At 69.7% G+C, this 55,017-nt stretch carries 53 protein-coding genes (2 of these 53 only partly in view); 20 read left to right on the forward strand and 33 right to left on the reverse strand.

The genetic code is table 11. The annotated features are described in order from the left end of the window. On the reverse strand, nucleotides 1-951 hold the 5' portion of the coding sequence (locus tag FHS00_RS07430; RefSeq protein ID WP_183471402.1) for an NAD-dependent epimerase/dehydratase family protein. The gene continues 81 nt to the left of window position 1, outside the view; the window shows 951 of its 1,032 coding nt (coding positions 1-951); it begins with the start codon at nucleotides 949-951; the stop codon falls past the left edge of the window. A gap of 127 nt (nucleotides 952-1,078) precedes the next feature. On the opposite strand from FHS00_RS07430, the gene FHS00_RS07435 reads away from it, so the two are divergent. After that, entirely contained in the window at nucleotides 1,079-2,416 is a 1,338-nt protein-coding gene (locus FHS00_RS07435; RefSeq protein ID WP_183471404.1) for a DUF2793 domain-containing protein, read from the forward strand. Here FHS00_RS07435 and FHS00_RS07440 read toward each other — a convergent pair. From FHS00_RS07440 to FHS00_RS07450, 3 genes are all read right to left on the reverse strand, one after another. After that, nucleotides 2,413-3,384 carry a polysaccharide biosynthesis/export family protein gene (locus FHS00_RS07440; RefSeq protein WP_343064591.1) on the reverse strand — a complete coding sequence of 324 codons (972 nt, stop codon included), beginning with the start codon at nucleotides 3,382-3,384 and terminating at the stop codon, nucleotides 2,413-2,415. The genes FHS00_RS07435 and FHS00_RS07440 overlap by 4 nt on opposite strands. 230 nt (nucleotides 3,385-3,614) lie before the next feature. After that, the gene (locus tag FHS00_RS07445; protein ID WP_183471406.1) at nucleotides 3,615-4,109 is read right to left on the reverse strand and encodes a metal-dependent hydrolase; all 495 of its coding nucleotides are present in this window, start codon (nucleotides 4,107-4,109) and stop codon (nucleotides 3,615-3,617) included. Nucleotides 4,110-4,192: 83 nt separating this feature from the next. After that, nucleotides 4,193-4,939 (reverse strand): lysozyme inhibitor LprI family protein, encoded by a 747-nt coding sequence (locus FHS00_RS07450; protein ID WP_183471408.1) that lies wholly within the window; start codon nucleotides 4,937-4,939, stop codon nucleotides 4,193-4,195. A gap of 136 nt (nucleotides 4,940-5,075) precedes the next feature. Between FHS00_RS07450 and FHS00_RS07455 the strand changes: the two genes are divergently transcribed. The 3 genes from FHS00_RS07455 to FHS00_RS07465 all read left to right on the forward strand — a co-directional run bounded on the left by FHS00_RS07455 (nucleotide 5,076) and on the right by FHS00_RS07465 (nucleotide 7,637). Continuing rightward, nucleotides 5,076-6,473: a phosphomannomutase gene (locus FHS00_RS07455; RefSeq protein WP_183471410.1), complete on the forward strand. Its 1,398-nt coding sequence runs from the start codon at nucleotides 5,076-5,078 to the stop codon at nucleotides 6,471-6,473. Between the two features lie 103 nt (nucleotides 6,474-6,576). Continuing rightward, on the forward strand, nucleotides 6,577-7,044 hold the full coding sequence (gene queF / locus FHS00_RS07460) for a preQ(1) synthase (RefSeq protein WP_183471412.1): 468 nt from the start codon (nucleotides 6,577-6,579) through the stop codon (nucleotides 7,042-7,044). Nucleotides 7,045-7,247: 203 nt separating this feature from the next. Continuing rightward, a complete protein-coding gene (locus tag FHS00_RS07465; RefSeq protein ID WP_221188756.1) occupies nucleotides 7,248-7,637 on the forward strand; it encodes a DUF2934 domain-containing protein in 390 nt (129 codons plus the stop codon). A 150-nt stretch (nucleotides 7,638-7,787) separates the two neighbouring features. On the opposite strand, the gene FHS00_RS07470 is transcribed toward FHS00_RS07465, so the two are convergent. Beyond that, on the reverse strand, nucleotides 7,788-8,879 hold the full coding sequence (locus tag FHS00_RS07470) for a ParB/RepB/Spo0J family partition protein (protein ID WP_183471416.1): 1,092 nt from the start codon (nucleotides 8,877-8,879) through the stop codon (nucleotides 7,788-7,790). Between the two features lies 1 nt (nucleotide 8,880). Further along, nucleotides 8,881-10,176 carry an AAA family ATPase gene (locus tag FHS00_RS07475; RefSeq protein ID WP_183471418.1) on the reverse strand — a complete coding sequence of 432 codons (1,296 nt, stop codon included), beginning with the start codon at nucleotides 10,174-10,176 and terminating at the stop codon, nucleotides 8,881-8,883. 522 nt (nucleotides 10,177-10,698) lie between these two features. Between FHS00_RS07475 and FHS00_RS07480 the strand changes: the two genes are divergently transcribed. Beyond that, nucleotides 10,699-11,382 carry a hypothetical protein gene (locus FHS00_RS07480; RefSeq protein ID WP_183471420.1) on the forward strand — a complete coding sequence of 228 codons (684 nt, stop codon included), beginning with the start codon at nucleotides 10,699-10,701 and terminating at the stop codon, nucleotides 11,380-11,382. Nucleotides 11,383-11,385: 3 nt separating this feature from the next. Here the strand turns inward: FHS00_RS07480 and FHS00_RS07485 are convergent, their stop codons facing one another. Then, on the reverse strand, nucleotides 11,386-11,721 hold the full coding sequence (locus FHS00_RS07485; RefSeq protein ID WP_183471422.1) for a hypothetical protein: 336 nt from the start codon (nucleotides 11,719-11,721) through the stop codon (nucleotides 11,386-11,388). Nucleotides 11,722-11,859: 138 nt separating this feature from the next. Here FHS00_RS07485 and FHS00_RS07490 point away from each other — a divergent pair, with 138 nt between their 5' ends. Then, nucleotides 11,860-14,151, forward strand: coding sequence for an FdhF/YdeP family oxidoreductase (locus tag FHS00_RS07490; RefSeq protein WP_183471424.1), 2,292 nt, complete (start codon nucleotides 11,860-11,862; stop codon nucleotides 14,149-14,151). Nucleotides 14,152-14,195: 44 nt separating this feature from the next. Here the strand turns inward: FHS00_RS07490 and FHS00_RS07495 are convergent, their stop codons facing one another. Further along, the gene (locus FHS00_RS07495) at nucleotides 14,196-14,465 is read right to left on the reverse strand and encodes a hypothetical protein (protein WP_183471426.1); all 270 of its coding nucleotides are present in this window, start codon (nucleotides 14,463-14,465) and stop codon (nucleotides 14,196-14,198) included. 160 nt (nucleotides 14,466-14,625) lie between these two features. On the opposite strand from FHS00_RS07495, the gene purU reads away from it, so the two are divergent. Next, nucleotides 14,626-15,483, forward strand: a complete 858-nt coding sequence (purU, locus tag FHS00_RS07500; protein ID WP_183471428.1) for a formyltetrahydrofolate deformylase — start codon at nucleotides 14,626-14,628, stop codon at nucleotides 15,481-15,483. A gap of 4 nt (nucleotides 15,484-15,487) precedes the next feature. On the opposite strand, the gene FHS00_RS07505 is transcribed toward purU, so the two are convergent. The 5 genes from FHS00_RS07505 to FHS00_RS07525 form a co-directional block, all read right to left on the reverse strand. Beyond that, a complete protein-coding gene (locus FHS00_RS07505; protein WP_183471430.1) occupies nucleotides 15,488-16,822 on the reverse strand; it encodes an AI-2E family transporter in 1,335 nt (444 codons plus the stop codon). Beyond that, nucleotides 16,803-17,582 (reverse strand): SDR family NAD(P)-dependent oxidoreductase, encoded by a 780-nt coding sequence (locus tag FHS00_RS07510; RefSeq protein ID WP_183471433.1) that lies wholly within the window; start codon nucleotides 17,580-17,582, stop codon nucleotides 16,803-16,805. The genes FHS00_RS07505 and FHS00_RS07510 overlap by 20 nt, the downstream gene beginning before the upstream one ends. Before the next feature lie 95 nt (nucleotides 17,583-17,677). Further along, nucleotides 17,678-19,123 (reverse strand): mannose-1-phosphate guanylyltransferase/mannose-6-phosphate isomerase, encoded by a 1,446-nt coding sequence (locus FHS00_RS07515; protein ID WP_183471435.1) that lies wholly within the window; start codon nucleotides 19,121-19,123, stop codon nucleotides 17,678-17,680. A gap of 223 nt (nucleotides 19,124-19,346) precedes the next feature. Continuing rightward, on the reverse strand, nucleotides 19,347-21,533 hold the full coding sequence (locus tag FHS00_RS07520) for a DEAD/DEAH box helicase (protein ID WP_183471437.1): 2,187 nt from the start codon (nucleotides 21,531-21,533) through the stop codon (nucleotides 19,347-19,349). A 127-nt stretch (nucleotides 21,534-21,660) separates the two neighbouring features. After that, nucleotides 21,661-21,891, reverse strand: a complete 231-nt coding sequence (locus FHS00_RS07525; protein ID WP_183471440.1) for a hypothetical protein — start codon at nucleotides 21,889-21,891, stop codon at nucleotides 21,661-21,663. A gap of 400 nt (nucleotides 21,892-22,291) precedes the next feature. Between FHS00_RS07525 and FHS00_RS07530 the strand changes: the two genes are divergently transcribed. Next, complete coding sequence (locus tag FHS00_RS07530; RefSeq protein ID WP_183471442.1) at nucleotides 22,292-22,510, forward strand: YjiS-like domain-containing protein; 219 nt, start codon at nucleotides 22,292-22,294, stop codon at nucleotides 22,508-22,510. A gap of 4 nt (nucleotides 22,511-22,514) precedes the next feature. Here FHS00_RS07530 and ureG read toward each other — a convergent pair whose 3' ends face one another. From ureG to FHS00_RS07570, 8 genes are read right to left on the reverse strand one after another with little or no spacing between them, the layout of a single operon-like run. Beyond that, nucleotides 22,515-23,144 (reverse strand): urease accessory protein UreG, encoded by a 630-nt coding sequence (ureG, locus tag FHS00_RS07535; RefSeq protein ID WP_183471444.1) that lies wholly within the window; start codon nucleotides 23,142-23,144, stop codon nucleotides 22,515-22,517. Then, the gene (locus tag FHS00_RS07540; protein ID WP_246391170.1) at nucleotides 23,141-23,779 is read right to left on the reverse strand and encodes an urease accessory protein UreF; all 639 of its coding nucleotides are present in this window, start codon (nucleotides 23,777-23,779) and stop codon (nucleotides 23,141-23,143) included. Before FHS00_RS07540 ends, ureG begins: the two co-directional genes overlap by 4 nt. Beyond that, a complete protein-coding gene (locus tag FHS00_RS07545; RefSeq protein WP_183471448.1) occupies nucleotides 23,769-24,239 on the reverse strand; it encodes an urease accessory protein UreE in 471 nt (156 codons plus the stop codon). The genes FHS00_RS07540 and FHS00_RS07545 overlap by 11 nt, the downstream gene beginning before the upstream one ends. A 9-nt stretch (nucleotides 24,240-24,248) precedes the next feature. Next, nucleotides 24,249-25,958 carry an urease subunit alpha gene (gene ureC, locus FHS00_RS07550; RefSeq protein WP_183471449.1) on the reverse strand — a complete coding sequence of 570 codons (1,710 nt, stop codon included), beginning with the start codon at nucleotides 25,956-25,958 and terminating at the stop codon, nucleotides 24,249-24,251. Beyond that, a complete protein-coding gene (locus FHS00_RS07555) occupies nucleotides 25,958-26,263 on the reverse strand; it encodes an urease subunit beta (protein WP_183471451.1) in 306 nt (101 codons plus the stop codon). The genes ureC and FHS00_RS07555 overlap by 1 nt, the downstream gene beginning before the upstream one ends. After that, complete coding sequence (locus tag FHS00_RS07560; protein ID WP_183471453.1) at nucleotides 26,260-26,409, reverse strand: hypothetical protein; 150 nt, start codon at nucleotides 26,407-26,409, stop codon at nucleotides 26,260-26,262. The genes FHS00_RS07555 and FHS00_RS07560 overlap by 4 nt, the downstream gene beginning before the upstream one ends. A gap of 24 nt (nucleotides 26,410-26,433) precedes the next feature. Further along, complete coding sequence (locus tag FHS00_RS07565) at nucleotides 26,434-26,736, reverse strand: urease subunit gamma (protein WP_183471455.1); 303 nt, start codon at nucleotides 26,734-26,736, stop codon at nucleotides 26,434-26,436. Between the two features lies 1 nt (nucleotide 26,737). Next, a complete protein-coding gene (locus FHS00_RS07570) occupies nucleotides 26,738-27,529 on the reverse strand; it encodes an urease accessory protein UreD (protein WP_183471457.1) in 792 nt (263 codons plus the stop codon). A gap of 398 nt (nucleotides 27,530-27,927) precedes the next feature. Here FHS00_RS07570 and urtA point away from each other — a divergent pair, with 398 nt between their 5' ends. Genes urtA through urtE form a run of 5 tightly spaced genes read left to right on the forward strand, consistent with a single transcriptional unit; the run spans nucleotide 27,928 to nucleotide 33,909 of the window. Then, the gene (gene urtA, locus FHS00_RS07575; protein ID WP_183471459.1) at nucleotides 27,928-29,214 is read left to right on the forward strand and encodes an urea ABC transporter substrate-binding protein; all 1,287 of its coding nucleotides are present in this window, start codon (nucleotides 27,928-27,930) and stop codon (nucleotides 29,212-29,214) included. A 52-nt stretch (nucleotides 29,215-29,266) separates the two neighbouring features. Then, a complete protein-coding gene (gene urtB, locus FHS00_RS07580) occupies nucleotides 29,267-31,219 on the forward strand; it encodes an urea ABC transporter permease subunit UrtB (RefSeq protein WP_183471461.1) in 1,953 nt (650 codons plus the stop codon). A 31-nt stretch (nucleotides 31,220-31,250) separates the two neighbouring features. After that, entirely contained in the window at nucleotides 31,251-32,474 is a 1,224-nt protein-coding gene (locus FHS00_RS07585; RefSeq protein WP_183471463.1) for an ABC transporter permease subunit, read from the forward strand. Further along, nucleotides 32,471-33,211 (forward strand): urea ABC transporter ATP-binding protein UrtD, encoded by a 741-nt coding sequence (urtD, locus tag FHS00_RS07590; RefSeq protein ID WP_183471465.1) that lies wholly within the window; start codon nucleotides 32,471-32,473, stop codon nucleotides 33,209-33,211. The genes FHS00_RS07585 and urtD overlap by 4 nt, the downstream gene beginning before the upstream one ends. 2 nt (nucleotides 33,212-33,213) lie before the next feature. Beyond that, complete coding sequence (gene urtE, locus FHS00_RS07595; protein WP_183471467.1) at nucleotides 33,214-33,909, forward strand: urea ABC transporter ATP-binding subunit UrtE; 696 nt, start codon at nucleotides 33,214-33,216, stop codon at nucleotides 33,907-33,909. Between the two features lie 4 nt (nucleotides 33,910-33,913). Here urtE and FHS00_RS07600 read toward each other — a convergent pair whose 3' ends face one another. Beyond that, complete coding sequence (locus FHS00_RS07600; RefSeq protein ID WP_183471469.1) at nucleotides 33,914-35,368, reverse strand: DUF2252 domain-containing protein; 1,455 nt, start codon at nucleotides 35,366-35,368, stop codon at nucleotides 33,914-33,916. 135 nt (nucleotides 35,369-35,503) lie between these two features. Between FHS00_RS07600 and xylA the strand changes: the two genes are divergently transcribed. After that, complete coding sequence (gene xylA, locus FHS00_RS07605; protein ID WP_183471471.1) at nucleotides 35,504-36,811, forward strand: xylose isomerase; 1,308 nt, start codon at nucleotides 35,504-35,506, stop codon at nucleotides 36,809-36,811. A 16-nt stretch (nucleotides 36,812-36,827) separates the two neighbouring features. Here the strand turns inward: xylA and FHS00_RS07610 are convergent, their stop codons facing one another. Both FHS00_RS07610 and FHS00_RS07615 read right to left on the reverse strand, forming a co-directional pair. Continuing rightward, complete coding sequence (locus FHS00_RS07610; protein ID WP_183471473.1) at nucleotides 36,828-37,442, reverse strand: DedA family protein; 615 nt, start codon at nucleotides 37,440-37,442, stop codon at nucleotides 36,828-36,830. Continuing rightward, nucleotides 37,439-37,807 carry a hypothetical protein gene (locus tag FHS00_RS07615; RefSeq protein WP_183471475.1) on the reverse strand — a complete coding sequence of 123 codons (369 nt, stop codon included), beginning with the start codon at nucleotides 37,805-37,807 and terminating at the stop codon, nucleotides 37,439-37,441. Before FHS00_RS07615 ends, FHS00_RS07610 begins: the two co-directional genes overlap by 4 nt. Before the next feature lie 450 nt (nucleotides 37,808-38,257). Here FHS00_RS07615 and bhcA point away from each other — a divergent pair, with 450 nt between their 5' ends. From bhcA to FHS00_RS07640, 5 genes are all read left to right on the forward strand, one after another. Further along, nucleotides 38,258-39,448 (forward strand): L-aspartate--glyoxylate aminotransferase BhcA, encoded by a 1,191-nt coding sequence (gene bhcA, locus FHS00_RS07620; protein ID WP_183471477.1) that lies wholly within the window; start codon nucleotides 38,258-38,260, stop codon nucleotides 39,446-39,448. Further along, a complete protein-coding gene (gene bhcB, locus FHS00_RS07625; protein ID WP_183471479.1) occupies nucleotides 39,448-40,431 on the forward strand; it encodes a beta-hydroxyaspartate dehydratase BhcB in 984 nt (327 codons plus the stop codon). Before bhcA ends, bhcB begins: the two co-directional genes overlap by 1 nt. 11 nt (nucleotides 40,432-40,442) lie before the next feature. Continuing rightward, complete coding sequence (gene bhcC / locus FHS00_RS07630; RefSeq protein ID WP_183471481.1) at nucleotides 40,443-41,603, forward strand: 3-hydroxy-D-aspartate aldolase BhcC; 1,161 nt, start codon at nucleotides 40,443-40,445, stop codon at nucleotides 41,601-41,603. A 66-nt stretch (nucleotides 41,604-41,669) separates the two neighbouring features. Continuing rightward, complete coding sequence (gene bhcD / locus FHS00_RS07635) at nucleotides 41,670-42,635, forward strand: iminosuccinate reductase BhcD (RefSeq protein ID WP_183471483.1); 966 nt, start codon at nucleotides 41,670-41,672, stop codon at nucleotides 42,633-42,635. Nucleotides 42,636-42,638: 3 nt separating this feature from the next. Further along, complete coding sequence (locus FHS00_RS07640) at nucleotides 42,639-43,622, forward strand: type I glyceraldehyde-3-phosphate dehydrogenase (protein WP_183471485.1); 984 nt, start codon at nucleotides 42,639-42,641, stop codon at nucleotides 43,620-43,622. Between the two features lie 97 nt (nucleotides 43,623-43,719). Here the strand turns inward: FHS00_RS07640 and FHS00_RS07645 are convergent, their stop codons facing one another. The 3 genes from FHS00_RS07645 to FHS00_RS07655 form a co-directional block, all read right to left on the reverse strand. Beyond that, nucleotides 43,720-45,171: an NCS1 family nucleobase:cation symporter-1 gene (locus tag FHS00_RS07645; RefSeq protein WP_183471487.1), complete on the reverse strand. Its 1,452-nt coding sequence runs from the start codon at nucleotides 45,169-45,171 to the stop codon at nucleotides 43,720-43,722. Between the two features lie 84 nt (nucleotides 45,172-45,255). Beyond that, the gene (locus FHS00_RS07650; protein ID WP_246391172.1) at nucleotides 45,256-46,638 is read right to left on the reverse strand and encodes an NCS1 family transporter; all 1,383 of its coding nucleotides are present in this window, start codon (nucleotides 46,636-46,638) and stop codon (nucleotides 45,256-45,258) included. A gap of 24 nt (nucleotides 46,639-46,662) precedes the next feature. After that, nucleotides 46,663-47,361 (reverse strand): aspartate/glutamate racemase family protein, encoded by a 699-nt coding sequence (locus FHS00_RS07655; RefSeq protein WP_183471489.1) that lies wholly within the window; start codon nucleotides 47,359-47,361, stop codon nucleotides 46,663-46,665. 126 nt (nucleotides 47,362-47,487) lie between these two features. On the opposite strand from FHS00_RS07655, the gene FHS00_RS07660 reads away from it, so the two are divergent. Beyond that, nucleotides 47,488-48,168, forward strand: coding sequence for a GntR family transcriptional regulator (locus tag FHS00_RS07660; protein WP_183471491.1), 681 nt, complete (start codon nucleotides 47,488-47,490; stop codon nucleotides 48,166-48,168). A gap of 84 nt (nucleotides 48,169-48,252) precedes the next feature. Here the strand turns inward: FHS00_RS07660 and gcvP are convergent, their stop codons facing one another. The 6 genes from gcvP to FHS00_RS07690 form a co-directional block, all read right to left on the reverse strand. Then, a complete protein-coding gene (gene gcvP / locus FHS00_RS07665; protein ID WP_183471493.1) occupies nucleotides 48,253-51,093 on the reverse strand; it encodes an aminomethyl-transferring glycine dehydrogenase in 2,841 nt (946 codons plus the stop codon). 16 nt (nucleotides 51,094-51,109) lie between these two features. Then, a complete protein-coding gene (gcvH, locus tag FHS00_RS07670; RefSeq protein WP_183471495.1) occupies nucleotides 51,110-51,469 on the reverse strand; it encodes a glycine cleavage system protein GcvH in 360 nt (119 codons plus the stop codon). Between the two features lie 17 nt (nucleotides 51,470-51,486). Next, nucleotides 51,487-52,608, reverse strand: coding sequence for a glycine cleavage system aminomethyltransferase GcvT (gene gcvT, locus FHS00_RS07675; RefSeq protein WP_183471497.1), 1,122 nt, complete (start codon nucleotides 52,606-52,608; stop codon nucleotides 51,487-51,489). Between the two features lie 223 nt (nucleotides 52,609-52,831). After that, on the reverse strand, nucleotides 52,832-53,617 hold the full coding sequence (locus FHS00_RS07680) for a VOC family protein (protein ID WP_183471499.1): 786 nt from the start codon (nucleotides 53,615-53,617) through the stop codon (nucleotides 52,832-52,834). 142 nt (nucleotides 53,618-53,759) lie between these two features. Then, on the reverse strand, nucleotides 53,760-54,677 hold the full coding sequence (locus tag FHS00_RS07685; RefSeq protein ID WP_183471501.1) for a LysR family transcriptional regulator: 918 nt from the start codon (nucleotides 54,675-54,677) through the stop codon (nucleotides 53,760-53,762). Nucleotides 54,678-54,917: 240 nt separating this feature from the next. Then, nucleotides 54,918-55,017: the end of a BCCT family transporter gene (locus FHS00_RS07690; RefSeq protein WP_183471503.1), read on the reverse strand. The gene runs 1,556 nt beyond the window's last position; 100 of the gene's 1,656 nt are visible here — the last part of the coding sequence; its start codon lies off the right edge, out of view; it ends in the stop codon at nucleotides 54,918-54,920.

Raw genomic sequence — 55,017 nt, forward strand, 5'->3', positions numbered from 1 at the left:
CAGCGCCTCCTGAAGCGTGGTATCGGCCCAGGTCGCGGGCACGTCGCCGGGCTGCATCGGCATCAGGTTGCGCGGGGCTTCGCGCCCCGTCGCCGCCTCGATCGCGGCGATGAAATCCTCGAGCTTCTGCGGCGCGCCATGGCCGAGATTGACCACCCGCCAGGGCGCGACCGGGCTCAGGCTGTCGCCCGCGATCGCGGGGCCCCGCGCGTCGGGCGCCTCGGGCGGCCGCTCGGCCAGCCGGACCAGCCCCTCGACCAGATCGTCGACATAGGTGAAGTCGCGCCGCATCTCGCCGTGATTGTAGACGTCGATCGCCTCCCCCGCGAGGATCGCGCGGGTGAACTTGAACAGCGCCATGTCGGGCCGCCCCCACGGCCCGTAGACCGTGAAGAAGCGGAACATCGTCGTCGGCAGGCCGTAGAGATGGGCGTAGCTATGCGCCATCGCCTCGTTCGCCTTCTTGGTCGCGGCGTAGAAGGACATCGGCAGGTTGGCGGCCATCGTCTCGCGATAGGGCATCTCGTTCTCGGCGCCATAGGCCGAGGAGGTCGAGGCCATCATCAGGTGTCGGCAGGGGTGGCGGCGCAGCGCCTCGATCAGGCGGAAGCTGCCGATCAGGTTGGCCTCAACATAGCTCTCGGGCGCCTCGATCGAATGCCGCACCCCGGCCTGCCCCGCCAGATGCACCACGATCTCGGGCCGGACCCGCTCGACCAGATCGTCGAGCAACCCCGGCGTCTCGATCCGGCCCTCCACCGCCTCGAAGCGCAGGCCGGCGAGCCGGGCGTTGCGCGCCCGCTTGAGCGCGGGGTCGTAGTAGTCGGTCAGCGCGTCGATCCCGGTGACCTCGGCCCCCGCTTCCAGCAGCCGGGCGCAGAGATGGTGGCCGATGAACCCCGCCGATCCGGTGACGAGGACGCGCAAGGCGCGCTGGGGCTGGTCGGTCATGGCGAGGCTCCGGTGCGGGACAGGGGCAGTTACCGCGCCGCCGACGGGGGCGCAACGCGCGCCGCGCTCACCTTCGCTTCGGGCGCGGTGGCTATGATCGCCCCGATGCAACGCCCATGAGGACGCCATGCCCGAGATCTCGGCCATCCTGTCGCTGCCCTATATCCAGCCCGGACAGGCGCAAAAGCACGTCACCCATAACGAGGCGATCAAGCGGCTCGACGCGCTGGTGCAGCCGGTGGTGGCCGATCGCGACCGCGCCGCACCGCCGGACGACCCCGCGCCGGGCGCCCGCCACCTCGTCGCGACCGGGGCGAGCGGCGACTGGGCCGGGCAGTCGGGCCGGATCGCGGTCTGGGACGGCACCGCCTGGGGCTTCGAGACCCCCCTGCCCGGCTGGCGGCTGCACTGTCTCGCCGAAGGAGCCGATCTGCGCTTCGACGGGACCGGCTGGACCGCCGAGGAGGAGCGGCCGCTTCGCGCCGCATCGCTCGGGATCAATACGGGGCCCGATGACACCGACCGGCTCAGCCTCGCGGCGCCCTCGACGCTGCTGAACCACGCGGGCGGCGATCACCGGCTCAAGATCAACCGCGCCGGGGCGGGCGACACCGCCTCGCTGCTGTTCCAGACCGGCTTTGCCGGCGGCGCCGAGATCGGCCTTGCAGGCGGCGCCGGCTTCGCGATCCGGACCAGCGCCGATGGCGCCGACTGGACCACCGCACTCGGCCTCTCGGCCCAGGGTCTCGCCAGCGGCGCGGCGGTGCAATCGGCCCCGGACGACGCGACGCCGGGGCGGCTGATGACGGTCGGGGCCTTCGGGCTGGGTGCCGCGGCACCCGTCCTCCTCGATGCCGACGCGGGGCGTTCGGGCGGCGTCTTCGCCATCGCCCTGCCCGCGACCGGCACCCCGGGTGAAACCTCCGGGCCGGGGCTGCTCTGGGTCGCGGCGGCCGGGCCTGATGCGGCGGCGCAGCGGCTGTGCGAAACCGTGACCGGCCGGGTCTGGCGGCGGGCGCTGGCAGGCGGCGTCTGGCAGGGCTGGCGGCGCGAGATCGGACAGGCCGACCTGCTCGGGCCGGTCTCGCTCGCCGACGGGCTGCCCGGCGGCGCGGTGTTCGACAGCGGCGAGAGCGCCGAGGGCCGCTATCTGCGCTTTGCCGACGGCACCCAGATCGCCTGGACCGGCGCGGCGGGGTTCGCCCGGATCTCCGAGCACCGGCTCGAACATGTCTGGACCTTCCCCGCGCCCTTCGCCGACACGCCGCGGGTCAGCGCCACCCTGCCCGGCGCCGAGGGCGATTTCACCGCGCTCGACCCGGGCGATCTGGGCGGTCTGATGCAGGAGGCGGGGGCGGCCTCGGCGGCGCTGCGGCTGCCGCGCGCCGCCGGCGCCGCGGGTTTCGCCGCCGCGGCGCGGGTCGCCAATGTCGGACTCACCGCTCTGGGGCGGTGGGCGGCCTAGAAGTTGACGCCGACCCGGCTCGCCAACCCGAGGCTGGTGCCGAGGATCGAGAAGATCGTCTGCGCCGAGTTCACCGGGCTTTCGGTGGCATAGACCAGATCACCGGGCAGGATCTCGAACTCGCCGGCGCTGAACAGCCCGTCGGCCGAGGTCAGGTCGATGGTGAACACCACCCGCGACTGATCCGGGCCGGCGGGGCCGGGCGTCACCGCGCTGTCGGGATAGCGGCGCAGCACCAGGATGCCGCCGGGATCGGCGCGGTTGTCGGCCACGCCGCCGATGATCGCCATCGCTTCGAGCGCGTCGAGACGGTCCTCGGTGAAGTAATGCACGCTCTCGCTGCCGGCCGCGCCGAGCGACAGGAACTTGCGGTCATCGGCCTCGACATGGATCTTGTCGCCGCCCTCGAGCGTGGTGTCGAGCCGCGGGTTGTCGAGCAGCCGCTCGACCGAGGTGCCGTAGATCCGCCCGTCGCGGACCAGCCGGATCTGCGGGTTGCGCAGGCTCTTGTCGACGCCGCCGCCCTCGGCGATCAGCCCCATCACCGTGAAGTCGCTGTCGGGCAGCGGGTAGCTGCCGGGGCTGGCGACGCCCGACACCAGGCTCACCGTGTTGCGCCGACCCTCGGTGAAGCCGAGTTGGACCTGCGCCGAGGGCGTCACCTCGGCATATTGCGCCTCGATCCGGTCGCGGGCGGTCTCCGGGCTCATGCCCGACACCTTCACATTGCCGACATAGGGCAGGAAGACCGTGCCCGAGGCGCCGACGCGCTGATTGGGCAGCGACACGAAGCGCTGTCCCGGCACGGTCAGCAGGCCGTTCTCCTCGGTGCTCCAGATCGTGATCTCGAGCGTGTCGCCCGGCGCGATGATCCTCGTCTCGGGCTGGTCGACGCGGTCGATCCAGGCGTGGCCCGTGCCGCCCTGCCCCGGCCAGGCCGCATAGACCGGCAGCAGCGCCCGGGTCACCGGCGCGACCACGAAATCGCGCGGCGCCGCCTCTCCCAGCCGCTGGGTCTCGAGGATCTCGCTGCGCAGCGCAGCGCCGCGCCGCGCGGCAGGCTTTCGCAGCCCGCGGCCAGCAGGACGAGCCCGACGAGGGCGGGGAGACGCAGTGATGCCATGGGGGTTGTCCGCTGCCTGTCTTTGTTTTGGGGCAACCTACCCCAGCCCGGCGCCCAAGGAAACAGCGCCCGCGCCTAGAGCAGCCGCCAGCCGAGCTGTGCGGCATAAAGGGTAGCCCAGGGCAGGATCACCAGATTCTCGAGCGGGCCGTTGACCTTGACCAGCCGCAGCCCGGATTTGCGCTCCGCCAGGGGCCACCACAGCGGCACCCCCGCGCCGCGCGCGGTGAAGCGGGTGCCATGGCCGAAGCTGATCGCGTCGGCCGCGAGGTGGGTGGCGATTCCCGCCCCCAGCGCCAGCGCCACCGGCGCCGACACCATCCACATCAGCGCCGTGACGATCACCAGGAACACCGCCGAATGGGTGCCGCCGCGATGGCCGAAGATCCACAGCACCAGCGTCGAGAGCGGCCAGAGCCTGCGGCCGAGCTTGCTGTAGGGGGTGTCGACATCGGGCAGGATCGCACCGATCAGCGCCGCCGCCATGATCGGCAGCCCCATCCGCGGCGACAGCGCGGCGAGATGCACCCCGGCCACCGCCCCGAGCGCCAGATGCGTGCGTCCCATCATCGCCGTCGATTCGCCTTTCGTTCCGCCGGAAGGGCCGCTTAGGCGGATCGCCGGGCGATGACCACCCCCGACGCGGCGACGGCTCAGCGCGCGGCTTCGGGGATATAGTCGTAGAAGAACAGGTCGCTGCCGATATAGCGCAGCGCGGCTGCCGCGCCCTCGGGCCGGAGCGCCATGAAGGCGATGCCCCGGCCGCGCGCCGCGCGCAGGAACCGGTCGAGCGCCTGGGCACTGGCATCGCCCCATATCCCGTCGACCGGCCCCTCCAGAAGCCCGGCGTCGCGCAGCCGTCCTTGAACGTGACGGCGCCGGTAATCGGGCAGCGCCTTGAACGCCGCCTCGAACGCGGCGTGCCGGCGCGCCGCGTTCCGCGTCGCATCCTCGTCTTCCGCCGAGGCCACGACGGGCGCCTGTCCCTGGAACTGCGCCTGCCCTTGCCCAAGCGCCGCGCGGAGCTCGGCCAGATCCTCATCGGCCGCGTCCGCCTCGGACTCTGCGGCACGGGTGGCGGCGGCGGCCTCGGCGCGGAAGATGCCGATCGTGGTCAGCAGCTGGCGCTCGATGCAGGCGGCGTCGCCGTTGCAGGCCTGCCGCCGTTCGAGCTGGATGTCGGCGATGCGCCGCGCCTCGGCCTCGCCGATCCGGTCGACGAGGTCGTCATAGACCCCGACCATCCGCTTTTCGAGCGAGGCGAGGTCGGGCGAGGCGCAGATCGCGCGCTCGGTCGCGGTTCGGGCCGCACCGCAGTCGAAGGAGGGCTGGGCGGGGGCCGTCACGGGCGCCATCAAGGCCGCGAGGGCGATGGCCGGGGCTGCGAATGATCGGGTCATGTCCAAATTCCTGCGCCGGTAGCGTTGATCACGGGCACAAGGCGCAAGAGCCGCCCCGCGTTCCGCCATCGCGTTGCCGAGCCCGGGCGGCGCTGGCATAGTCGCGGCCAAGCGTTAACCCGTGAACAGGATACCCATGCCCCCCAAATTCGGAACCAGCGGCCTGCGCGGCCTCGTCACCGAGCTGACCGATACGCTCGTCCATGACCACATCCGGGCCTTCCTCGCCGCCTGCCCCGTCGGCGGCGCGGTGCATGTCGGCCGCGACCTGCGCGACAGCTCGCCGCGCATCGCCGAGACCGTGATCGCCGCGGTGCGTGGCGCCGGGCTCCGCGCGGTGGATTGCGGCGCGGTGCCGACGCCGGCGCTAGCGATGGCGGCGATGGCGCGCGGCGCGGCGGCGGTGATGGTCACCGGCAGCCACATCCCCGCCGACCGCAACGGGTTGAAGTTCTACCTGCCCACCGGCGAGATCGCGAAGAGCGACGAGGCGGCGATCCTCGAGGCGCTGCGCAGCGGCGGCGCGCCGGATGCGGCGGAAGGCCAGCTCGAGACCGATCCCGACTGCGCCGCGCGCTATGTCGCGCGCTATGTCGACGGCTTCGGGCCGCAGGCGCTGTCCGGGCTGCGGATCGGTGTCTACCAGCACAGCAGCGTCGCGCGCGACGTGCTGGTCGATATCGTCGAAGGCCTCGGGGCGACGGCGGTGCCGATCGCCCGCTCCGATCGCTTCATCCCGGTCGACACCGAGGCGGTCGATCCCGAGACCCGCGCGGCGCTGGCCGGCTGGGCCGAGGCGCACCGGCTCGACGCGATCATCTCCACCGATGGCGACGCCGACCGGCCGATGGTGACCGACGCGGCGGGGGCGATGATCCCCGGCGACGTGCTCGGCCCGCTGACCGCGCGGCTTCTCGATGCGCGGATGGTGGTGACGCCGGTGTCGTCCAACACGCTGGTCGAGGCGATGCCGGGCTTTGCGCTGCGCCGCACCCGGATCGGCTCGCCCTTCGTGATCGCCGGAATGGAAGCCGCGCTCGAGGCCGACCCTTCGGCGCGGGTGATCGGCTACGAGGCCAATGGCGGCTTTTTGCTGGGCTTTGCCGCGCAGGGCCCGGCGGGCGCGGTCGCGCCGCTGATGACCCGCGATGCGGTGCTGCCGATCGTCGCCCCGCTCGCCGCCGCGCGCGCGGCCGGGCGCGGCCTCGCCGAGCTTGCGGCCGATCTGCCGCCACGCTTCACCGCCGCCGACCGGTTGCAGGAGGTGCCCTCCGAGCGGTCGATGGCGCTGATCGAGAGCCTGCGCGAGAGCGCCGCGGCGCGGGCCGAGTTCTTCGATACCGGCGCGGGCGAGTCCGCGATCGACGAGACCGACGGGCTGCGGGTCCGCTTCGGCAATGGCGAGATCGTGCATTTGCGACCCTCGGGCAACGCGCCGGAATGCCGGCTCTATGCCGAGGCCGACAGCGCCGAGCGGGCGCAGGCGCTGCTCGCGGCGCATCTCGACCGGCTGGGCCAGCGGCTCGCCGGTTGAACCGGCGGCGCGGCGGGGGGCTTGTCGCCCTGCGCCGCGCGCGGCATTAGGCGGATCGCCCCCCTGCCCCCATATGCCGGGGCAGACCGACAGGAGACCCGCCATGTCCGACAAATCCATCTATGACGGCCTGACCATGCTCGGCGGCCAGACCGTGCAGCCGCAATCCCCCGAGGAGGCGGTGCTCGAGCGCGTGCCGAACCCGCAGGCGGATGTCGATTACGCGGTGCGGTTCACCGCGCCGGAGTTCACCTCGCTCTGCCCGCTGACCGGCCAGCCCGACTTCGCGCATCTGGTGATCGACTACGTGCCCGGCGACTGGCTCGTTGAGAGCAAGTCGCTCAAGCTGTTCCTCACCTCGTTCCGCAACCACGGTGCCTTTCACGAGGATTGCAGCGTCTCGATCGCCCGGCGGCTGGTCGACACGCTGGAGCCGAAATGGCTGCGGCTCGGCGGCTACTGGTATCCGCGCGGCGGGATCCCGATCGACGTCTTCTACCAGACCGGCGAGCCGCCCCGCGGCGTCTGGATTCCCGAGCCGGGCGTGGCGGGATATCGCGGACGCGGTTGACCTCCCGTACGCTTCCGCACACAGTTGACCTTGCGTCACGAGGGGCTGGCAATTATTCGAACGGCGCGCGACGCTTAGGTCGCGCCCGTACCGAGGCCGTTCACGGTCCGTTCCGGCGCAAGGTTTGACGCCCGCCATGGCCCGGCTCTCCCCGGCCGCCATGCTCCGGGCAGGATGGAAGTACTCTGGAAGGGAGCACGATGATGGCTGACGATCGCGAGGAGCGGATCCGCAAGCTGGCCTATGAGATGTGGCAGCGCGACGGATCGCCCGAGGGCCAGCACGACCTGCATTGGCACGAGGCCGCGCGCGAGGTCGATGCGCAGATGCAGGACGAAAGCCGCGCCAAGGGCGCCGCGTCGCCCGCGCCGCATCAGGGGGATGAGGGCGGTGCCGGTCTCGGCGGCGCCGAGGTGAGCGGCGCCGGCAAGCCGAAGGCGCCGCGCGCCCGCAAGAGCGCCGCCACCGGCGCGGACGGGGCCGCGAAGCCGGCCCGCAAGGCGGCGGCCAAATCGACCAAGGCCCCGGCCCGCAGCAGCACCCCGCGCAAGCCGCGCGCCAAGAAGGACGCGCCGCCGGGCGACGCCGGCTGACGCAACCCGGACCACGACATTGAAAGGGCCGGTTCCCCACGGGGAACCGGCCCTTTTCTTTTCATCCCTGTCTCGCGGCGTTCCCCGCGGGGAACCCTCCGGGGCGGTGTCACCCGGCGGTCGCGGTTCCCCGCGGGGAACCGGTCCGCATCAGGACCCGTCGAGCGCGTCGAAGAACGCCTCGAAGGCGCGCTGCAGCCGGGCCCGGTCGAGCGCCGAAAAATCGCGCGCCAGCCGCAGCTCGACCCGGCCGTCCGAGGCGGCGATCCGCGCCTCGCCCTCGGGACGCGGCAGCCGCAGCATCGTCTTGGACACCGACTTCGGGCGCGGCTTGACGACCTTCGGGGCGCGCTGGACGAAGTCGCGCAGCACCGCGAGCTCCATCTCGGCGTCGCGCTCGGGCGCGCGCTTGAGCATGCTGATCATATCGTCGCCGAGGATCGGGTCGGCATCGATGATCTTGAACAGCTCCAGTCCCAGCGCGCGCGGGATCGCCTCCGGGAAACGGATCGTCCCCTTGGCCCGCTCCAGCACCCGGGTGAAGCTGCGGATGTAGCTGCGCTTCTGCTTGAGCGCCGAGGTGTAGAGCTCGGTCACCGCGTCATGCGGCTTGATGCCGGTGGACTTGGCGTAGTTCAGCGCCAGCTGCGCCATCTCGCCAAAGGAGATGTCCTTCCGCACCAGGTTCTCGTCGACCATCTTGCGGTAGAGATCGCGCACCGGTTCCCCGCGGGGAACCATCGCCGCCGGGATCCTCGCATAGCGCTGGTCGCCGGTCTGCTCGAGCAGCTCGCGGAAGGCGGTGAGACGGCGGTAGCCCTGGATCAGCTCGTAGCCACCCTGCCCGTCCTGCTCCACCCGGATCGGGTTCGACAGCCCGATCTCCTGGATCGAGGATTTCAGTTCCTCGAGTTCGGGATCGCGACCCGGCGCGCGGTCGCGCACCAGCTTGTCGGTCCGGACAGAAGCGACCGGCACGAGATCGGTGATCAGCCCGAGCTTCTTGAGCCGCACGTGCTCATGCGCCAGCTCGTCGTTCTCGGCCCGGATCGCGGCTTCGGCGGCGGCCCGGCCGCGCGCCGCTTCGGCGGTTTCGGTGATCGCCGAGGCCATCGGGCCGCGCCGCCCGGCGGGCGGGGTCGGCTCCGGCGTCGGGTTCCCCGCGGGGAACCGCTCCGGCGCGGGGGCGTCCTCCGCGTCCGGCGTGAAGTCGATGTCGAACACGCTGCGCTTCTTGGCCATATCAGTCCTCCAGCTTGTCCCAGGCCGCGACCAGCGAGGCGCGGAACTCGTCATAGGCGCGGTCGAAAGAGGCGCGGGCGCGCCGCCATGTCTCGCGGGTCATGTTGCGGTAGTCGATCTCGTAGACCGAACTCAGGAAGCGGCCCGACTGCTCGACCGCGCGGGTCATCTCGATCGGGTGCTCGGCCACTTGTGGACCGAAGACCTTGTGGAAGGCCTGCTGCATCGCACGGTGCAGATCGTTGTTCGGCTCGAACCGGGTGAGCAGGAAACGGATGTCGGCGAAGTGCTTGTCGGGCTCGGTGCCCGGCGGCACCGCGCCGCGGAACCGGCCGAGATCCTCGAGCGCCTCGGCGAGCTGGCCGATGAAGGAGGTGGTCGAGTCGTATTCCCAGTAGCCGGGGCCCGAGGGGATGTAGAGCACGTCGGCGGCGAAGACCGCGTTCATCGACTGGTAGCCGATCGCCGGCGGGCAGTCGAAGATGACGATGTCGTAGGCGTCGTCGGGCAGGTGATCGAGATAGCGGTCGACCGCGGCGAAGAAGGACCATTCCGGGTTCAGGTGCCGGTACTGGGCCGAGGCGAATTCGACGAAGGCGGCGTTGGCGCAGGAGGGGACCAGGTCGATGGTCGGCCAAGAGGTCGGCTTTATGAAGTCGGTGACCCGCAGATCGTTGAGACCCATGCCGGTGACCGAGGGCGGCAGCTTGCGCTCGGGCAGGGCGGTGCCGCTCTCGGCGCCGCGCCCGGCGGCGTTCATCCGCTCGGTCTCGCGGATCAGGTCGCGCGCCATGATCCCCCAGACGGTGTATTCCTCGGCCACGTCCGACAGGCCCATCGAATGCGACAGCGTCGCCTGCGGGTCGAAGTCGACGCAGAGCACCCGGTAGCCGTCGAGCGCGGCGGCATGGGCGAAGTGCAGCGCCACGGTCGACTTGCCGGCGCCGCCCTTGAAGTTGGCGATGGCGGCGCGGATCGCCCGCTTGCCGGCCGGGCGCGGCGGCAGCAGCGGCTTGCCCTTGTGCCGCAGCCGGCGGCGCAGCTCGCCGATCTCCTCGAGCGCGTACCAGCGCTGGCGGCCATCTTCTTCGACCAGCCCCTGCGGCAGCGACGGATCGGCGGCGAGCCGGCCGCGGAAGGTGGAGGGGTTGAGCCCGAGGATCAGCTCGGCCACCTCCCAGCTCGAGAACCGGCGCAGCTTCTTCTCGTTCTCGGGGGAGAAGGTCTGTTGCCGGATATAGCCCTGCATCTTGAGCGACTGCGCCTGCAGCCGGGCCAGGTCGGTATGGGTGAACATGCGGTCTCTGCCCTCCGGTTCCCCGCGGGGAACCGCTCTCGGCCACCCTTGGGAACGCTAATTCTTCTGATGTGGCGATTTACGCGGAGTTTGCCGAAGATGAAAAGCCGTTTATGCTCGGAAATGGCGATTTTGCGTTTTCGATGCGGAGCCTGTGCCACAAGGGCTTCGGTCGATTCGCGGAAGCCTGGTCGAGAGGAAGCAGGCCGCGCCGGAACGGAGCCGGAATTGGGGGGACGGTTTCATCGCCCCGGCGCCGGAATGGGGGACAAAACCGGCGCAATAGGGGACATACTGGCTGTCCCCCAATACCAATACATACCGATTTCCATCCGGAAATGGATTGGGGCCAAACCCCGATCCGGGGACTCGGCTTGACAGAATCGAAAAACCGGACGCAAATCAGGCCAAGGCAGGGAAAGGCGTTGCAAAGACGGGCCACCCTGCGAACGGTGGCGCAGGCCGACGTTCATCCGAGGCAGTGAGTATCCACCCATCCGAGGTGGCAGGACGAGGCGCGCCATGTTGACGACCAGGCCCGTGGGCCGCGGGGCCGCGGCCCGCAAGTATGACATCCTCACCGCGCTCGGCGCGCATGCGCTGGCGGCCGGTCGCTCGGAGCAGATCCTCGCGCTCCGTCTCATCACCCTGATCACCGCACGTTACAACTGGGGCCGCGACGAGCTCACCGTCGGTCAGCGCGAGATCGCGCGGCTGTGGTCGGTCGACGAGCGCACGGTCAAGCGCGAGATGGCCAAGCTCAGGGGGCGCGGCTGGCTCGAGCTGTTGCGCGCCGGGGCGCGGGGCAGGGTGGCGGAATACCGGCTCGGGATCGAGCGTCTGATGCAGGACACCCGGCCGGGCTGGGAGCGGGTCGGCCCGGATTTCGCGCACCGGCTCGAGGAGACGCCCGCCGACGACAAGGTCGTGCCGCTGCCGCTGAGGGGCGAGGTACCGCCGCCAGACCCGTCGGATGGCAGCGAATGGTCGCTGGCCCGCACCGTGCTGCATGCCGAGGAGCCGGGGCTCTATGCCTCGTGGATCCGGGCGCTGACCCGAACCGGCAGGGCAGGGGGGCGGCTGACGCTCGCGGCGCCGTCGCGGTTTCACGCCGCCTATGTCGAAACCCATCTGACGGCGCGGCTGCTCGCGGCCTGCCGCGCCGTCGATGATGGTGTCACCGAGATCGTGCTGACCGTCGGCTGAGGTTCAGACGATCAACGCGATCAGGGTCAGCACCAGCGCGGTGCCGACCGTGACCCCGATCATGATCATGCGGTTGCGGCTTTCGCGCGTGGTGGTCTTGGAGGCGTAGCTGGTCGGGCGCGGCGCCTGCGCGCCTTTCGAGGCGTCGCCGCGCGCGGGGTTCTCTGTCTCGGCCGCCTGCGCGCGTTTGACCTGATCCTCGCTGTTGGGAAATCCCGAGGCCTCGTCATCGGTGCCGAGGGGCGAGGCGGCGGTGTCGGGAAAGCCCTTCTTGTCGCCGGCCTCGCCCGCGTCGATGTCGCTGCGCAGCCGGTCGGCGGTATGCGGTGTCTCGGCCATGTGGTGGCTCCTTGATCTGCGTCGTCCTTCAACCGGGGCGCCGTCATGGGAGTTCCGTCCACGCCCCGCGCGGAACCCTCGCGCGCGCGTGTCGGTTTGGCCGGAGACGCAGCGCCGCAGCACGGGGAAGGACCGCAGATGACCGACCGCAAGGAAACCCACCAGCGCGAGGAACTGCCGCATTACGACCACCCCGCGGGCGGGTGGGGCTCGCTGCAAAGCGTCGCCAAGCATATCGGGCAGGAGCGGCCCGACGCCGGCGTGCTCGAGACCCTGATGCGGCAGAACAAGCCCGGCGGCCACATGTGCACCTCCTGCGCCTGGACCAAGCCGCCCAACCCGCACATCGCCGAGTTCTGCGAGAACGGCGCCAAGGCGACGCTGTGGGACCTGACCCGTGACCGCTGCACGCCGGAGTTCTTCGCCCATCATACCGTCAGCGAGCTGCGCGGCTGGTCGGATTATGACCTCGAGATGCAGGGCCGTCTGACCCACCCGATGCGCTACGACCCGGCGACCGACAAATATGTGGAGACCAGCTGGCAGGAGGCGTTCGACGGGATCGGCGCCAAGCTGCGCGAGATCCGCGCCCGCGATCCGAAATCGGTGGTCTTCTACGCCTCGGGGCGCGCCAGCCTCGAGACGTCGTATCTCTATGCGCTGCTGGCCCGGCTCTATGGCAACAACAACCTGCCCGACAGCTCCAACATGTGCCACGAGACCACCAGCGTCGGGCTCAAGAAGGTGACCGGCAGCCCGGTCGGCACCTGCGTGCTGTCGGATTTCGATCATTGCGACATGATCATCTTCATGGGGCAGAACACCGGCACCAACTCGCCGCGCTTTCTCCACCCTCTGCGGGCCGCCAAGAAGCGCGGATGTCAAATCGTCACATTCAACCCGGTGCGCGAGGCCGGTCTCGTCACCTTCCGCGACCCGCAGAACCCGGTCGAGATGCTGGCCGGCAAGGAGACGGTAATCTCGGACCGCTACCTCCAGCTCAAACCCGGCTCGGACGTCGCGGTGCTGGCGGGGCTGTGCAAGCGGGTCTTCGAGAACGACGACGAGCAGGGCGGCGGCGTGATCGACCGGACGTTCGTCGCCCAGCACACCAGCGGCTGGCCGGAATTCGAAGCGGCGATCCGCGCCGTGTCGTGGGACGAGATCGAGAAAGTCACGGGGCTGCGCCGCGAGGACATCGCCGAGGTCGGCGAGATGTACTGCAACTCCGAGAAGGTGATCGGCATCTATGGCATGGGCCTGACCCAGCACGTGCATGGCAGCCTGAACATCGCGATGTATGTGAACCTGCTGCTGATGCGCGGCAATATCGGCCGGGAAGGGGCGGGGATCTCGCCGGTGCGGGGCCATTCCAACGTGCAGGGCCAGCGCACCGTCGGCATCTCGGAAAAGCCGGAGCTGGTGCCGCTCGACAAGATCGACGAGATGTTCGGCTTCAAGAGCCCGCGCGACGAGGGCACGACCACGGTCGAGGCGGTGAAGGGGATCCTCGACGGCTCGATCAAGGGCTTCGTGTCGCTGGGCGGCAACTTCGCGCGCGCGATCCCCGATCAGGGTCGGACCGACGACGCCTGGAAGGATCTGGAGATCAACGTCCAGATCGCGACCAAGCTCAACCGCAGCCACACGCTGGTCGGCCGCGAGGCCTGGCTACTGCCCTGCTTGGTGCGCTCCGAGCTTGACCTGCAGGCCACCGGCCCGCAGGCGGTGTCGATGGAAGACAGCCTGTCGATGATCCATGGCAGCGAGGGGCGCCGCGAGCCGGCATCGAAGATGGTCCGCTCCGAGCCTTTCATCGTCGCCGGGATCGCCAAGGCGACGCTCGACCCCAACCCCAAGGTGAAATGGGACGAATGGGTCGGCGATTACGCCAAGGTGCGCGACCTGATCCAGGAGACCTATCCCGACAAGTTCGAACGCTTCAACGAACGGCTGTTCCAGCCCGGCGGCTTCTACAAGGGCAACCCCGCGCGCGAGCGGCAGTGGAAGACCGAGACCGGCAAGGCGATCTTCACCGCGCCGCCGACGCTCTCGGCGCTGGGGCAGGTGCCGGGGGATGACAGCTACACCCTCGTCACGGTGCGGTCGAACGACCAGTTCAACACCACGATCTACGGCTTCAACGATCGGCTGCGCGGGCTCAAGACCGACCGCCACGTGGTGATGATGAACCCCGAGATGATCGCCCGCGCCGGGCTGCGCGAGGGGCAGGAGGTGACGCTGTCCTGCGCGATCGAGGATGGCGAGACCCGCGAGGTCGGCGGGCTCAGGGTTATCGCCTACGACCTGCCGGACGACACCGTCCTCGCCTATTACCCGGAGACCAACCCGCTGGTGCCACTCGACTACCATGACGAGCTGTCGAAGACCCCGGCCTACAAGGGCGTACCGGTGCGGATCCGGGCCTGAACCAAAACGCCCCCGGCGCCGCGCGGCGCCGGGGGGGTTGCGCCTCAGCGCTTGACCAGCTTGTTGAAGCGGCTCGCCGCGCCGTCGGCGGCCTGGTCCTGGTGCAGGAAGGCGAGCTTGCTCTCCTCGAAGATCTCGAACCATTCCTTCCAGTCGATCCGCTCCAGCCCCTCGGCCTGCGGTTCGAAGTCGATGCGCAGCACGCCGCCCTCGCCGTGATCGGCGGTCTCGGCCACCCGGGCGGGATGGCCGCCGCGCGCCTCGCACCACTGGCGGATCTCGTCGTGGTCGGTGGTGGTTTTCGCGTCGCTCATCGCGTTCTCCTATCGGAAACATCCGCCGCCCAACGCGAAACCGCGGCACGGGTTTCGCCGCTCCGATGTCGCCAAACCGCGAAAGAGCGCCGCCGCCGTGCTGGCATCCCGCGCCGCGCCGGGTGACAAGGACGGCGAGCAAGCCAAGGGGCAAGACGCCATGACCACCCATATCCTCACCCTCACCTGCCGCAACCGCCCCGGCATCGTTGCCGCGGTCGCCACAGCGCTGGCAGAGACCGGGGGCGACATCACCGAGGCGCGGCAGTTCGACGACACGCTCACCGGCACCTTCTTCATGCGGGTGGCGTTCCGGCTGCCGCAGGAGGTGGGTGGCGACGGCGCCTTCCGTGCCAAGATGGACGGCATCGGCACCGCCTTCGGCATGAACTGGACCCTGAGCCCGCAGGACTACCGCCAGAAGGTGCTGATCCTGGTATCGAAGTTCGACCATTGCCTCGCCGACCTGCTCTATCGCCAGCGCATCGGTGAAATGCCGATGGATCTGGTCGCGGTGGCGGGCAACCACCCGGCGAGCGCGCTGTCGGTGCGGCTGCCCGAGGACGTGCCCTATCACCACCTGCCGATCACCAAGGAGACCAAGCCGCAGCAGGAGGCCGAGATCCGCGCGCTGGTGGAGGAGACCGGGGCCGAGCTGGTGGTGCTGGCGCGCTACATGCAGATCCTGTCGGACGAGATGTCGGCCTGGCTGTCGGGGCGCTGCATCAACATCCACCACTCCTTCCTGCCCGGCTTCAAGGGCGCCAAGCCCTATCACCAGGCGCATGCGCGCGGCGTGAAGATGATCGGCGCCACCGCGCATTACGTGACCGAGGATCTCGACGAGGGGCCGATCATCAGCCAGGACGTCGAGCACGTCACCCATGCCGACACCCCCGACGACCTCGTCGCCAAGGGCCGCGACATCGAGCGGCGGGTGCTGGCGCGGGCGGTGGCGCTGCATCTCGACCGGCGGGTGCTGGTCAATGGCAGCCGCACGGTGGTGTTCGGCAAGTGAGCCCTCAGTCGGCGGTCTTGGCTTCGCCGGGAGCGCCGAGCTGTTCGTCCACCCCGGCATAGTCGGTCTCGTCCGACAGGCCGAGCGCGATCCAGCGCAGCCCCGGCACATGGGCGCAGGCGACCATCACCACCATGGTGATCGGCACCGCCAGAATCGCGCCCGCCACGCCCCAGACCCAGCCCCAGAACAGCAGCGCGCAGAGGATCACCAGCGCCGAGATCGACAGGTGCCGGCCCTGCACGCGCGGGTCGATGTAGTTGCCCATCACCTGCTCGATCGCCAGCACGCCCGCACCGACCATCACCGCGGTCCAGGGATCGCGGGTGGCAAATGCGTAGACCACCGGCAGGATGCCCGAGATCAGCGAGCCGATCGAGGGCACGAAATTGAACACGAAGGTCAGCAACGCCCAGACGATCAGCAGGTCGAGCCCGAAGATCCACAGCCAGCCGACATAGAGCAGCGCGGTGACGATGCCGAGGATGAAGCGCACCCACAGATAGCTGCGGGTCTTCTCGGCGACGAGGTCGACCGCGCCGCTGACCTCGGCGCGCTTGTCAGGGCGCAACATTGCGCCGAGTTTGGAATACCAGCGCGGTGCCTCGGACAGCATCAGTAGCGTCAGGAAGAAGATCAACACCAGCGCCAGCGCAATTGCCGAGATGGTGGAGATCACCGTGGTGGCGAGGCCGGAGGCGCGCTCCATCAACGTGCCGCCGAAGCCCCCCGACCCAGCAAGGCCGCGGATCTGCTCGACCAGTCCGGTGGCGGCGGCGCCGCCCTGTGACGGGTCGGGCGCGTCGCTGGGGTTGAGCCCGGCGCCGGGCGTGGCCTGGATCGCGCTTTCGACCGCGGCGCCGGTGGCGCCCGCCGCGGCCTCGCCGGTCGCGGTCTCCTCGGCCGGCTCGGCATCCTCGTCGGGCACGTCTTGCGCGGTACCGTCGCCTTGCTCGGCGCTGCCGGCGTTGTCGCCGCCGCCCGAAAGCTGCTCCACCGCCTCGCTGGCCTGTTCGGCCGGAAAGCGGGCGAGGAATTGCTGGGCGGAGATCCATAGCGCGCCCATGAAGGCCGCCAGCACCAGCGCCAGGAGCGTCATCGCCGCGAGGTGGCCGACCCAGGCGCGGCCGCCGGCCCAGGAGGTGACGCGGGCGTCGACCGGTGAGAGCAGCAACGCGAGGAAGAAGGCGAAGACGATCGGCAGGAAGACCGGCTGCATGACGTGCAGCGCCCAGCCCACCAGCACCAGCGTGATCACCCCCAGCATGCCGAGGGCAGGGTGGGCGAGGCCGCGCGGCAGCAGCCTGCGGGCCTCGGGTTCAGGCGCCTTGTCCGACATGCAACGATAGCCCCCCGTCGATGGTGAAGGTCTGGCCGGTGACGTAATCGGCCTCGGGCGAGGCGAGGTAGACGGCGAGATGGCCGATCTCCTCCGGCTTTCCGGCGCGCCGCCACGGGATGTTGCTGACCTGACGCTCGCGGGCGGCGGGGTCCTCCATCGCCTCCTGGTTCATCGCCGTCAGGATCATGCCGGGCGCGATGTTGTTGACCGCGATCCGGTCGGGGGCGAGTTCGAGGCAGAGCGTGCGGGTGAGGTTGCGCAGCCCGCCCTTGGCCGCGTCATAGGCGGCGGAGCCGATGCGGGGGATCTCCTCGTGCACCGAGGAAATGTTGACGATCCGGCCGCCACCGCCGGCGGCGCGGCGGGCCCGGATGAAGGCGCGGCAGCACAGCATCGGCCCGAACAGATCGACCTTGAGCATCTTCTCCCAGGTTTCGTCCGACATCTCCGCCAGCTCCTCGCCGGGCGCGTCGAGCCCGGCGGAGTTGAGCAGGATGTCGGGCGGGCCGAAGGCGTCCGCCGCGGAGGCGAACAGCCGTTCGACATCGTCGGGGCGGGTGTGGTCGCATTGCACGGTGATGGCGGCGCGGCCGGCCTCGCGGATCTTGGCTGCGGTCTCGGCGGCGCCGTCGGCATCCTCCAGATAGGCCAGCACGAGATCCGCGCCCTCGCGGCCGAAGGCCACGGCGCAGGCCTGGCCGATGCCGGACTCCGCCCCGGTGACGATCGCCGTCTTGTCCTGAAGTCTGCCGGTCATGGCCCCTCCTTGGCTTGGGGGCCATGCCGATCCGGCCCCGTCAGGGGGGCAACATCCGTGTCACGTCGGGGTTCCGACGGGGGAGGGGGGAGCGATCAGCTCCTGGCGTAGACATCCTCGTATCTGACGATGTCGTCCTCGCCGACATAGGTGCCGGTCTGGACCTCGATCAGCACCATCGGCACCTTGCCGGGGTTCTCCATGCGGTGCACGGCGCCGAGCGGGATGTAGACCGACTGGTTCTCGGTCACGAGCTTGACCTCGTCGTCGACCGTGACCTTCGCGGTGCCCTCGACCACGATCCAGTGCTCGGAGCGGTGGTGGTGGCTTTGCAGGCTGAGCGCGGCGCCGGGATGGACCATGATCCGCTTGACCTGGAACCGGCCGCCGACCACCAGGCTCTCGAACCAGCCCCAGGGGCGATGGTCCTTGGGGAAGGCGGTGGCCTGCACGGCCTTCTTGGCCCTCAGCGCCTCGACCGCCTTCTTCACGTCCTGCGCGCGGCGCATGTCGGCGACCAGCACCGCGTCGTTCATCGCGATCGCCATGACGTTCTCGAGCCCGATGCCGACGATCTCCAGCCGGTCGCTCTCCGAGCGCAAGAGCGTGTCGCGGCAGTCGATCGCGGTGGCGCCCTGCGAGGTCACCACGCCGCTCTCGTCGGGGCCGCTCTCGCGCCAGACCGCGTCCCAGCCGCCGAGGTCGGACCAGGCCGCCTGGTAGGGCACGACCGAGAGATTGCCGGCCCTTTCCATCACCGCGTAGTCGATCGAGATGTCGGGCGCCTGCGCCCAGGCCGCGGGGTCGAGCCGCAGGAAGCCGAGATCGGTTTTCGCCTGCGACAGCGCCGCCTCGACCGGGGCGAAGATCTCGGGCGCGTGCTCGCGGAAGGCCGCGACCATGTCGGCGGCGCGGGCCATGAAGATGCCGGCGTTCCACAGGAAGTTGCCGGAGGCCAGCATGTCCTCGGCGCGGGCGGCGTCGGGCTTCTCGACGAAGCGGGTGAGCGGCTGCGGCGCGCCGTCACCGACCGGGCCCTCGAGCTCGAGATAGCCGTAGCCGGTCTCGGCATGGGTGGGTGCGATGCCGAAGGTGACAAGGCGACCTTCGGAGACCGGCCCGAGCCCGCGAGCGACGGCGGCGTGGAAAGCGGGCGCGTCTGGGACGACGTGATCGGAGGGCGCGACCAGCATCACCGCCTCGGGGTTCCCGGCCATCAGATGCAGCGCGGCAGCGAGGATCGCGGGGGCGGTGTTGCGCCCCTCGGGCTCGATCAGCACCGCGCCCGGGTCGATCCCGGCGAGGCCGAGCTGCTCGGTGACGATGAAGCGGAAGTCGGAGTTGGTGAGCACCAGGGGTGCCGCGAAGTCGAGCGCGCCCTCGGGCCCCATCGCGGTGCCGCTCAGCCGCCGCGCCGAGGCCTGGAACAGCGTCTCGGCGCCCATCAGCGGCACGAACTGCTTGGGGTAGCTCTTGCGCGACAGCGGCCAAAGCCGCGTGCCCGAGCCGCCGCACAGAAGGACGGGGGTGATGGTGGTCATGAGCGAAACTCCGAAAATCGTCTGAATACTGGTCAAGAAAGGGATGCCGCCGGGGCGGTGCATTCTTTCTGACCCGAAATCCGGAGGGATTCAAACGCCATTCCGCCATGCTGCGGTCCGAACCCGACAAACGCACGGGCAGGCGGCGATTGGGGCGGTGGCTGCCGCATGGGGCAGCCGCCGAAAAGCATCGGGCGGCGCTGGTCGCGCCGCCCGAGAGCCGTCAGTCGCGGCGGCGCGGCGTGTCGAAGCCGCCCTTGCGCGCGGGCTTGGCCCCGGGCTTGCCGCCCGGCTTGCCGGCCTTGCCCGGCGGGGTGAAGCGGCGCGAGGTGTCGGCGGCGCCGCGCGGCTTGGCCGGGCCCTCGGTCTTGCCGGGGCGATCGGCGCGGGCGGCGGGCTTGGCGCCCGGCTTGCCGGCCTTGGTCGGCTTGCCGCCGGGACGGCCCAGCTTGTCGGAAACGGCGCCGTCGCGGCTGCGGTCGAAGGGCTTGGCGTCCTTCTTCTTCCACGGCTTGGCGCCGCCATCCTCGTCCCGCTTCTTCCACGGCTTGTCGCCGGCACCGGCCTCGCGCGGCTTGTAGGGCTTGCCCTCAGGCTTGGCCGGGGCCTTGCGCAGCTTGTCGGCGCGGGGCGCATCCTCGACGGGGCGATCCGCGCGGGCCGGGGCCGGGGTCGGGGCAGGGGCCACCGGGCGGGCATCGGCCTCGGGCCGGGCCTCGCGCTCGGGACGGGGGGCGCGATCCGGGCGCGGCTCACGCTCCTGCCGCTCGGGCCGGGGTCCGCGATCGGGGCGAGGGCCACGGTCGGGGCGCGGACCGCGATCGGGACGCGACAGGTCGGGGGCGGCGTCGAGCGGGGTCAGCTTCAGCCCCTCCTCGGGGGACATGCCGGGGCCGATCGCGGCGAGGAAGCCGGGCACGGCAGCCTCGGCGATCTCGACGAAGGTCTCGCTGTCCTGGATCCGGATCGCGCCGATCGCGTCCTTAGAGATGTCGCCGGCGCGGCACAGCAGCGGCAGCAGCCAGCGCGCCTCGGCCCGCTCGCTGCGGCCGACCGAGAGCGAGAACCACTTGCCAGGCCCGAAGGCGGCGGCGGGGCGCTTTTGCGGCTTGGCGTCGGGCGGCAGCAGCTCCTCGGGGGCGGAGCGACGGGCGCGGTAGAGCGCGAGATAGGCCGCCGCGATGGTCTCGGGCGCGTGGCGCTGCAAGAGCTTGGCGGCGAAGACCTTGGCGTCCTCGGAGATCTCGGCGTTCCAGACCGGATCGTCGAGTAGCCGCGCTTCGTCGGCGGCGAGGATGTCCTCGGCCGAGGGCGGCACGGTCCAGTCGGCCGAGAGCTTGGCGGTGCCGAGCAGCCGCTCGGCCTTCTTGCGGGCCTTCATCGGCACGATCAGGGCGCTGACGCCCTTGCGGCCGGCGCGGCCGGTGCGGCCCGAGCGGTGCAGCAGCGTCTCGGAGTTCGAGGGCAGCTCGGCATGGATGACCAGCTCGAGATCCGGCAGGTCGATGCCGCGCGCGGCGACATCGGTGGCGACGCAGATCCGGGCCCGGCCGTCGCGCATCGCCTGCAGCGCATGGGTGCGCTCGTTCTGGCTCAGCTCGCCCGAGAGCGAGACCACCGAGAAGCCCCGGTTGGACAGCCGCGCGGTGAGGCGGGCGACCATGGCGCGGGTGTTGGCGAAGACGATGGCGTTGGCCGCGTCCTGGTGGCGCAGCGTGTTGATGATCGCCGCTTCCTCGTCGCCCTGGGCCACTTGCAGCGCCCGGTATTCGATATCGGCGTGCTGGCCGCCCTTGGTGGCGACGACGACGCGCTCGGCGTCGCGCTGGAATTCCTGCGCCAGCTTGGCGATGGCGGGCGGCACCGTGGCCGAGAACAGCAGCGTGCGGCGCGTCTCGGGGCAGGCAGAGAGGATGAATTCGAGATCCTCGCGGAAGCCGAGATCGAGCATCTCGTCGGCCTCGTCGAGCACCACGGCGCGGATGTCCGACAGGTCGATAACGCCGCGACGGACGTAATCGGCGAGACGGCCGGGGGTGGCGACGACGAAATGCGCGCCGCGGTCGAGCGCGCGGCGCTCGTCACGGATCTCCATGCCGCCGATGGCGGTGGCGAGGCGGGCGCCGGCGCCGCGATAGAGCCATTCGAGCTCGCGCATCACCTGGCTGGCCAGCTCGCGCGTCGGCGCGATGGCGAGCGCCAGCGGCGCGGCGGCGCGGCCCAGCTCGCCGTTCTCGTCGAGGATGGTCGGGCCGATGGCGAGGCCGAAGCCCACCGTCTTGCCCGAGCCGGTCTGGGCCGAAACCAGCAGGTCGCGCTCCGCGAGCTCCGGTGCGGTCACCGCCTCCTGCACCGGGGTAAGCGTGTCGTAGCCGCGCGCGTCGAGCGCGTCCCTGAGGGTCTGCATCATGTAAATTGAATGTCCGTTGGTCTGGAATCGGCCATGGCCGGGGAGTCGCGCCGGATCGCGCGGTATCAAGCTACGCCTCTTAGACCCATCGCAGCGCGCTGTATAGCGCCAATCAGGGCGTTTCGGCTCAGCGGAACTGGAAGCAGTCGATGCCGATCGCGGCCGGGGCGGGCGCGGGGGTGGCCTCGGCCCGGGGGGCGGGGCGCGGCACATCGCGCGGCGGCTTGGGCACGAGCGGGGTCACCGCAGCGGCGGGACGGGCGGGGCGGGGCGCCCGGATCAGGTCGGAGGCCAGCCGCGACAGCCAGCCCTGCTCGGCGGCGCAATCCGGGAAGAAGTTGATCATGTCGTCCGGCATGGCGTTCTCCTGCGGCGCGTCGTCGGGGCGTGCCGGTGGCGTCACCGCCCGCCGGGCCGGTCCGAAATCGAGGTATCGGCGCCGCGATGCAAGCGTGGCGATCGGTCCTCGGCGAAAGCTCGCGCAGCAACGAGGCTGCGTCGAGGCGGCTTCGCGGGGTTCCCGCGACGGGTGGCGCGGGGAGCGAGGCGGGGTCAGAAAGTCGGTTTCGCGGGCGATCCGAACGGCTTTGCCCGCCAACCGAGCGGGAGCGGGACGACGGACGGTAGTGCTGTCGTCGCAGCCCTGTCACCGGCGCATGGCACCTTTACCAATCTGGGGGTGGTCGGGGGGCGCGGCGCCCCCACTATCGAACCCATGCCAATGCCGCACTGCGGCGAAACCCAAACCGGAGACCGCCATGACCCGATTCGACAATGATCGTTCCGTCATTCCTGCCCGTCTCGCGCTGCTGCGGGGCGACCTCGCAACCTCTTTCGAACGCCGCCGGATCTTCCGGCGCACCGTGGCCGAGCTGTCGCGGCTCTCGGATCGCGACCTCGCCGATCTCGGCTGCGACCGGCTCGGCATCGTGCAGATGGCGCGCGACGCGGCCCGGCGGGCCGTGCCGCGTCACTGAAGGCTCAGGCGGGCTGGGGCTGCGCCAGCCCGCCGATCCGCCGCAGATGCGACAGCACCTGCGCCACGCCCTCGCCGTGGCGCAGGGCGCAGAACTGGACCGGGCGTTCGCCGCGCATCCGCGCCGCGTCGCGCGCCATCACCTCGAGCGAGGCGCCGACATGCGGTGCCAGATCGGTCTTGTTGATCACCAGAAGGTCGGAGCGGGTGATCGCCGGGCCGCCCTTGCGCGGGATCTCCTCGCCCGCGGCGACGTCGATCACGTAGACCGTCACATCCGCGAGCTCGGGCGAAAAGGTGGCCGAGAGGTTGTCACCGCCCGATTCGATCAGCACCACCTCGATCCCCGGATGCCGCCGCTCCAGCTCCGCCACGGCGGCGAGGTTGAGGCTGGCATCCTCGCGGATCGCGGTGTGCGGGCAGCCGCCCGTCTCCACCCCGATCACCCGGTCGCCGGGCAGGATCTGCATTCGCATCAGTGCCTCTGCATCCTCCTGGGTGTAGATGTCGTTGGTGATCACGCCGATCGAATGGTCGGGGGCGAGCGCGCGGGCCAGCGCCGCCGTGAGCGTCGTCTTGCCCGCGCCGACCGGGCCGCCGATGCCGATCCGCAATGGTCCGTTCATGCTGCTCATGTCGCGAAGATCCTCGGTTGCTGGGTCTCGTGGCGCATCGCGGCGATGTCGCCCAGGAAGGTAGTGGAGGAGAGGTCGTCGAGCGTCGCGCCCTCGGCCCGTTCGGCCAGATCCGCGCAAAGCGGCGCCAGCGCGGCCTGGAGGCGCTGGCCCTCGGTCTGACCCAGCCCCATCAGCCGCTGCGCCGCCGAGACGAGGTTGGCCATGAAGGATTGCAGGTAGAGCGCGATCACCGGCCGCAGCGGCAACCCGTGCCGCGCCGCCGCGTGGCCGATCGCGACCGGGTGGGCGCGCGCGGTGTCGGAGACGTCGGAGACGCGCGATTCCGTGCGCGCGAAGGCCGCGCCTTGCCGCGTCATCTCGGCCAGCCGCTCGGCGCTCGCCGCCAGTGCCCGCGCGGTGGCGTCGATCCCCGCCGGGTCCGCCTCGCGATGCGCCGCCGCCAGCAGCAGCGCGTCGTTCCAGCCGGCACCATGTTCGAGCACGTCGCACAGCCAGCCCTCGAGCGAGGCGCGGTCCCGCACCCGCCCGTCGGCGATCATGCGCTCCAGCCCGTGCGAATAGGCGAAGGCGCCCACCGGGTAGCCGGGCGAGAGCCAGCGCGCGAGGGTGAGCGCCTGCGCGTCAGTGAGCATGGGCGGTCGCCACGTGTTCATGCGCGTGGGTGCGGCCGTGGCCATAGGCGCCGCCCTCGGGGGTGAAGGGGCCGGTGGTGTCGCGCAGCTCGGCACCCAGATGCGCCAGCATATGCGCGATCACGTGGTCGCGGCGGATCACGAGGCAATCGGGCCGGATCTCGCAGGGGGTATGCCGGTTGCCGACATGCCAGGCGAGCCGAACGAGGTCGCCGCGCGCCTCGGTCAGCGGCTCGGGCGCGGCCTCGATCGCCACATGGCTGCCATCCGACAGCTCCAGCGCGTCGCCCGCCTCGAGCGAGGTGGTCTGCGCCAGATCGACGAGGAAGGGGCGGCCCGCGGCCGTCACCAGCCGCTTGCGGCGCAGGAAGCGCCCCTCGTAGTCGAGCGCGCATGTCTCGGCCGGGCCGGACCAGTGGCCCTTGCGGAGGAGGATTCGAGCGGTCGGAAGTTCGGTCATCGCGTCACCTCAGAACAGGAAGTAGCGCTGCGCCATCGGCAGCACCTCGGCGGGTTCGCAGGTCAGCAGCACGCCGTCGGCGCGGACCTCGTAGGTCTCGGGGTCGACCTCGACCGTGGGCAGCGCGTCGTTAAGCTTGAGGTCGCGCTTGGTCACGTGGCGTGTGTCCTCGATGGCGACGGTCTGTTTGGCGAGGCCGAGCCGCTCGCGCAGCCCGTCCTCCTGCGCCGCTTTCGAGACGAAGGTGACGCCGGCATGTTCGACCGCGCGGCCATAGGCGCCGAACATCGGGCGCAGATGCACCGGCTGCGGCGTCGGGATCGAGGCGTTGGGATCGCCCATTTGCGCCATCACGATCTGCCCGCCCAAGAGCACCATCTCGGGCTTCACCCCGAAGAAGGCCGGGTGCCAGAGCACCAGATCGGCGCGCTTGCCCGGCTCGATCGAGCCGATCTCATGCGCGAGGCCATGCGCCAGCGCGGGGTTGATCGTGTATTTGGCGACGTAGCGGCGGGCGCGGAAATTGTCGTTCTCGCCCGTCTCCTCGGCCAGCCGCCCGCGCTGGCGCTTCATCTTGTCGGCGGTCTGCCAGGTGCGGATCAGCACCTCGCCGACTCGGCCCATCGCTTGGCTGTCCGAGGCGATGATCGAGAAGGCGCCCATGTCGTGCAGGATGTCCTCGGCGGCGATGGTCTCGCGCCGGATCCGGCTTTCGGCGAAGGCGATGTCCTCGGGCACCCGCTTGTCGAGGTGGTGGCAGACCATCAGCATGTCGAGATGCTCCTCGACCGTGTTGACGGTGAAGGGCCGGGTCGGGTTGGTCGAGGCGGGCAGAACCGACATCTCGCCGCAGATCTTGATGATGTCGGGGGCGTGGCCGCCGCCCGCGCCCTCGGTGTGGAAGGCGTGGATGGTGCGCCCGGCGATGGCCTTCACGGTGTTCTCGACGAAGCCCGCCTCGTTGAGCGTGTCGGTGTGGATCATCACCTGCACGCCGGTCTCGTCGGCAACCCGCAGGCAGCAGTCGATGGCCGCCGGTGTGGTGCCCCAGTCCTCGTGCAGCTTGAGCGCGCAGGCGCCGGCGAGGATCTGCTCGTGCAGCGCGCCGGGCAGGCTCGCATTGCCCTTGCCCGCGAAGGCCAGGTTCATCGGGAAGGCGTCGGCCGATTGCAGCATCCGGGCGAGGTGCCACGGCCCCGGCGTGCAGGTGGTGGCCAGCGTGCCATGCGCGGGGCCGGTGCCGCCGCCGAGCATGGTGGTGACGCCCGAGGCCAGCGCCTCCTCGATCTGCTGCGGGCAGATGTAGTGGATGTGGCTGTCCATGCCGCCCGCGGTGAGAATGCGCCCCTCGCCGGCGATCACCTCGGTCCCCGGCCCGACGACGATGTCGACTCCGGGCTGGGTGTCGGGGTTGCCCGCCTTGCCGATGGCGGCGATGCGCCCGTCCTTGAGGCCGACATCGGCCTTGTAGATGCCGGTATGGTCGAGGATCAGCGCGTTGGTGATCAGCGTGTCGACCGCGCCCTCGGCGCGCGAGCGCTGGCTCTGGCCCATGCCATCGCGGATCGTCTTGCCGCCGCCGAACTTCACCTCCTCGCCATAGCTGGTGAGATCGCGCTCGACCTCGATCACGAGGTCGGTATCGGCGAGCCGGACCCGGTCGCCGGTGGTGGGGCCGTACATGGCGGCGTAATCGCCGCGAGAGATGCGCGTGGCCATCAGAGATCCCCCATCACGTTGCCCTGGAAGCCGTAGACCTTCCGGTCGCCGCCGATCTCGATCAGCCGCACCTCGCGGCGCTGGCCGGGCTCGAAGCGCACCGCGGTGCCGGACGCGATGTCGAGCCTGCGGCCGCGCGCCGCCGCGCGGTCGAAGTCGAGGCCGGGATTGGCCTCGGCGAAATGGAAATGGCTGCCGACCTGCACGGGACGGTCGCCGGTATTGGCGACCATCAGCGTGATCGCCTCGCGACCGGCGTTCAGCTCGATCTCGCCGTCCTTGGGCATCACCTCGCCGGGGATCATGTGCGCAGCCCCCGGATCAGGGCCGCGGCGAGCAGCGCGAGGCCGAGGAGCGGACCGGTCCAACCGGCATGGAGATGCGCGGCCCCGGCATGGGCGAGCGCCGGGGCGGGGAGAACGAGCGGGGTGGCGAGGAGGATACGGGTCATCATCGGTCCTTTCGAAAGCGCGGGTCAGCGGATCGGGTCGTGCACGGTGACGAGCTTGGTGCCGTCGGGAAATGTCGCCTCGACCTGCACCTCGGGGATCATCTCGGGCACGCCCTCCATGCATTGCGCGCGGGTCACGACCTCGGCGCCCGCCTGCATCATTTCGGCCACCGAGCGGCCGTCGCGCGCACCCTCGACCACCGCGTCGGTGATCAGGGCGATCGCCTCGGGGTGGTTGAGCTTGACGCCGCGGGCGAGCCTGCGGCGCGCCACCTCGGCGGCCATCGCGACCAGCAGCTTGTCCTTTTCGCGGGGGGTGAGGTTCATGTCAGAGTCTCCATGAGGCGGGCAGGGTGCGCCCCGTCAAAAGGTCGAGCACCGGTAGAAGCGTCTGGCGCAGTGCGAAGCCGTCCTCGGCCAGAAGCCGCATCACCAGAAGGTCGGGCGCAACAAGCGAGGCGCCGCCGGTTTCGGGCAGCAGCGCGCGGATCGCGGCGAGGTGCGCTTCGGCCTCGGGCGTGGCGAGGATAACGCAGGCCATCGCGCCGGCGCCGTCGGCCACCGCCGGGCGGGCGAGATGGGCGGCGACGTCGCCCGAGAGCCGGATCGCGTCGAGATAGAGCGGCGCGCCCGCGCGGGTGATCTCGATCCGGTCGCGGAAGCGCGCCGCGTCGAGCCGCTCGCCCATCGCCGTGCGGCCGAAGATCACCGGCTCCACCAAGAGCGCCCGGCCGCCCGGCGCGAGGTCGAGCGTCAGCTTCCGATCGAGATCGCAGCCGCGATAGAGGATCGTCTCCTGCGGCAACCAATCGAGCCGAGCCTCCGCCGCCACGGTGAGGCGGTTGCGGATCCGGGCCGCCGGGCCGCCGGAGCTGCGATAGGCGCGCTCGGCCGCCTGGGTGGTCAGCCGCAAATGCGCGCCGGTATGGGCGTGGGCCGTGATCTCCAGCCGGTCGCCGCCGGTGGCGCCGCCGGAGGTGTTGAGGATCACCGCCTCGACATGCGGCTTGCGCGGGAAGAGCGCGCGCAGCGCACCCTCCTGGCGCAGCAGCGACAGGCCGGAGGCGGCGGCCTCGATCCGGAGCGCGCCCCGGGCGCGCGGCGGCGCGGCATATGGCATCTGGTGCAGGATGGCATCGCTCCCCGATGGTGGGCCTGCCGCTTTCCTGCGCCTTTCGGATATGGGGATTCCAGTGCGGCGGCGCCGATCGGCCCGGCCGCCGCGCCATTGCGGTCAGGATTGCGGCACAACCGTAGGCATCTGCATAAAAACGCGGCAATCGTCGCAATCGCGCCGCGCCGTGGCGCCCGGAAGTTTGCCTCCGCGGCCCTCCTGCCCAAACCGTAGGCGCATCCGCCGCCGGGCCGTGGGGCACCGGGCAGGGGCGGGGAGTGGGGACGGCCGCAGGAATTGCAGCTCTCGGGCCGCCCCCGGATGCAACGAAGTTGCGGGACGAGATCTAGAGGCGCTTGCCCATTCCGGCAACGCCGACCCCGCGTCCCGCGGGAGACAGTGACATGAAGACGCGCATTTCCACCCTCGCCATCGCCGCGGGCCTCGGCTTTGCCGCAGCCCCCGCCTTCGCGCAGGACGCCGCCTGTCCGATCAAGGTCGGCGTACTGCACTCGCTCTCGGGCACCATGGCGATCTCCGAGACGACGCTGAAAGACACGGTGCTGATGCTGGTCGAGGACCAGAACGAGAAGGGCGGCCTTCTGGGCTGCGAGCTCGAGGCGGTGGTGGTCGACCCGGCCTCCGACTGGCCGCTCTTCGCCGAGAAGGCGCGCGAGCTTCTGACCGTGCACGAGGTCGACGTGATCTTCGGCAACTGGACCTCGGTCAGCCGCAAGTCGGTGCTGCCGGTGGTCGAGGAGCTGAACGGCCTGCTGTTCTACCCGGTCCAGTACGAGGGCGAGGAATCCTCGAAGAACGTGTTCTATACCGGCGCCGCGCCGAACCAGCAGGCGATCCCCGCGACCGACTACATGATCGAGGAGCTGGGCGTCGAGAAGTTCGCGCTCCTGGGCACCGACTACGTCTATCCGCGCACCACCAACAACATCCTCGAGGCCTATCTCAAGGATCAGGGCGTGGCCGATGCCGACATCTTCGTCAACTACACCCCCTTCGGCCATTCCGACTGGTCCAAGATCGTCTCCGACGTCGTCGCGCTCGGCGCCGACGGCAAGAAGGTCGGCGTGATCTCCACCATCAACGGCGACGCCAATATCGGCTTCTACAAGGAGCTGGCGGCGCAGGGCGTCTCGGCCGAGGACATTCCCGTCATCGCCTTCTCGGTGGGCGAGGAGGAGCTGTCGGGCCTCGACACCTCGAACCTGGTCGGCCACCTCGCAGCCTGGAACTACTTCCAGTCGGCCGATGGCGAAGCGAACGAGGCCTTCGTCGCCAAGTGGAAGGAAAAGATGGGCGGTGAGCGGGTCACCAACGACCCGATGGAGGCCCATTACATCGGCTTCAACATGTGGGCGCAGGCGGTCGAGCAGGCCGGCACCACCGATGTCGACGCGGTGCGCGAGGCGATGTACGGCCAGACCTTCCCGAACCTCACCGGGTCGGTCGCCGAGATGCTGCCGAACCACCACCTGACCAAGCCGGTGCTGATCGGCGAGATCACCGAGGACGGGCAGTTCGACATCCTGACCCAGACCGACCCGGTGCCGGGCGATGCCTGGACCGACTTCCTCCCCGAGAGCGCGATGCTGACCTCGGATTGGAAGGATCTCGGCTGCGGCATGTACAACACCCAGACCGAGACCTGCGTGCAGACCAAGTCGAACTACTGACCATGGACCGGCCGGGGTGCCTCGCGTCCCGGCCCGCCACGGGGGCGGGATGATGATACGGACATTCAAGACGGCGCTGGTGGTGACCTGGCTGGCGCTCGGCGCGGTTCAGGCGCAGGCCGGGCCGGTGCAGGACCTGCTGCAGGAACAGGGCGCGTTGATCGAGGAAAGCTCGCGGCGCACGATCGGGCCGGCGATCGAGGCGATCGTCGACAGCGGGCTGGAGCGGGTGCAGCCCGTGCTCCAGGCCTGGCAGGACAAGGCGTTGTGGATCGACGCCGAGGGACGCTTCTGGCGGGTGATCGAGAAGGACGGGGACGAGATCCTCGTCGATGTCGACACCGGCGCCGAGGCGGGCCCCGCCGACACCGCCGCGATGGAGCAGATCAAGCCCAACAGCGGCATCCGCGCGCTGATCGGCACCGCGCTGGTGCAGTTCCAGCTCTCCGACCCGAACCCGGCGCGCCGCCGCGCCGCGCTTGAATCGATCACCCGCGATCCCGAGCCCGAGCTTCTCGCGCCGCTGCGCGCCTCGATCGAGACCGAGGACGACGCCGACCTGCTGGCCCGCAAGGTCCGGCTCGAGCGGCTGCTCACCGCCCGCTTCGACGAGGACGAGGCCGCGCGCGTTGCCGCCATCGAGGCGCTGTCGACCGATGCCGCGGTCGAGACCCGCGCCGCGCTCAACCCGCTGCTGGCGAGCCGGATGGTGGCGCTGCCCGACGGCGAGACGCCCGAGGGCAACGTCGCCCGCGAGCTGAGCCCCGGCGGCGACCGGCTGTCGCGCGCCGCCGCCTATGGCGCGCTGGTCGATGCCGGTCTCGCGCCGCCGCGCCCGAGCGATGCCGAGATCCGCGCCGCGCTCGAGGCCAACCGGGCGAATGGCGAAGTGGGCGGGGTCGCCGTCGCCGCGCTCGGCGATCCGCAGGCCCGCGCCCGTGCCTATGACGCGCTGGCCGCCGAAGGTCTCGTGGCCCCTCGCGTCGAGGAGGCCGATGTCGAGGCCGCGCTCGCCGCGCATGCCTTCTTCGACGTCTATGCCGAACCGAGCGCCGCCGTCACCGACGCCGCCCGCGCGGCGCTGACCTCGATCGGCATCCGGGTCGGCGCGATGAAGGGGGTCGATATCGGTCTCGACGCGCTCTCGCTCGCCTCGATCTACTTCCTCGCCGCGATCGGCCTCGCCGTCACCTTCGGGGTGATGGGGGTGATCAACATGGCGCATGGCGAGTTCATCATGATGGGCGCCTACACCGCCTATCTCGTGCAGCAGATCATCCCCGACCGGACGCTGTCGCTGATCGCGGCGCTGCCGGCGGCCTTCGTGGTCACCTTCGTCGCCGGGGTGGCGATGGAGCGGCTGGTGATCCGCCATCTCTACAAACGGCCGCTCGAGACGCTGCTGGCCACCTTCGGCATCTCGATCGCGCTGCAGCAGCTGGCCAAGATCGTGTTCGGCACCCAGGCCCGCCCGCTGACCGCGCCCGACTGGCTCGGTGGTGCATGGATCATCAACGACGTGGTCGGCATCAGCCATATCCGGATCGCGATCTTCGTGCTGGCGCTGATGTTCCTCGGCTTCTTCCTTTTCCTGATGAAGCGCACCCGGCTCGGGCTGGAGACCCGCTCGGTGACCCAGAACCCCGGCATGGCGGCCTCGGTCGGCATCGATCCGGGCCGGGTCAACATGCTGACCTTCGGGCTCGGCTCGGGCATCGCCGGCATCGCCGGCGTGGCGATCGGCCTCTACGCCAAGGTCACCTCCGAGATGGGCGCCGACTACATCGTGCAGAGCTTCATGACCGTGGTGGTCGGCGGCGTCGGCAACATCTGGGGCACGCTGGCGGGTGCGGCGATGATCGGCGGCCTGCAGAAGGGCATCGAGGTGCTCAACCCCTCGAACACGCTGGCGGCGCAGACCTGGATGATCGTCGCCGTCATCATCTTCATCCAGTTCCGGCCGCGCGGGATCATCGCGCTCCGGGGCCGCGCGGCGGGGGACTGACCATGACCGCCATTCAAAGATCGGAGGCCGCATGACCGGCTCGTTTCTCAAGCGCAACCCGTCGGTGCCGGTGGTGCTGGGCCTGCTGCTCCTCGGCACGCTCGCGGTCGCCGCGATGGCGGCATCGGGGGGGCTGTCGACCAGCTTCGTCAAGACGCTGGGCATGACGCTCTGCCTCGCGCTGGCCGCGCTCGCCATGGACCTGGTCTGGGGCTATGCCGGCATCCTCAGCCTCGGCAACATCGCCTTCTTCGCGCTCGGCGGCTACATGATCGGCATGTGGCTGATGACCGCGCGGACCGAGATCATCGTCGCCGAAAGCCTTGCGGGTCAGGCGATCCCGGCCACCCCGCAGGAGATCCGCGACGCGGTGGGCGGTCAGATCTTCGGGGTGGTCGGTTCGGCCGACTTTCCCGCGATCTGGGCCTTCTCGGGCTCGCTGCCGGCGCAGCTCGCCCTCGTCGTGCTGGTGCCCTCGCTGCTGGCGTTGGTCTTCGGCTGGCTGGCCTTCCGCTCGCGCGTGACCGGGGTCTATCTGTCGATCCTGACCCAGGCGATGACGCTGGCGCTGGCGCTCTACCTGTTCCAGAACGACGCCGGTTTGCGCGGCAATAACGGGCTGTCGGGGCTGCAGAACCTGCCGGGCCTGTCGGCGGTGCCGCAGGCCACCGTCTCGCTGTGGTTCCTGTGGGGCTCGGCGCTGGCGCTGGGGCTGGGCTACCTGCTCTGCGCCTGGGTGGTGTCGGGCAAGTTCGGGGCGATCCTGCGCGGCATCCGCGACAACGAGGCGCGGGTGCGGTTCCTCGGCTACCCGGTCGAAGGGTTCAAGCTGGCGGTATTCACCCTGTCGGCGGCGATCACCGGGATCGCGGGCGCGCTCTACTACCCGCAGGCGGGGATCGTGAACCCGGCCGAGATGATGCCGATCGCGTCGATCTACCTTGCGGTCTGGGTGGCGATCGGCGGGCGCGGACGGCTCTATGGCGCTGTGATCGGCGCCATCGCGGTGAGCCTGATCTCCTCCTTCTTCACCTCGGGCAAGCTGCCCGATCTCGATCTCGGCCCGGTCCGGCTGGTCTGGGTCGACTGGTGGCTGGTGATGCTGGGCTTCAGCTTCGTGCTGGTCACGCTGCTGGCGCCCAAGGGGCTGGGCGGTCTGGTCGATCTGTGGACCCAGCGCCGCCGCCCCGAGCGCCACGGCGCCGATCTCGGCCCGGACACCGGCGCGTTCCGCGAAAAGGAGGCCGAGGCATGAACACGCTTCTCGAGGTATCCGGCGTTTCGGTGAGCTTCGACGGCTTCCGCGCCATCAACAACCTGTCCTTCCACATGGGCGCGGCGGAGCTGCGCGCGGTGATCGGCCCGAACGGCGCGGGCAAGACCACCTTCATGGACATCGTCACCGGCAAGACCCGTCCCGACAAGGGCACGATCCGCTGGGGCGAGAAAGGGATCTCGCTTCTGGGCCTGTCGGAGGCCCGCATCGCCCGCGAGGGGGTGGGGCGCAAGTTCCAGAAGCCCACCGTCTTCGAGGACCAGACCGTGCGCGCCAACCTGCTGGTGGCGCTGCGCAACCGGCGCGGCCCCTTCGCGGCGCTGTGGTGGAAGCCCAAGCCCGCCGAGCTGGAGCGGGTCGACGCGCTGGCCGAGACGATCGGCCTCGCCGCGCATCTCGACCGCAAGTCGGGCGAGCTGAGCCACGGCCAGAAGCAGTGGCTGGAGATCGGCATGCTGCTGGCGCAGGAGCCCAAGCTGCTGCTGGTCGACGAGCCCGCCGCCGGGATGACCGTGGCCGAGCGCGAGAAGACCACCGCGATCCTGGTCGAGGCTGCCAAGACCCGCGCGGTCGTGGTGGTCGAGCACGACATGGAGTTCGTGCGCCGGCTGAACTGCCGCGTGACGGTGCTGCATGAAGGCTCGGTTCTGGCCGAGGGCAGCCTCGATCACGTGACCTCCAACAAGGACGTCATCGACGTCTATCTGGGACGATAACCATGCTCGAAGTGAACGGTCTCGACCTGCATTACGGACACAGCCAGATCCTCGACGCGGTCTCGCTCGAGGCGCGGCCCGGCGAGGTGACCTGCGTGATGGGCACCAATGGCGTCGGCAAGACCAGCCTGCTCAAGGCGCTGGCCGGGCGGCACCCGGCCAGTCGGGGCGAGATCCGGCTCGACGGCGACGCGGTCACCGGGCTGTCGGCCCATGCCAAGGCCCGGCGCGGCATCGGCTACGTGCCGCAGGGGCGCGAGGTGTTCCCGCTGCTGACGGTGCGCGAGAACCTCGAAACCGCCTTTGCCGGGCTGCCGCGCGCCGAACGCCGGGTGCCGGACGAGATCTTCGACCTGTTCCCGGTGCTGCACGAGATGCGGCATCGGCGCGGCGGCGACCTGTCGGGCGGGCAGCAGCAGCAGCTCGCCATCGCGCGGGCGCTGATCCTCAAGCCGCGGGTGCTGTTGCTCGACGAGCCGACCGAGGGCATCCAGCCCAACATCATCCAGCAGATCGGCCGGGTGATCGGCAAGCTGCGCGACCGGGGCGACATTGCGATCGTGCTGGTCGAGCAGTATTTCGACTTTGCCTACCAGCTCGCCGACCGCTTCGTGGTGATGCGGCGCGGCGCGGTGACGCTGTCGGGCGCGCGCGACGACGTGGCGCGCGAGCGGCTGCTTGCCGAGGTCTCGGTCTGAGCGCCTAGCGGTAGCTGCGGTTCATGTCCTCGAAGGCGCCGCGCGCGTGGTCGCGGCGGAACGCCTCGTGGTCGCGGGCGAGGCGTTCGCAGGCGGCCACGGCGAAATCGAGGATGTCGTCGATGAACAGCGCCTCGGGGCCGACCGCCTCGAGGATGCGCGGCTCGACGTCGTAATCGATCTGCCCGACCTCGTCCGAACGGGCATGGGCCAGCGCCAGCGCCCGGCCGCAGACCCGCGCATAGGCCTTCCACCCCTTCTTCGACAAATCGTCGAGATCCATGTCCTCGCGGAACGGCGCGCGTTCGCGGGTCATGAAGCTCTCGCCGTCCAGCTCGGCCGCGCCGTAGAACACGTCGCCTTGGGCAAGATGCACCGACTGGCCATGCGCGATACGGTCGCCGGTCTCGCCCGCGTCGAAGGGGCCGGAGGGCGCCAGCCCCTCGAGCGCCGAACGGCGGGCCTTCTTGAACTCGACGATCAGGTCGTCGGTGGCGTCGCCGGAAGGCCCCTCGAGCAGCACGTAGTAGCGCGGCAGGCCGAGCGAGGCGGTACCCTGACCGTGCCGGATCGCCACGTCCTTGACGGTGAGCCCCTCGGCCCGGCGCGAGCGGGCGACCCGTTCGCCCTGCGCCAGCCGGTCAATCTGTTCCTGGAACTCGGGGACGCGGCGCGAGACCGGGGTCAGCTCCTCATTGGCGCGAAAGCCGCGCCCGGTCTCGTCGAGATAGCGGTCGGACAGCCATTCGGCGCGGGGCTTGCGGGCTTCCTCGAACAGCGCGCGGATGATCTTGGGGCTGTTGTCGGCGCGCAGCTCCTCGTCGTCTTCGGTGCCGCGCGCGGCGTAGCGGCGCATCGCGTCGAGATAGCCCGCGACGAAGCAGCGCGCGATCTTGCGGCTGTGCTTGCGCTTGTGCCCGCCCATCTCCTCGGCGGCGAGCATGAAGCCAACCGCGCCGCGCTTGAGATCCCAGGTGAAGGGGCCGTAGGCCACGTCGTCGAAATCGTTGACGCCGAAGATCGGCACGTTGTCGGCATTGGGCATGATGCCGAAATTGCCGGGATGCACGTCGCCCAGCAGCAGCACCGTCGGCATCCGCGCATCCTCGCCCGCCATGTCGCGGTGGAACAGCAGCGAGGTGCCGCGAAAGAAGGCGAAGCGCGAGCCCGCGAGCTTGTCGAACTTCTCGCGCGCGCCCTGCGCGGCGCTGGCGATGCGGGTGGCGTGATCCTCGATGATGGTGTCGCGCACATGCAGGTGCCGGTCGAGTCCGTGCAGCTGGCCGGGCCGCATCACCGGCTCGCCCGCCGCGACCCGGCGCGCCAGCCCGCGGAACGCCTCGACGCGCGGGGCGAGCTCGGTGACCACCGGCCGGTCCGTCTTCCTGCCGCCGCCCTTCTTGGGGGTGGCGCGGCGCGATGCGCCCTTCGCCTTCTTCGCTGTGCCGCCATCCGCCATGATCGCCTCCGCGCCCGAACCCGAGCTTCAACGCCGCAGGCGGGGGGGCGGTTGCCGGGCGTGACAATCGCGCGGGCGGGCGACATGCTCCCGCCATCCGGGCCGGTCCGGCCCGCCAACAGACGAGACGACATCATGAGCACCGGTTTTTTCGACGGCATCGATCCCGTCCGGTTCCAGGGCGCCGGGTCCGACGACCCGCTGGCCTTTCGCCATTACGACCCCGACGAGATCGTCATGGGCAAGCGGATGGAGGAGCATCTGCGTTTCGGCGTGGCGTGGTGGCACAGCTTTGCGTGGGAGGGCGGCGATCCCTTCGGCGGCCGCACCTTCGAACGGCCCTGGCATCCGCAGGACAACATGGCCAACGCCCGGCTCAAAGCCGATGTCGCCTTCGAGATGTTCGAGATCCTGAACGTCCCGTTCTTCTGCTGGCACGATGTCGACCTGCGCCCCGACATGGGCAATTTCGCCGACAACCTCGCCACGTTGAACGAGATCACCGACTATATCGGCGACAAGATGGCCGCCTCGCGCACCCGCTGCCTGTGGGGCACCGCCAACATGTTCAGCCATGCCCGCTGGATGGCCGGGGCCGCGACCAACCCCGATCCGGAGGTCTTCGCCTTCGCTGCCGCGACGGTGAAATCCTGCCTCGACGCCACCCACAAGCTGGGCGGCGAGAACTACGTGCTGTGGGGCGGGCGCGAGGGCTACGAGACGCTGCTCAACACCGATATGGGCCGCGAGCTCGACCAGATGGGGCGCTTCCTCGCCATGGTGGTCGACTACAAGCACAAGATCGGCTTCGAGGGCCAGATCTTGGTCGAGCCCAAGCCGCAGGAGCCGTCCAAGCATCAGTATGATTTCGACGCCGCGACCTGCATAGGTTTCCTGCGCAAATACGGGCTGGAGGGCGAGGTGAAGCTCAATCTCGAGCAGGGGCACGCGATCCTCGCCGGTCACAGCTTCGAGCACGAGCTGGCGGTGGCGGCGAGCGAGGGGATGCTCGGCTCGATCGACATGAACCGCAACGACTACCAGTCGGGCTGGGACACCGACCAGTTCCCCAACAACGTGCCAGAGACGGCGCTGGCCTATTACCAGGTGATCCGGGCGGGCGGCTTCGGGAAAGGCGGCACCAATTTCGACGCCAAGCTGCGCCGGCAGTCGATCGGCCCCGAGGATCTGATCGCCGCCCATGTCGGCGGCATGGATGTCTGCGCCCGCGGCTTCAAGGCGGCGGCGGCGATGATCGAGGATGGCGGTCTCGAGGCGGCGCTGGCGGAGCGCTATGCCGGCTGGGACGGGGCCGAGGCCAAGGCGATGCTCGATGGCGACCTCGCCGCAATCTCGGAGCGGGTGCTGCGCGAGAACATCAACCCCGCGCCGCGCTCGGGCCGGCAGGAGCGGCTGGAGAACTACGTCAACCGCTTCGTCTGAGGCGAAAGGGCGGGGGTCAGGCCAGCTCGGCGCTGACCCGCCCGGCCTGTGCCCGCCAGGCGCGGAGCAGCCAGCCGCCCAGGCCCGCCACGGCGGCGACGGCGAGGATCAGCCCCAGCGCGTTGCCGATCAGCGCCGCGATCTCGGTGATGCGATGGGCGAAGACGTAGCCGAGCCCGGCATAGCCGGTGGCCCAGATCGCCCCGCCGGTCAGCGCCACCGCGCTGTAGCGTCCCCAGCGCAGCCCGAGCGCGCCGCACAGATAGGCGACATAGGGGCCGAGCGGGCTGAGCAGCGTCCGGCTGAGCAGCACCGCCCAGAGGCCGCGCCGGTCGATCAGCGCCTCGGCGCGGCCGATCACCGGCCCGGCGCGGCCGCGCCCGAGCCGGGCGATCACCGGCGCGCCGCCGAGCCGGGCGAGGTGATAGGCCGCCTGGTCGCCGATCACCTGACCCGCCAACACCGCGAGCAGCAGCTGCCACAGCGTCAGGTCGCCCGCCGCCGCGAAACCGCCGCCGGTCATCACCAGGATCGAGGCCGGGACCGGCAGCGCGAGGCAGGACAGCGCCACCGCGACGAGGATCAGCCAGAGCCCGTAGGTCGGCACCAGCGCCAGCAGCATCTCGGTCATGGCCGGTTCTCCCGCAGCAATGCGGCGGCGGCCGCGACCCGGTACTGCAGCTCGGCGAGCGTCAGCCCCTCGCGCGCCATCACCTCGGCCAGCGTGCGCGGCCCGGCATGGGGCGGGGTGTCGGGGTCGATGCCCATGAGTTCGAGCACCACCGGCTTGGGCAGGCCCCAGGCATGACCGACGAGGCGCGGCGACATCCACGGCTCGAGCGGGCGGTCATGCGCGACGGGGCCGAGCATCTGCAGCGCGTCCGAGATCAGCCCGGCCAGCAGCATCCCCAGCGCCACCAGCGCTACGGCCAGCAGCGCGATGACCACCGGGTGGCGGCGCAGCGCGTAGCGCAGGAACGCCCCGGCGCGGGTCATGCGCCCGCCAATGCGCCGGTCGCGCGGGCGCGGGCCGTCGCGGCGGGGGTCGCGGTGGTCATGCTCGGGTCATCCTTTGGTCGGGGCGCGGTCGCCGCGCGGCTGTCGGTGCCCAACATGTCATGCGTTTCGGTGCGGGGCGAGAGCCCTCCTGTCGCGGCACGTCGCAGGCCGCGGCTCCGGTTACGCCTTGCGACAAGTTCGGGCCGCCGCGCGGTGTCGAAGCCGGATGGCTGGCGGCGCGTCATCCGCGCCAGCGGGCGATCTTCAACGGGATGCAGAAAGTCATCACCGGAAAGGTGGAAACAGGGCGTCGCGGCATGAAAAATTCAAGTCACTGATATGGCGTATATTTTCCGATTAAAAAGAAAAAGAAAAACGATTTCAAAAATATATACCGGCGCCGATCCGCGTCCTAACCTGTCTCCAGATACTCCCATGGAGGATAGGATGAGCTTTCAGAACCCGGTCTTCATTCCAGGCCCGACCAACATGCCCGAGGTGCTGCGCCAGGCCTGTGACATGCCGACGATCGACCATCGCTCGCCGGTCTTCGGAAAGATCCTGCACCCCTGCCTCGACGGGGTCCGCCGCGTGCTGAAGTCGGAGAGCGCGCAGATCTTCATCTTTCCCTCCACCGGCACCGGCGGCTGGGAGACGGCGCTGACCAACACGCTCTCGCCGGGCGACGGCGTGCTGGCGGCGCGCAACGGGATGTTCAGCCATCGCTGGATCGACATGTGCCAGCGCCATGGGCTCGACGTCACGGTGGTCGAGGCCGGCTGGGGCGAGGGCATCCCCGCCGACCGCTACGAGGCGATCCTGCGCGCCGATGGCGGCCAACGGATCAAGGCGGTGCTCGCCACGCATAACGAGACCGCGACCGGGGTGCGCTCCGACATCGCGGCGCTGCGCCGCGCGCTCGACGCGGCCAAGCATCCGGCGCTGCTTTTCGTCGACGGGGTCAGCTCGATCGCCTCGATGGATTTCCGGTTCGACGAATGGGGCGTCGATGTCGCCGTGACCGGCAGCCAGAAGGGCTTCATGCTGCCCGCGGGTCTCGCCATCGTCGGCTTCTCCGGCAAGGCCATGTCGGCGGTCGAGACCGCCGGGCTGCCGCGCACCTTCTTCGACCTGCGCGACATGGCGCGGGGCTACGCCAATAACGGCTATCCCTATACGCCGCCGGTCGGCTTGATGAACGGGCTGAAGCTGTCGCTCGACATGCTGCTCGGAGAGGGGCTGGAGGAGGTCTATGCCCGTCACCACCGGATCGCCGAGGGCGTGCGCCGGGCGGTGGCGGCCTGGGGGCTGCGACCCTGCGCGGTGTCGCCCGATCTCTATTCCGACACGGTGACGGCGGTGCGGGTGCCCGAGGGCTTCGACGCGACCCGGATCGTCACAGTCGCGGCCGAACGTTACGGCATGGCTTTCGGCGTCGGGCTGGGCGAGGTTGCGGGCAAGGTGTTCCGGATCGGGCATCTCGGGTCGCTCACCGATGCGATGATGCTGTCGGGCCTCGGCGTGGCGGAGATGGTGATGGTCGATCTCGGCCTGCCGGTCCGGCTCGGCTCGGGCGTCGCGGCGGCGCAGGAATATTACCGCCATGGCGCGGCCCGGCAGACCGAGGCGGCGGCGTGATGAAGGACCATAGCGAGATGCACATCCCGACCTTTGACGACGTGATCGCGGCGCATGAGCGTATCCGCCCGCATGTCCACCGCACCCCGGTGCTGACCTCGTCCTACCTGAACGATCTTTCCGGCTGCGAGCTGTTCTTCAAATGCGAGAACTTCCAGAAGGCCGGGGCCTTCAAGGTGCGCGGCGCGTCGAACGCGGTCTTCGGCCTGTCGGACGCGCAGGCGGCGCGCGGGGTGGCGACGCACAGCTCGGGCAACCACGCGCTGTCGCTCAGCTACGCGGCCGGGCGGCGCGGCATCCCGTGCCACGTGGTCATGCCGCGCACCGCGCCGCAGGCCAAGAAGGACGCGGTGCGCGGCTATGGCGGCATCATCACCGAATGCGAGCCTTCGACCTCCTCGCGCGAGGAATACTTCGCCCGCGTCCAGCAGGAGACCGGCGCCGACTTCGTGCATCCCTACAACGATCCGCGGGTGATCGCGGGGCAGGGGACCTGCGCGTGCGAGCTAATGGAGCAGATGCAGGAAAGGGGCGGCGGCCTCGATTGCGTGGTCGCGCCGATCGGCGGCGGCGGCATGATCTCGGGCACCTGCCTGACCCTGTCGCGGATTGCGCCCGAGGTGAAAATCTACGCCGCCGAGCCCGAGCAGGCCGATGATGCGGCGCGCAGCTTCCGCGCCGGTCACATCATCGCCGACGACGCGCCCGAGACCGTGGCCGACGGGCTGAAGGTGCCGCTCAAGGATCTGACCTGGCACTTCGTGTCGCGCCACGTGACCGACATCCTCACCGCTTCCGAGCAGGAGATCGTCGATGCGATGGAGCTGATCTGGAAGCGCATGAAGATCGTGATGGAGCCGTCGAGCGCGGTGCCGCTCGCCACCATCCTGAAGAATCCGGACGTCTTCGCGGGAAAGCGCGTGGGCGTCGTCATCACCGGCGGCAATGTCGATCTCGGCAAGCTGCCCTGGATGCAGAAATGAAAGGCCACGCCATGAAAGACCTGAACCTTGACGAGCTCGATGTCGGCTTCGATGTGCCCGCCGTGCCGGGCATGGACGAGAGCGAGATCCAGACGCCCTGCCTGATCCTCGATCTCGACGCGCTGGAGCGCAACATCAGGAAGATGGGCGACTATGCCCGCGCGCATGGCATGCGCCACCGCAGCCATGGCAAGATGCACAAGTCGGTCGACGTGCAGAAGCTGCAGGAGAGCCTCGGCGGCGCGGTCGGGGTCTGCTGCCAGAAGGTGTCGGAGGCCGAGGTTTTCGTGCGCGGCGGCATCGAGGACGTGCTGGTCTCGAACCAGGTGCGCGATCCGGCCAAGATCGACCGGCTGGCCCGGCTGCCGAAATTCGGATCGAAAATCACCGTCTGCGTCGACGACGTGGCCAACGTGGCCGAGCTGTCGACGGCGGCCGAGAAGCACGGCACCACCCTCCACTGCTTCGTCGAGATCGACTGCGGCGCCGGGCGTTGCGGCGTGACGACGACCCCGGCGGTGGTCGAGATCGCGCGCGCGATCGCCGCCGCGCCGGGGCTGAACTTCGCCGGCATCCAGGCCTATCAGGGCGCGATGCAGCATCTCGACAGCTATGCCGAGCGCAAGGCCAAGCTCGACGCCGCGATCGCCCAGGTGCGCGACGCCGTCGACGCGCTGACCGAAGTGGGGCTGAAGCCCGAATTCGTCTCGGGCGGCGGCACCGGCAGCTATTACTTCGAGAGCAATTCGGGCCTCTACAACGAGCTGCAATGCGGCTCCTACGCCTTCATGGATGCCGATTACGGCCGCATCCACGACAAGAACGGCAAGCGTATCGACCAGGGCGAATGGGAGAACGCGCTGTTCATCCTGACCTCGGTGATGAGCCATGCCAAGGCGGACAAGGCAATCGTCGATGGGGGTCTCAAGGCGCAATCGGTCGATAGCGGTTTGCCGGTCATCTTCGGGCGCGCGGATGTCGAGTACGTCAAATGCTCGGACGAGCATGGCGTCGTGGCCGACCCGAAGGGCGTGCTCGCGATCAACGAGAAGCTGCGGCTGGTGCCGGGCCATTGCGACCCGACCTGCAACGTGCACGATTGGTATGTCGGCGTGCGCGGCGGCAAGGTCGAGACGCTCTGGCCGGTCTCGGCCCGCGGCAAGGCCTACTGAGCTTCGGCAAGCAGATCGCCGGAGGCGCCCGCGCCTCCGGCCCGGACAAACGACAGGACGCATTTCATGATCATCGTGCCCGAAGCGGTTATCGCCGATCTCATCACCCCGGAAGCGAGCTTCGATGCGGTCGAGAAGGTATTCGCCTCCATGGCCGCGAAATCGGCCAGCAATTTCCCGGTCATCCGCGAGGCGATCGGCCATGCCGACGCGCTCTACGGCTTCAAGTCGGGCTTCGACCGCGCCGCGTTGAACCTCGGGCTGAAATCCGGTGGCTACTGGCCGGGCAATGCCGAGAAGGGCCTGACCAATCACCAATCGACCGTGTTCCTGTTCGACGCCGACACCGGCAGATGCCGCGCCGTGGTCGGGGGCAACCTGCTGACCGCGTTGCGCACCGCCGCCGCCGCCGCCGTCTCGGTGGCGCATCTGGCGCGCCCAGACGCGCGCGTGCTCGGCATCGTCGGTGCCGGCCACCAGGCCGCGTTCCAGCTGCGCGCGGTCGCGGCGCAGCGCGATTTCGCGCGCGTGGTGGCGTGGAACCGCAGCCCCGCGAAGCTCGACCGGCTCGCGGCGGTGGCGGCGGAGCTGGGCCTGCCCTTCGAGAGCGTCAGCCTCGACGATCTGGGCGCGCAGGCGGATGTCATCGTCACCATCACCTCGAGCTTCGACGCGATCCTGCGGGCCGATCAGGTCAGGCCGGGCACGCATCTGGCCTGCATGGGCACCGACACGCGCGGCAAGCAGGAGATCGAGGCAGCGCTGCTGGCGCGGGCGCGTGTCTTCACCGACGAGGTCGCGCAATCGATCAGCATCGGCGAGGCGCAGCACGCGGTCGCCGGAGGGAGCCTTCGCGCGGACGAGATCACCGAGCTGGGCGCGGTGATCAACGGCCGCCACGGCGGCCGCACCTCGGCCGAGGAGATCACGCTGTTCGACGGCACCGGCGTCGGGCTGCAGGACCTCGCCGTGGCGGCCGCGGTGGTCGATCTCGCGGTGGAGAGGGGCGTCGCCATCGACGTCGACTTCTGAGCCATGGCCCTGCGCGTCGCCATCAACGGCTTTGGCCGGATCGGCCGCACCATCCTGCGGCTGCTGAGCACGCAGCGGCAGGCGGACGGCATCGAGATCGCCTGCATCAACGACATCGCGCCGCTCGACACCTGCGCCTATCTGTTCGAGTTCGACAGCGTGTTCGGGCCGTTTCCGGGCCGGGTCGAGGCGGGTGAGGAGGTGCTCGCGGTTGATGGGCGGGCGATCCCGTTTCATCGCGAGACAGACCTGTCGCGGCTCGATCTGGCGGGCGTCGACGTGCTGCTCGAATGCACGGGTCACGCCAATGATCCGGCGGTGGCGGCACGCGGGCTCGCGGCGGGGGCGCGGCGGGTGCTGATCTCAGGGCCGTCCGACGCCGCCGAGGCGACCGTGGTGCTCGGCGCCAACGAAGCGGTTCTCGCCGATCAGCGCATCCTGTCCTGCGGCTCCTGCACGACCAACGCGCTGGCGCCGCTGCTCCGGCTGCTCGACGATCTATTTGGCGTCGAGAGCGGCCACATGACGACGATCCACTGCTATACCGGGGCGCAGCCGACGGTCGACGCGCCGCGCGGCGATCCGGCGCGCAGCCGGGCGGCGGCGCTGTCGATGGTGCCGACCACATCGAGCGCGATGCGGCTCACCGACACGGTGCTGCCGCAGCTCGCCGGGCGCATTACCGGGGCGGCGCTGCGGGTGCCGGTGGCCAGCGTCTCGGCGGTGGATCTCACCGTGCGCCTGCGCGACCGGCGCGATGTCGATACGAGGCTGCGCGCCGGCGTGGCGGCCTCCGAGGTGATGGGCTGGACCGATCGGCCGCTGGCCTCGACCGATCTGCGGGCGCGGCCGGAATCGCTGGTGCTGGCCGGGCCCGAGACGCTGCACGGCCCCGACATGACCCGCATCCTGGGCTGGTACGACAACGAGTGGGGCTTTTCGAACCGGATGATCGACCTGGCACTGCGCATGGCCCTGCGGCCCTAGCCGGGCGATTGGCTTGCGCGGCAGGCGTTGAAAGCTTCCGATGAATGGCGAAAGGGCGGCGGTCATCCCGCCGCCCTTCTTATTGGCCCGGATGCGCTCAGGTGGCGCGGGGCTGCGGCGCGCGGCGGCGCGACAGCGCGAGGTGCAGCACCCCGCCCAGGGCCGCGCCGAAGATCCAGCCGAAGCCCGAGAGCTGCGCCAGCGCCGGCAGCCAGACCGTGCCGGTCGAGAACACCGCCGCCACCGCAAAGGCGATGATCGCGTCCCGGTTCCAGCCCGCATCGTAGTAATAGCGTCCCGAGGGGTCGTTGCTGAACAGGTCGTCCACCGACAGCTCGCCGCGCTGCACGAGGTAGTAGTCGACGACGAGGATGCCGTAGAGCGGTGCCAGCAGCGCGCCCAGCGTGTCGACGAAGCCGGTGATGCCGATCTTCGAGATCAGGCTGACCCAGAGCGCGCCGATGAAGAAGGCGATCAGCGCGGTGATCACGCCGCCCGCCTTGGCGCTGATCCGCTCCGGCGCGAGGTTGGCGATGTCGTAGGCCGGCGGGATGAAGTTGGCCACTAGGTTGATGCCGACGGTCGCCGCAAAGAAGGTGATGGCGGCGATCACTGTGAGCGCGAGGTTGTCGACCCGCTCGACGATCTCGGCGGGGTTGGTCAGCGCCTCGCCGAACAGCACCACCGTGCCGGCGGTGACGAACAGCGCGATGAAGGAGAACACCGCGATCGAGACCGGCAGGCCCCAGAAATTGCCGCGCTTCATCGCGCTCTCGCTCTTCACGAAGCGGGAGAAGTCGCCGAAGTTGATCACCACGGCGGCGAAGTAGGCGATCATCGTGCCGATCACCGCGAGGAAGGCCATCACCGGCCCCGGCCCGACGACCTCGGCGCGCCCTTCGAAGATCGAGCCGAGCGCCGGGAATATGGCGTTGCCGGCCTTGGCCCAGATCACCAGCATCAGCGCGATCATCACCACGTAGACGAAGGGTCCGGCCCAGTTCAGGAAGCGGCCGATCCAGTCGATGCCCTTCATGAACAGCGCCACCTGGAAGACGCAGACGATCAGGTAGCTGAGCCAGCCCACGGCGGTCATGCCGAGGAACTCCGCCCCGCCCTCGAGCCCGAGCAGCGCGTTCAGCAGCAGCGCCACGGCGGTCGAGGCGAAGTAGGTCTGCACCCCGTACCAGAAGATCGCGACGACGCCGCGCACCAGCGCCGGGAACTTGGCGCCCTGCACCCCCATCGCGGCGCGGGCGATGACCGGGTAGGGCACGCCGTAGCGCACGCTCGGCCGGCCGGTGAGGTTGACCAGCCACATCACGATCGCGCCGGCGATCACGATGGCGGCGAACACCGCCCAGCCGTTCAGCCCGTAGGACAGGAACAGCGAGGCGGCGAGGGTGTAGCCGAACAGGCTCTGGATGTCGTTGTTCCAGACGTTGAAGATTTCGAAGGCGCCCCAGCCGCGCTTGTCTGAGGGCAGCGGCGCGAGGTCGGCGTTGTGCAGCCCGGCATCGGGCGCGCGGCGCAGATCTGTGTCGATCATCGGAATTTCCCTGTTGAGATGGCGGCCGACCCTCTGGCGGGCCGGTCCGGTCATGCGCGGCCCGGGCGGGCCGCGCCGCAAGTCTCAGCGGTCCATGAAGCGCTGCGCGGCCGGCAGGTGCCGCATCAGCAACCAGTAGGCGATCCCGGCGGGCAGAAGACTGGCGTACCAGGAAACGCTCGAGAAGATCAGCGCCGCGACCACGCCGATGGCCATCGCGATGACGGCGGCCCAGTTGGTACCCGCATAGGGCCCGGCCTCGTCGTAGAGCTTGCCGAGATCGAGCTCCTGGCGGCGCAGCACGAAGTAGTCGACCACCAGGATCGCGAAGATCGGCCCGAGGAAGGCGCTGTAGGTGCGGATGAACAGCCCCAGCCCGTCGGCGCTCTCGTCCTTGACCAGCTCCCAGGGGAAGGTGGCGAAGGCCAGCAGGCCGACGATGACGGCGGAGGTCCTGAAGTTGATCTTGAAGACGTCCATCAGCGCGTAGGCCGGGGGCACCACGTTGTTGAGAATGTTGGTCGTCACCTGGGCGAAGGCAATGAACAGCAGGGTGATGACCAGGAGCGGCTTGTTGTCGACCGCGCTGGAGAAGACCTTGATCGGGTCGACCTCGCCAGTGGCGCCCGAAACCATCAGGCCGATCATTCCCATGAACAGCGTCGCGGGCAGGATCGAGTTGGCGTAGATCGCGACTTGCCGGAACGGGCCGACATCGCGCTTGAGTTCGCGCGCATAGTCCGAGACGTTGAGCATCATGGTCGAGTAGATGCCCAAAAACAGCATCGTCGCCGACCAGAAGGGCGCGCCCCAGGTGCCCTCGACGTTGATCAGGTTGGCCGAGATCTCGTCGCCATATTTGCCGATCACGCTGAAGAACATGTAGATCAGCGATCCGATGATGAAGACCGAGCCGATGTTCTCGAGCCACTTGATGCCGTGGAAGCCCAGCACCGACAGGCCGATCTGCAGGAACTGGAAGCCCACGAAGAACAGCACCATGTTGTCGTAGCCGAACAGCGTCGCCGAGACGAGGTTGAGCGCGCCGGCACCGATCCAGCTCTGGAAGCCGTACCAGACGATCGCGGGCACCGAGCGGACGAGGGCGGGAATGCGGGTGCCGGTGAAGCCGAAGGCCGAGCGGGCCTGCACCATGAAGGGGATGCCGTAGCGATGCCCGGCCATGCCGTTGATCATCAACGCGAGGCCGATCACCGTGCAGCCGATGGCGATCGCCACGACGGTCTGCAGCAGGTTCAGCGTGCCCACCAGCCCCGAGCCGATGGTGAAGGTGCCGATCGAGACGCAGCCCCCCAGCCAGGCGAAGAGATAGGACCAGCTGCCCATGATCCGGGTCTGCTGCGGCGCGAGGCTCTCCTCCCCGAGGCCCTTGCCGCCCTGATCGATCCGGTCGTCGGCGAGGGGTGCGCCTCCCGCCACGCCCTCCAGTTCTGCTTGCATCGTCATCTTTCCCCTCCCTTGAATATATGACTATTTGGCGATCGGTGTCGCGTAGGCATTGACCTTGCTGGTGGCGAGGCCGGCGCCGACCAGCGCCTCGATCATCCGCGTGGCGACGGTGACGCCGTCGATCACCGGAATGCCGGTCTCCTCGCTGAGCGAACGGGCGAGATCCGACATGCCGGCGCAGCCCAGAACCACCGCCTCGCAGCGATCCTCCTCGACGGCGCGCAGGATCTCGTCGCGGATCCGGGCACGGGCGTTCGAGCCGGCCTCCTCCAGCGCCAGCACCGGGATCTCGGCGGAGCGGACGCGGCGGCACTGGTGCGACAGGCCGTAGCCATGCACCAGCCGCTCGATCACCGGCACCGAGCGCGGCAGCGTGGTCACGACGCTGAAGGAGGTGGCGATCATGCTCGCCGCCTTCACCGCCGCCTCGCAGATGCCGAGCACCGGGCCGGAAGCCACCTCGCGGCAGGCACCGATGCCGGGATCGTCGAAGCAGGCGACGACAACCCCGTCGATGCCGCGCGCCTCGTGCGCGCGGATCTCGGCCAGCAGGCCGGGCACCGACATCGCCTCGTCGTGATGCCCCTCGATGCTGGCGGGGCCGCCCTTGGCGGTGGCGCCGTGGATCGTGACCCCGGCGCCCGCCACGGCGCGGGCCGAGGTCAGGATCTTGTCGGTCATCGACGCGGTGGAGTTGGGATTTACGACCAGAATCTGCATGGGGCACCTATTGTTTTCCAAGATTGTTAACAATAGATGTTATTCAGTCAACAAAATCTTGCAGCCAAAGCCGCGCCAAGGCGCCTCGCGCTTGTTTGCAAAAGGCAAAAACTTTAGATCCGGCGGATGAACAGCGCACCCGAAGACCAGATCGTCACCTCCGTGCTCGACGCCATCGCCGAGCAGCGGCTGCCCGCGGGGACCAAGCTCGGCGAGCAGGCGCTGAGCGATCTGTTCGGCTGCAACCGCGCCAATGTCCGGCGCGCCTTTGCGGCGCTGGCGGCGCAGGCGGTGGTGGAGCTGCGCCCCAACCGCGGCGCCTTCGTCGCCACGCCCTCGCCCGAGGAGGCGCGTGACGTGTTCCAGGCGCGGCGCACGATCGAGGACACCGTTGCCCGGCATGCCAGCGGCAAGGCCACCCCCGAGGACATCGCCTTTCTGCGTCGAGCTATCCGCGAAGAGCGCGAGGCGCGCGAGCAACACGACAAACCGCGCGAGCTGCGGCTGTCGCGGCAGTTCCACATGCGGCTGGCCGAGATCGCGGGCAACAAGGTGCTGGAGCGGTTCCTGTCCGAGCTGACGATGCGCTCGACCCTGATCCTCGGGCTCTACGGCACCAAGGGGCGGGTGCTGTGCGGCGACGAGGAGCATGGCGAGATCGTCGACGCGCTGGAGGCGGGGGATACCGACCGGCTGCGCGGGCTGATGGACCGGCACCTGCGCCATCTCGAGGGCGGGCTGCAGTTCGACAGCCCCCCACCGAGCCATCTCAGCCTGCGCGAGCAGCTGCTGACCGGCCAGTCCTGACGACGGGTTGTCGCTCAGCCGCGATGGCGGCTCGAGAGCGGCGTTCGAGGGAGATGGCGACCGACCGTGGCGGGTCGTGCCCCGTCAGGTGGCGTCGCCGTAATCGCTCATCGGCGGGCAGGTGCAGCTCAGATTGCGGTCGCCCCAGGCGTTGTCGACCCGGTTCACCGGGGGCCAGTACTTGTCGACCCTGAAGGCGCCGGGCGGGAAACAACCGGTCTCGCGCGAATAGGGCCGGTCCCAGTCGCGGACCAGATCCTCCATCGTGTGCGGCGCGTTCTTGAGCGGGTTGTTGGCCCGGTCGGCGCGCCCGGCCTCGATCTCGGCGATTTCGGCGCGGATCGCCAGCATCGCGTCGCAGAAGCGGTCGAGCTCGGCCTTGGTCTCGGACTCGGTCGGCTCGATCATCAGCGTGCCGGCCACCGGCCAGCTCATGGTCGGGGCGTGAAAGCCGCAATCGACCAGCCGCTTGGCGATGTCGTCGACGGTGACGTCGGCGCTCTTGGCGAAGGGGCGGGTGTCGATGATGCATTCATGCGCGACCCGGCCCGATGGGCCCTTGTAGAGCACCTCGAACGCGCCTTCGAGCCGCCGGGCGATGTAGTTGGCGTTGAGGATCGCGACCCGGGTCGCCTGGGTCAGCCCGGCGCCGCCCATCATCAGGCAGTAGGCCCATGAGATCGGCAGCAGGGAGGGCGAGCCGAAGGGTGCCGCCGAGACCGCGCCCTCGCCGCCGACCGGATCGCCGGGCAGGTGGTCGACGAGGTGGCGCTTGACGCCGATCGGCCCCATGCCGGGACCGCCGCCGCCATGCGGGATGCAGAAGGTCTTGTGCAGGTTGAGATGGCTGACGTCGCCGCCCAGATCGCCGGGCCGCGACAGGCCGACCATGGCGTTCATGTTGGCGCCGTCGATATAGACCTGCCCGCCCTGCTCGTGGGTGATCCGGCAGACCTCGGTCACGGTCTCCTCGAACACGCCATGGGTCGAGGGGTAGGTGATCATGCAGGCGGCGAGCCTGTCGGCATGCTGTTCGGACTTGGCGCGGAAGTCGTCGAGGTCGATGTCGCCATTCGTGGCCGTCTTGACCGGCACCACCTGCCAGCCGACCATCTGCGCCGTGGCCGGGTTGGTGCCATGCGCCGACATCGGGATCAGGCAGATGTCGCGGTGCCCCTGGCCTTGCGCGCGGTGATAACCGGCGATGGTCAACAGCCCGGCATATTCGCCCTGCGCGCCGGAGTTGGGCTGCATCGAGATCGCGTCATAGCCGGTCACCTCGCACAGCTTGGCCGAGAGATCCTCGATCATCTCCATGTAGCCCGCCGCCTGGTCGCGCGGCGCGTAGGGGTGCACCAGCGCGAACTCGTCCCACGTCACCGGCATCATCTCGGCCGCGGAGTTGAGCTTCATGGTGCAGGAGCCGAGCGGAATCATCGCCCGGTCGAGGGCGAGGTCGCGATCCGACAGGCGCCGCATGTAGCGCATCATCTCTGTCTCGGCCCGGTTCATGTGAAAGACCGGGTGGGTGAGGTAGTCGGACTGGCGCAACAGCGCCTCGGGCAGCCTGTAGCGCGGCGTGAAATCCGTGTCCTCGCGCTCGATGCCGAAGGCCCGCCAGACCGCCTCGATGGTGGCCGGGCGGGTCCGCTCGTCGAGCGCGATGCCGATCCGGGAACTGCCGACGCGGCGCAGGTTGATGCCCTCGTCCACCGCGGATTTGAGCACCGCCGACTGCAGCGCGCCGACTTCGACGGTGATCGTGTCGAAGAAGCTCTCGGGCTCTACCTCGAAGCCCGCCTCGCGCAGCCCCTCGGCGAGGCGCACCGTCTTGCGGTGGATCCGCTGGGCGATCGCCTTGAGGCCCTGTGGCCCGTGAAAGACCGCATAGAAGCCCGCCATCACCGCCAGCAGCGCCTGCGCCGTGCAGACGTTGGAGGTCGCCTTCTCGCGGCGGATATGCTGCTCGCGGGTCTGCAACGCCAGCCGGTAGGCGCGGTTGCCATGGCTGTCGATCGAGACGCCGACGATGCGGCCGGGCATGGCCCGGGTATAGGCCTGCCGGGTCGCCATGTAGGCGGCGTGCGGGCCGCCGTAACCCACCGGCACGCCGAAGCGCTGGGTGCTGCCCACCGCGATGTCGGCGCCCATCGCGCCCGGCTCCTTGAGCAGGGTCAGCGCCAGCGGATCGGCGGCGACGATGCCGATCGCCGCACGGGCGTGCAGCCGCTCCATCTGGGGCGTGACGTCGCGCAGCCGGCCATGGGTGCCGGGATACTGGAAGATCGCGCCGAACACCGCCTCGGGGTCGAACGCGTCCGGGTCGCCGACGATGATCTCGATCCCCAGCGGGGCGGCGCGGGTCTTCATCACGGCGATGTTCTGCGGGTGGCAGTTCTCGTCGACGAAGAAGCCGCGCGCCTTCGATTTCGCGACCCGCTGCGCCATGGTCATCGCCTCGGCGCAGGCGGTCGCCTCGTCGAGCAGCGAGGCGTTGGCGATCTCGAGTCCGGTCAGGTCCGACACCATGGTCTGGAAGTTCAGCAGCGCCTCCAGCCGGCCCTGGCTGATCTCGGGCTGGTAGGGCGTGTAGGCGGTGTACCAAGCCGGGTTTTCGAGGATGTTGCGCTGGATCGCCGGCGGGGTGACCGTGCCGTGATAGCCCTGTCCGATCAGCGAGGTGAGCACCCTGTTCTTGCCCGCGGTGACCTTCATGCGGTGCAGAAGCTCGCTCTCCGACAGCGGCTTGCCGAAATCGAGCGGCTTGGCCTGCCGGATCTTGGCGGGGAGCGTGTCGTCGATCAGCGCCTCGAGGCTCTCGGCCCCGACGATTTCCAGCATCTGCGCCATCTCCGCCGGAGAGGGGCCGATATGGCGCCGGTTGGCGAAGTCGTAGGGGAGGTAATCGGTCGGGGTGAAGGTCATCGCGGGCTCCCGGGGCTCAGCCGATCAGGGCGGTATAGGCGGCTTCGTCCATGCAATCGTCCATCTGGGACGGGTCGGAAGGCCGGATCTTGAAGAACCATCCCGCGCCAGTGGCGTCCTGGTTGGCGAGGGCCGGGTTCGCGGCGAGCTCTTCGTTGACCTCGACGATCTCGCCGTCGATCGGCGCCATGATCTCGGAGGCGGCCTTGACGCTCTCGATCACCACGATCTCGTCGCCCTTGGAAACCGTGGCGCCGACCTCGGGCAGTTCGACGAAGACGATGTCGCCGAGCTGGGTGGTGGCGTGCTGGGTGATGCCCACGGTGACGATGTCGCCCTCGGGGCGCAGCCATTCGTGCTCTTGGGTGTATTTCATCGAAGTCTCCCTTTGGGTCAGCGTTTGAAATTCGCGGGGGTGAAGGGCAGGGCGGTGACCGTGAGCGGCAGGCGTTTGCCGCGCAGTTCGCCATGGACGGTGGTGCCCGGCGTGGCCAGTTCGACGGGCAGGTAACCCATCGCCACCGGGCCGCCGACGGTCGGGCCGAAGCCGCCGGAGGTGATCCGGCCCGTCGGCGTTTCCGCTTCGGCATCGGCAAAGAGCGTCACCCCTTCGCGCATCGGCGCGCGGCCCTCGGGGCGCAGGCCGACGCGTTTGCGAGGCGGGCCCTCGGCGAGCTGCGACAGGATGGTCTCTGCCCCGGGAAAGCCGCCCTCGCGCGCGCCACCCTGCCGCCGCAGCTTTTGAATCGACCAGCCGAGATCGGCCTCCACGGGGGTCGTGTCCTCGTCGATGTCGTGGCCATGGAGACAAAGCCCGGCCTCGAGCCGCAGGCTGTCGCGCGCGCCCAGCCCGATCGGGGCCACCTCCTCATGCGCCAGCAGCTTTCGCGCCAGCTCTTCCGACTGGTCCGCCGGGACCGAGAGTTCGAAGCCGTCCTCGCCGGTATAGCCCGAGCGCGACACCCAGCAGTCGACCCCGTCGATCCGCAGCGAGGCCACATCCATGAACCGCATCCCGGCGACCTCGGGCGCAAGGGGCGCCAGCACCTTTTCGGCCGCGGGCCCCTGCAGGGCGAGCAGCGCGCGGTCGGGGATCTCGGTGATCTCGACGCCGTCCATCCGCGCGCGCAAATGCGCGAGATCGTCGGCCTTGCGCGCGGCATTGACGACGAGGAACAGGTGATCGCCCCGGTTAGCCAGCATCAGGTCGTCGAGAATGCCGCCCTCATCGGAGGTGAGCAGGCCGTAACGCTGCCGGTTCTCCGTCAGCCCTAGGATATCCGCCGGGATCAGCGCTTCGAGCGCCCGCGCCGCGTCGGCATAGCCATCGCCCCGGATCACGACCTGGCCCATATGGCTCACATCGAACAGGCCGGCATGGGCGCGCGTGTGCTGGTGTTCCTGCATCACGCCCATCGGGTATTGCACCGGCAGCTCGTAGCCGGCGAAGGAGACCATCTTTGCCCCCAGTTCGAGGTGCAGCGCGTGCAGCGGCGTGCGTCGCGGATCGGGCATGTCGGTGTCCTCTTTCAGCCAGTTGGCCGCAATCGGGAAATCGCGCCGGGACACCCTAGCGCGAAATCCAAAATTTTTTCAGATCTTGCGTGGGTTACGTTCCATGGGCGGAAACAGGCCGAACCCGGTCGTCACCCCTGCCTGCGAGGAGCGGCGCCGGGCCCGCCGGTTCGGGGACATGCGCGCGGCGCCGGGGGCGCCTCGTTTGCCTGCGTGGCGCCGGTCAGCTCTGCTTGCGCTCGATCTCGATCGAGGTGCCCCAGGGATCGGTGGCGATCCGCGCGGCCTCCGTCTCGCTGCGCAGCACCACCCCGTCGAGGCCGGTGCTGCCGGGCTGCCGGGGTCCCGCGCCATGGCTGTTCCAGGTGTTGGTTGCGAGGTGGTGATGATAGCCGCCCGAGCCGTAGAACGACGCCTTCGGGATGCGGTAGGTCACCTCGAAGCCGAGGTTCTCGGCGTAGAAGGCCTCGGCCGTCGATACGTCGCCGACCTGCAGGTGAACATGGCCGATCACCGTCCCTTCGGGCGCATCCCGCCATGGGCCGTCGGCGGCGGCGAGCAGGTCGGGCCCGTCCAGCGGCTCCGTGGTCATGGTGATCCCGCGCGCGTCGCGGTGCCAGGCCGATCGCGGCCGGTCAGCATAGACCTCGATGCCGTTGCCCTCGGGATCGGCAAGGTAGATCGCCTCGCTGACGATATGGTCGGAGGCGCCCTGAAGCTGCAGGCCGGTATCGGCAGCATGCCGCAGCCAGCTTCCCAGCGCGGCGCGCGATGGCAGCAGGAAGGCGGTGTGGAAGAGACCCGCGGCGCGGGGATCGCGTGGCCGTGCGGCGGTGTCACGGCGCAGCTCCAGCAAGGGCTTGCCATCGACGCCGAGCGTCGCGCTCTCGCGGTCCGCAGCCAGCTCGGACAGGCCGAGCGCGGCGGTGTAGAATCCCCGCAGGCGGTCCAGATCGCGGGTGACGAGACGCACGCGGTCGATCTCGGTGGGGGCATCGCTGGTGGCCATGTCAGGCTCCTCCGTCAGTGCTTGGGCGCGGGTGATCGGCGACCCGGCATGTGGCCGGGCCGGCGCCGTGGTCACAAGCTGGGCCGATTCCCGTCGATGTATTAGGGGGCCAAACAGAAGATGATTGCTTCCATATCGGAAGCTATCCCGGCCAGCCCTCGTCCCATTCCGGCTCGTCCCTGAAGGCCTCGGCGAGGAAGTCGATCAGCGCGCGCGACTTGGCTGCGAGGTGACGGGAGGGCGGGTAGATGGCGTGCAGAGCCAACGGCTCGGCCTCGAATTCGGTCAGGATCGGGACCAGCTCCCCCGCCCGGATCATCGGGCCGGTCACGAAGCTCGGCCCGAAGCAGATGCCGAGCCCGGCGCGCGCGGCGATGGCGCAGGCCTCGGCATTGGCGAAGCCCAGCCTTCCGGTCACCTGGGTGGGACGGGGCGCGCCGTCGGGGGCGCGCAGCGGCCAGGTGCCGGGCTGGGCCAGATTGCCGTCGAGGATGCAGTCGTGACCTGCGAGATCCTCGGGCCGTGTGGGGTGGCCGCGCAGCGCGAGGTAGGTCGGCGCCGCGCAGGTCACCAGCCGGATCGGGCAGAGCCGCTTGGCGATCAGCGCGCTGTCACGCGGCTGGCCGATCCGCAGCGCCATGTCGAAGCCGTCCTCGACCAGATGGGCAAGCCGGTCCGAGAAGGCGACGTCGAGCGCCACGCCGGGATGGCGCGCGGCGAAATCGCCGAGCATCGGCGCGAGCACCGCCGTGCCGAAGCTGAGCGGAACGGTAAGCCGCAGCAAGCCACGCGGCTCGTGTCCGGTGCGGCGCATGTCGGCATCCAGCGCGTCGAACGCCTCGAGCAGCGGGCGCAGCCGCTCATGATAGGCCCGTCCGGCTTCGGTCAGGGACAGCGCCCGCGTCGATCGCTGCAGCAGTTGCGCGCCGAGCTCGGCCTCGAGCCGGGCGACCAGCTTGGAAGCCTGGCCCGAGCTGGTGCCAAGCCGTTGCGCCGCGGCCGAGAAGCTTCCCTGTTCGACCACGGCGGCGAACATCCTGTCACAGCTCAGCCGGTCCATGCCCGCTCCCTCCGTCATGCCGGGGCAGGCTAGGCCGCGGCGGGGCAGGTATCCAGCCGAGGTGAGTGTGACCAAGCCGATGTGATGCCCGGTGCCGCCGTTCCGGGCGGATGTCGTGGAGTCGGACTTGGTCGAAATCACTATGCAGCCGGTCGCGACTTCGATCCCAGGCGATCGGGACCGGCAGACGAGACCAACGAGTGTCTGGTCCTCCCCGCGGGCGCGGGGAGGACCTGTCGTTCACTCGGCCGCGCGGTTCGACACGCGCGCCCCGGCAGTGTCGAGCTGGGCATAGGCGTCATGCGTCTCGGTACCCATGTTGTGCTCGGCCTCGGCATCG

The organism is Limimaricola variabilis (assembly GCF_014195545.1).
Classification (GTDB): Bacteria; Pseudomonadota; Alphaproteobacteria; order Rhodobacterales; family Rhodobacteraceae; genus Limimaricola; species Limimaricola variabilis.

Bases quoted from the DNA above. Each gene is read 5' to 3' on its own strand.
- FHS00_RS07435 (WP_183471404.1), top strand. From the start codon at position 1,079: ATGCCCGAGATCTCGGCCATCCTGTCGCTGCCCTATATCCAGCCCGGA.
- FHS00_RS07445 (WP_183471406.1), bottom strand. From the start codon at position 4,109: ATGATGGGACGCACGCATCTGGCGCTCGGGGCGGTGGCCGGGGTGCAT.
- FHS00_RS07450 (WP_183471408.1), bottom strand. From the start codon at position 4,939: ATGACCCGATCATTCGCAGCCCCGGCCATCGCCCTCGCGGCCTTGATG.
- FHS00_RS07455 (WP_183471410.1), top strand. From the start codon at position 5,076: ATGCCCCCCAAATTCGGAACCAGCGGCCTGCGCGGCCTCGTCACCGAG.
- queF (WP_183471412.1), top strand. From the start codon at position 6,577: ATGTCCGACAAATCCATCTATGACGGCCTGACCATGCTCGGCGGCCAG.
- FHS00_RS07465 (WP_221188756.1), top strand. From the start codon at position 7,248: ATGGCTGACGATCGCGAGGAGCGGATCCGCAAGCTGGCCTATGAGATG.
- FHS00_RS07470 (WP_183471416.1), bottom strand. From the start codon at position 8,879: ATGGCCAAGAAGCGCAGCGTGTTCGACATCGACTTCACGCCGGACGCG.
- FHS00_RS07475 (WP_183471418.1), bottom strand. From the start codon at position 10,176: ATGTTCACCCATACCGACCTGGCCCGGCTGCAGGCGCAGTCGCTCAAG.
- FHS00_RS07480 (WP_183471420.1), top strand. From the start codon at position 10,699: ATGTTGACGACCAGGCCCGTGGGCCGCGGGGCCGCGGCCCGCAAGTAT.
- FHS00_RS07485 (WP_183471422.1), bottom strand. From the start codon at position 11,721: ATGGCCGAGACACCGCATACCGCCGACCGGCTGCGCAGCGACATCGAC.
- FHS00_RS07490 (WP_183471424.1), top strand. From the start codon at position 11,860: ATGACCGACCGCAAGGAAACCCACCAGCGCGAGGAACTGCCGCATTAC.
- FHS00_RS07495 (WP_183471426.1), bottom strand. From the start codon at position 14,465: ATGAGCGACGCGAAAACCACCACCGACCACGACGAGATCCGCCAGTGG.
- purU (WP_183471428.1), top strand. From the start codon at position 14,626: ATGACCACCCATATCCTCACCCTCACCTGCCGCAACCGCCCCGGCATC.
- FHS00_RS07505 (WP_183471430.1), bottom strand. From the start codon at position 16,822: ATGTCGGACAAGGCGCCTGAACCCGAGGCCCGCAGGCTGCTGCCGCGC.
- FHS00_RS07510 (WP_183471433.1), bottom strand. From the start codon at position 17,582: ATGACCGGCAGACTTCAGGACAAGACGGCGATCGTCACCGGGGCGGAG.
- FHS00_RS07515 (WP_183471435.1), bottom strand. From the start codon at position 19,123: ATGACCACCATCACCCCCGTCCTTCTGTGCGGCGGCTCGGGCACGCGG.
- FHS00_RS07520 (WP_183471437.1), bottom strand. From the start codon at position 21,533: ATGATGCAGACCCTCAGGGACGCGCTCGACGCGCGCGGCTACGACACG.
- FHS00_RS07525 (WP_183471440.1), bottom strand. From the start codon at position 21,891: ATGCCGGACGACATGATCAACTTCTTCCCGGATTGCGCCGCCGAGCAG.
- FHS00_RS07530 (WP_183471442.1), top strand. From the start codon at position 22,292: ATGACCCGATTCGACAATGATCGTTCCGTCATTCCTGCCCGTCTCGCG.
- ureG (WP_183471444.1), bottom strand. From the start codon at position 23,144: ATGAGCAGCATGAACGGACCATTGCGGATCGGCATCGGCGGCCCGGTC.
- FHS00_RS07540 (WP_246391170.1), bottom strand. From the start codon at position 23,779: ATGCTCACTGACGCGCAGGCGCTCACCCTCGCGCGCTGGCTCTCGCCC.
- FHS00_RS07545 (WP_183471448.1), bottom strand. From the start codon at position 24,239: ATGACCGAACTTCCGACCGCTCGAATCCTCCTCCGCAAGGGCCACTGG.
- ureC (WP_183471449.1), bottom strand. From the start codon at position 25,958: ATGGCCACGCGCATCTCTCGCGGCGATTACGCCGCCATGTACGGCCCC.
- FHS00_RS07555 (WP_183471451.1), bottom strand. From the start codon at position 26,263: ATGATCCCCGGCGAGGTGATGCCCAAGGACGGCGAGATCGAGCTGAAC.
- FHS00_RS07560 (WP_183471453.1), bottom strand. From the start codon at position 26,409: ATGACCCGTATCCTCCTCGCCACCCCGCTCGTTCTCCCCGCCCCGGCG.
- FHS00_RS07565 (WP_183471455.1), bottom strand. From the start codon at position 26,736: ATGAACCTCACCCCCCGCGAAAAGGACAAGCTGCTGGTCGCGATGGCC.
- FHS00_RS07570 (WP_183471457.1), bottom strand. From the start codon at position 27,529: ATGCCATATGCCGCGCCGCCGCGCGCCCGGGGCGCGCTCCGGATCGAG.
- urtA (WP_183471459.1), top strand. From the start codon at position 27,928: ATGAAGACGCGCATTTCCACCCTCGCCATCGCCGCGGGCCTCGGCTTT.
- urtB (WP_183471461.1), top strand. From the start codon at position 29,267: ATGATACGGACATTCAAGACGGCGCTGGTGGTGACCTGGCTGGCGCTC.
- FHS00_RS07585 (WP_183471463.1), top strand. From the start codon at position 31,251: ATGACCGGCTCGTTTCTCAAGCGCAACCCGTCGGTGCCGGTGGTGCTG.
- urtD (WP_183471465.1), top strand. From the start codon at position 32,471: ATGAACACGCTTCTCGAGGTATCCGGCGTTTCGGTGAGCTTCGACGGC.
- urtE (WP_183471467.1), top strand. From the start codon at position 33,214: ATGCTCGAAGTGAACGGTCTCGACCTGCATTACGGACACAGCCAGATC.
- FHS00_RS07600 (WP_183471469.1), bottom strand. From the start codon at position 35,368: ATGGCGGATGGCGGCACAGCGAAGAAGGCGAAGGGCGCATCGCGCCGC.
- xylA (WP_183471471.1), top strand. From the start codon at position 35,504: ATGAGCACCGGTTTTTTCGACGGCATCGATCCCGTCCGGTTCCAGGGC.
- FHS00_RS07610 (WP_183471473.1), bottom strand. From the start codon at position 37,442: ATGACCGAGATGCTGCTGGCGCTGGTGCCGACCTACGGGCTCTGGCTG.
- FHS00_RS07615 (WP_183471475.1), bottom strand. From the start codon at position 37,807: ATGACCCGCGCCGGGGCGTTCCTGCGCTACGCGCTGCGCCGCCACCCG.
- bhcA (WP_183471477.1), top strand. From the start codon at position 38,258: ATGAGCTTTCAGAACCCGGTCTTCATTCCAGGCCCGACCAACATGCCC.
- bhcB (WP_183471479.1), top strand. From the start codon at position 39,448: ATGAAGGACCATAGCGAGATGCACATCCCGACCTTTGACGACGTGATC.
- bhcC (WP_183471481.1), top strand. From the start codon at position 40,443: ATGAAAGACCTGAACCTTGACGAGCTCGATGTCGGCTTCGATGTGCCC.
- bhcD (WP_183471483.1), top strand. From the start codon at position 41,670: ATGATCATCGTGCCCGAAGCGGTTATCGCCGATCTCATCACCCCGGAA.
- FHS00_RS07640 (WP_183471485.1), top strand. From the start codon at position 42,639: ATGGCCCTGCGCGTCGCCATCAACGGCTTTGGCCGGATCGGCCGCACC.
- FHS00_RS07645 (WP_183471487.1), bottom strand. From the start codon at position 45,171: ATGATCGACACAGATCTGCGCCGCGCGCCCGATGCCGGGCTGCACAAC.
- FHS00_RS07650 (WP_246391172.1), bottom strand. From the start codon at position 46,638: ATGACGATGCAAGCAGAACTGGAGGGCGTGGCGGGAGGCGCACCCCTC.
- FHS00_RS07655 (WP_183471489.1), bottom strand. From the start codon at position 47,361: ATGCAGATTCTGGTCGTAAATCCCAACTCCACCGCGTCGATGACCGAC.
- FHS00_RS07660 (WP_183471491.1), top strand. From the start codon at position 47,488: ATGAACAGCGCACCCGAAGACCAGATCGTCACCTCCGTGCTCGACGCC.
- gcvP (WP_183471493.1), bottom strand. From the start codon at position 51,093: ATGACCTTCACCCCGACCGATTACCTCCCCTACGACTTCGCCAACCGG.
- gcvH (WP_183471495.1), bottom strand. From the start codon at position 51,469: ATGAAATACACCCAAGAGCACGAATGGCTGCGCCCCGAGGGCGACATC.
- gcvT (WP_183471497.1), bottom strand. From the start codon at position 52,608: ATGCCCGATCCGCGACGCACGCCGCTGCACGCGCTGCACCTCGAACTG.
- FHS00_RS07680 (WP_183471499.1), bottom strand. From the start codon at position 53,617: ATGGCCACCAGCGATGCCCCCACCGAGATCGACCGCGTGCGTCTCGTC.
- FHS00_RS07685 (WP_183471501.1), bottom strand. From the start codon at position 54,677: ATGGACCGGCTGAGCTGTGACAGGATGTTCGCCGCCGTGGTCGAACAG.